General features: G+C 70.0%; 53 protein-coding genes, 1 pseudogene and 1 riboswitch (2 of these 55 only partly in view). Of the genes and pseudogenes, 31 read left to right on the forward strand and 23 right to left on the reverse strand.

The genetic code is table 11. The features are described from left to right. The 6 genes from R4P08_RS01265 to R4P08_RS01290 all read left to right on the forward strand — a co-directional run. Positions 1 to 595: the 3' portion of a Flp pilus assembly protein CpaB gene (locus tag R4P08_RS01265; RefSeq protein WP_317811932.1), read on the forward strand. 125 nt of this gene lie to the left of the window's left edge; the window shows 595 of its 720 coding nt (coding positions 126-720); its start codon lies beyond the left edge, outside the window; it ends in the stop codon at positions 593 to 595. After that, entirely contained in the window at positions 595 to 1,827 is a 1,233-nt protein-coding gene (locus R4P08_RS01270; RefSeq protein ID WP_317811933.1) for a CpaE family protein, read from the forward strand. Before R4P08_RS01265 ends, R4P08_RS01270 begins: the two co-directional genes overlap by 1 nt. Further along, positions 1,824 to 3,341, forward strand: coding sequence for a CpaF family protein (locus R4P08_RS01275; RefSeq protein ID WP_317811934.1), 1,518 nt, complete (start codon positions 1,824 to 1,826; stop codon positions 3,339 to 3,341). Before R4P08_RS01270 ends, R4P08_RS01275 begins: the two co-directional genes overlap by 4 nt. Beyond that, positions 3,338 to 4,282: a type II secretion system F family protein gene (locus R4P08_RS01280; RefSeq protein WP_317811935.1), complete on the forward strand. Its 945-nt coding sequence runs from the start codon at positions 3,338 to 3,340 to the stop codon at positions 4,280 to 4,282. Before R4P08_RS01275 ends, R4P08_RS01280 begins: the two co-directional genes overlap by 4 nt. An 83-nt stretch (positions 4,283 to 4,365) precedes the next feature. Next, complete coding sequence (locus R4P08_RS01285; RefSeq protein WP_317811936.1) at positions 4,366 to 5,271, forward strand: type II secretion system F family protein; 906 nt, start codon at positions 4,366 to 4,368, stop codon at positions 5,269 to 5,271. Between the two features lies 1 nt (position 5,272). Then, positions 5,273 to 5,929 (forward strand): A24 family peptidase, encoded by a 657-nt coding sequence (locus R4P08_RS01290; RefSeq protein WP_317811937.1) that lies wholly within the window; start codon positions 5,273 to 5,275, stop codon positions 5,927 to 5,929. 93 nt (positions 5,930 to 6,022) lie between these two features. Here the strand turns inward: R4P08_RS01290 and R4P08_RS01295 are convergent, their stop codons facing one another. The 6 genes from R4P08_RS01295 to R4P08_RS01320 form a co-directional block, all read right to left on the reverse strand. Continuing rightward, the gene (locus tag R4P08_RS01295) at positions 6,023 to 7,357 is read right to left on the reverse strand and encodes an NtaA/DmoA family FMN-dependent monooxygenase (protein ID WP_317811938.1); all 1,335 of its coding nucleotides are present in this window, start codon (positions 7,355 to 7,357) and stop codon (positions 6,023 to 6,025) included. A 37-nt stretch (positions 7,358 to 7,394) separates the two neighbouring features. After that, positions 7,395 to 8,198: an ABC transporter ATP-binding protein gene (locus R4P08_RS01300; RefSeq protein ID WP_317811939.1), complete on the reverse strand. Its 804-nt coding sequence runs from the start codon at positions 8,196 to 8,198 to the stop codon at positions 7,395 to 7,397. After that, positions 8,195 to 9,001 carry an ABC transporter ATP-binding protein gene (locus tag R4P08_RS01305; protein ID WP_317811940.1) on the reverse strand — a complete coding sequence of 269 codons (807 nt, stop codon included), beginning with the start codon at positions 8,999 to 9,001 and terminating at the stop codon, positions 8,195 to 8,197. Before R4P08_RS01305 ends, R4P08_RS01300 begins: the two co-directional genes overlap by 4 nt. 38 nt (positions 9,002 to 9,039) lie before the next feature. After that, on the reverse strand, positions 9,040 to 10,665 hold the full coding sequence (locus R4P08_RS01310) for an ABC transporter substrate-binding protein (RefSeq protein WP_317811941.1): 1,626 nt from the start codon (positions 10,663 to 10,665) through the stop codon (positions 9,040 to 9,042). Between the two features lie 65 nt (positions 10,666 to 10,730). Next, positions 10,731 to 11,615: an ABC transporter permease gene (locus R4P08_RS01315; protein WP_317811942.1), complete on the reverse strand. Its 885-nt coding sequence runs from the start codon at positions 11,613 to 11,615 to the stop codon at positions 10,731 to 10,733. Next, positions 11,615 to 12,739 carry an ABC transporter permease gene (locus tag R4P08_RS01320; protein WP_317811943.1) on the reverse strand — a complete coding sequence of 375 codons (1,125 nt, stop codon included), beginning with the start codon at positions 12,737 to 12,739 and terminating at the stop codon, positions 11,615 to 11,617. Before R4P08_RS01320 ends, R4P08_RS01315 begins: the two co-directional genes overlap by 1 nt. 386 nt (positions 12,740 to 13,125) lie before the next feature. Between R4P08_RS01320 and R4P08_RS01325 the strand changes: the two genes are divergently transcribed. The 5 genes from R4P08_RS01325 (at position 13,126) to R4P08_RS01345 (ending at position 16,480) form a co-directional block, all read left to right on the forward strand. Then, complete coding sequence (locus R4P08_RS01325) at positions 13,126 to 13,857, forward strand: GntR family transcriptional regulator (RefSeq protein ID WP_317811944.1); 732 nt, start codon at positions 13,126 to 13,128, stop codon at positions 13,855 to 13,857. Positions 13,858 to 13,988: 131 nt separating this feature from the next. Then, positions 13,989 to 14,495: an NADPH-dependent FMN reductase gene (locus R4P08_RS01330; protein ID WP_317811945.1), complete on the forward strand. Its 507-nt coding sequence runs from the start codon at positions 13,989 to 13,991 to the stop codon at positions 14,493 to 14,495. 10 nt (positions 14,496 to 14,505) lie between these two features. Next, entirely contained in the window at positions 14,506 to 15,000 is a 495-nt protein-coding gene (locus R4P08_RS01335; protein ID WP_317811946.1) for a flavin reductase family protein, read from the forward strand. A gap of 188 nt (positions 15,001 to 15,188) precedes the next feature. After that, complete coding sequence (locus R4P08_RS01340; protein WP_317811947.1) at positions 15,189 to 15,599, forward strand: hypothetical protein; 411 nt, start codon at positions 15,189 to 15,191, stop codon at positions 15,597 to 15,599. After that, entirely contained in the window at positions 15,596 to 16,480 is an 885-nt protein-coding gene (locus tag R4P08_RS01345) for a hypothetical protein (RefSeq protein WP_317811948.1), read from the forward strand. Before R4P08_RS01340 ends, R4P08_RS01345 begins: the two co-directional genes overlap by 4 nt. Positions 16,481 to 16,519: 39 nt before the next feature. On the opposite strand, the gene R4P08_RS01350 is transcribed toward R4P08_RS01345, so the two are convergent. The 6 genes from R4P08_RS01350 to R4P08_RS01375 form a co-directional block, all read right to left on the reverse strand. Beyond that, the gene (locus R4P08_RS01350; RefSeq protein WP_317812239.1) at positions 16,520 to 18,970 is read right to left on the reverse strand and encodes a heavy metal translocating P-type ATPase; all 2,451 of its coding nucleotides are present in this window, start codon (positions 18,968 to 18,970) and stop codon (positions 16,520 to 16,522) included. 40 nt (positions 18,971 to 19,010) lie between these two features. Then, on the reverse strand, positions 19,011 to 19,226 hold the full coding sequence (locus tag R4P08_RS01355; protein WP_317811949.1) for a heavy metal-associated domain-containing protein: 216 nt from the start codon (positions 19,224 to 19,226) through the stop codon (positions 19,011 to 19,013). A 32-nt stretch (positions 19,227 to 19,258) separates the two neighbouring features. Further along, positions 19,259 to 19,546, reverse strand: coding sequence for a metal-sensitive transcriptional regulator (locus R4P08_RS01360; RefSeq protein WP_317811950.1), 288 nt, complete (start codon positions 19,544 to 19,546; stop codon positions 19,259 to 19,261). Positions 19,547 to 19,671: 125 nt separating this feature from the next. Further along, complete coding sequence (locus R4P08_RS01365; RefSeq protein ID WP_317811951.1) at positions 19,672 to 20,991, reverse strand: DUF2254 domain-containing protein; 1,320 nt, start codon at positions 20,989 to 20,991, stop codon at positions 19,672 to 19,674. 120 nt (positions 20,992 to 21,111) lie between these two features. After that, positions 21,112 to 21,663, reverse strand: a complete 552-nt coding sequence (locus R4P08_RS01370; protein ID WP_317811952.1) for a hypothetical protein — start codon at positions 21,661 to 21,663, stop codon at positions 21,112 to 21,114. 134 nt (positions 21,664 to 21,797) lie between these two features. Next, entirely contained in the window at positions 21,798 to 23,168 is a 1,371-nt protein-coding gene (locus R4P08_RS01375) for a cytochrome P450 (protein ID WP_317811953.1), read from the reverse strand. 123 nt (positions 23,169 to 23,291) lie between these two features. Between R4P08_RS01375 and R4P08_RS01380 the strand changes: the two genes are divergently transcribed. Next, a complete protein-coding gene (locus R4P08_RS01380) occupies positions 23,292 to 23,909 on the forward strand; it encodes a TetR/AcrR family transcriptional regulator (protein WP_317811954.1) in 618 nt (205 codons plus the stop codon). 25 nt (positions 23,910 to 23,934) lie between these two features. On the opposite strand, the gene R4P08_RS01385 is transcribed toward R4P08_RS01380, so the two are convergent. Continuing rightward, a complete protein-coding gene (locus tag R4P08_RS01385) occupies positions 23,935 to 24,735 on the reverse strand; it encodes an ABC transporter ATP-binding protein (protein WP_317811955.1) in 801 nt (266 codons plus the stop codon). A gap of 412 nt (positions 24,736 to 25,147) precedes the next feature. Here R4P08_RS01385 and R4P08_RS01390 point away from each other — a divergent pair, with 412 nt between their 5' ends. From R4P08_RS01390 to R4P08_RS18520, 4 genes and pseudogenes are all read left to right on the forward strand, one after another. Next, positions 25,148 to 26,473 carry a lipase family protein gene (locus tag R4P08_RS01390; RefSeq protein ID WP_317811956.1) on the forward strand — a complete coding sequence of 442 codons (1,326 nt, stop codon included), beginning with the start codon at positions 25,148 to 25,150 and terminating at the stop codon, positions 26,471 to 26,473. Between the two features lie 82 nt (positions 26,474 to 26,555). Further along, a complete protein-coding gene (locus R4P08_RS01395) occupies positions 26,556 to 27,035 on the forward strand; it encodes a MarR family winged helix-turn-helix transcriptional regulator (protein WP_317811957.1) in 480 nt (159 codons plus the stop codon). After that, on the forward strand, positions 27,032 to 28,456 hold the full coding sequence (locus tag R4P08_RS01400; protein WP_317811958.1) for an MFS transporter: 1,425 nt from the start codon (positions 27,032 to 27,034) through the stop codon (positions 28,454 to 28,456). Before R4P08_RS01395 ends, R4P08_RS01400 begins: the two co-directional genes overlap by 4 nt. 72 nt (positions 28,457 to 28,528) lie before the next feature. Further along, positions 28,529 to 28,765: pseudogene (locus tag R4P08_RS18520) on the forward strand (lysoplasmalogenase family protein); the annotation flags it as partial. Here R4P08_RS18520 and R4P08_RS01405 read toward each other — a convergent pair. From R4P08_RS01405 to R4P08_RS01415, 3 genes are all read right to left on the reverse strand, one after another. Next, positions 28,762 to 29,508 (reverse strand): HTTM domain-containing protein, encoded by a 747-nt coding sequence (locus R4P08_RS01405; protein WP_317811959.1) that lies wholly within the window; start codon positions 29,506 to 29,508, stop codon positions 28,762 to 28,764. The pseudogene R4P08_RS18520 and the gene R4P08_RS01405 overlap by 4 nt on opposite strands. Then, positions 29,502 to 29,720 (reverse strand): hypothetical protein, encoded by a 219-nt coding sequence (locus R4P08_RS01410; RefSeq protein WP_317811960.1) that lies wholly within the window; start codon positions 29,718 to 29,720, stop codon positions 29,502 to 29,504. Before R4P08_RS01410 ends, R4P08_RS01405 begins: the two co-directional genes overlap by 7 nt. A 448-nt stretch (positions 29,721 to 30,168) precedes the next feature. Next, positions 30,169 to 31,521: an alpha/beta hydrolase domain-containing protein gene (locus R4P08_RS01415; RefSeq protein ID WP_317811961.1), complete on the reverse strand. Its 1,353-nt coding sequence runs from the start codon at positions 31,519 to 31,521 to the stop codon at positions 30,169 to 30,171. A gap of 111 nt (positions 31,522 to 31,632) precedes the next feature. Between R4P08_RS01415 and R4P08_RS01420 the strand changes: the two genes are divergently transcribed. The 4 genes from R4P08_RS01420 to R4P08_RS01435 all read left to right on the forward strand — a co-directional run bounded on the left by R4P08_RS01420 (position 31,633) and on the right by R4P08_RS01435 (position 36,989). Next, positions 31,633 to 32,565 carry an alpha/beta hydrolase gene (locus R4P08_RS01420; protein WP_317811962.1) on the forward strand — a complete coding sequence of 311 codons (933 nt, stop codon included), beginning with the start codon at positions 31,633 to 31,635 and terminating at the stop codon, positions 32,563 to 32,565. A gap of 430 nt (positions 32,566 to 32,995) precedes the next feature. Then, positions 32,996 to 33,820 carry an acyl-CoA thioesterase gene (locus tag R4P08_RS01425; protein WP_411741133.1) on the forward strand — a complete coding sequence of 275 codons (825 nt, stop codon included), beginning with the start codon at positions 32,996 to 32,998 and terminating at the stop codon, positions 33,818 to 33,820. A 66-nt stretch (positions 33,821 to 33,886) separates the two neighbouring features. Beyond that, positions 33,887 to 35,521 carry an acyl-CoA dehydrogenase family protein gene (locus R4P08_RS01430; protein ID WP_317811963.1) on the forward strand — a complete coding sequence of 545 codons (1,635 nt, stop codon included), beginning with the start codon at positions 33,887 to 33,889 and terminating at the stop codon, positions 35,519 to 35,521. A 100-nt stretch (positions 35,522 to 35,621) separates the two neighbouring features. Further along, entirely contained in the window at positions 35,622 to 36,989 is a 1,368-nt protein-coding gene (locus R4P08_RS01435) for a cytochrome P450 (protein ID WP_317811964.1), read from the forward strand. A 130-nt stretch (positions 36,990 to 37,119) separates the two neighbouring features. On the opposite strand, the gene R4P08_RS01440 is transcribed toward R4P08_RS01435, so the two are convergent. Together R4P08_RS01440 and R4P08_RS01445 are read right to left on the reverse strand one after the other, a co-directional pair. Next, positions 37,120 to 38,751 (reverse strand): long-chain fatty acid--CoA ligase, encoded by a 1,632-nt coding sequence (locus R4P08_RS01440; protein ID WP_317811965.1) that lies wholly within the window; start codon positions 38,749 to 38,751, stop codon positions 37,120 to 37,122. A gap of 49 nt (positions 38,752 to 38,800) precedes the next feature. Then, complete coding sequence (locus tag R4P08_RS01445) at positions 38,801 to 39,217, reverse strand: carboxymuconolactone decarboxylase family protein (RefSeq protein ID WP_317811966.1); 417 nt, start codon at positions 39,215 to 39,217, stop codon at positions 38,801 to 38,803. 251 nt (positions 39,218 to 39,468) lie between these two features. Between R4P08_RS01445 and ggt the strand changes: the two genes are divergently transcribed. From ggt to R4P08_RS01500, 11 genes are all read left to right on the forward strand, one after another. Then, on the forward strand, positions 39,469 to 41,508 hold the full coding sequence (gene ggt, locus R4P08_RS01450) for a gamma-glutamyltransferase (RefSeq protein WP_317811967.1): 2,040 nt from the start codon (positions 39,469 to 39,471) through the stop codon (positions 41,506 to 41,508). A 143-nt stretch (positions 41,509 to 41,651) separates the two neighbouring features. After that, positions 41,652 to 41,712: riboswitch (cobalamin riboswitch) on the forward strand. Positions 41,713 to 41,824: 112 nt separating this feature from the next. After that, positions 41,825 to 42,751: an ABC transporter substrate-binding protein gene (locus R4P08_RS01455; RefSeq protein ID WP_317811968.1), complete on the forward strand. Its 927-nt coding sequence runs from the start codon at positions 41,825 to 41,827 to the stop codon at positions 42,749 to 42,751. Beyond that, positions 42,748 to 43,776: an iron ABC transporter permease gene (locus R4P08_RS01460; protein WP_317811969.1), complete on the forward strand. Its 1,029-nt coding sequence runs from the start codon at positions 42,748 to 42,750 to the stop codon at positions 43,774 to 43,776. Before R4P08_RS01455 ends, R4P08_RS01460 begins: the two co-directional genes overlap by 4 nt. After that, on the forward strand, positions 43,773 to 44,579 hold the full coding sequence (locus tag R4P08_RS01465) for an ABC transporter ATP-binding protein (RefSeq protein ID WP_317811970.1): 807 nt from the start codon (positions 43,773 to 43,775) through the stop codon (positions 44,577 to 44,579). Before R4P08_RS01460 ends, R4P08_RS01465 begins: the two co-directional genes overlap by 4 nt. Continuing rightward, the gene (locus R4P08_RS01470) at positions 44,579 to 45,394 is read left to right on the forward strand and encodes an MBL fold metallo-hydrolase (RefSeq protein ID WP_317811971.1); all 816 of its coding nucleotides are present in this window, start codon (positions 44,579 to 44,581) and stop codon (positions 45,392 to 45,394) included. The genes R4P08_RS01465 and R4P08_RS01470 overlap by 1 nt, the downstream gene beginning before the upstream one ends. Positions 45,395 to 45,460: 66 nt before the next feature. Continuing rightward, positions 45,461 to 46,351, forward strand: a complete 891-nt coding sequence (locus R4P08_RS01475; protein WP_317811972.1) for a hypothetical protein — start codon at positions 45,461 to 45,463, stop codon at positions 46,349 to 46,351. Next, positions 46,344 to 48,119, forward strand: a complete 1,776-nt coding sequence (locus R4P08_RS01480) for a GMC family oxidoreductase N-terminal domain-containing protein (protein WP_317811973.1) — start codon at positions 46,344 to 46,346, stop codon at positions 48,117 to 48,119. Before R4P08_RS01475 ends, R4P08_RS01480 begins: the two co-directional genes overlap by 8 nt. An 83-nt stretch (positions 48,120 to 48,202) precedes the next feature. Beyond that, positions 48,203 to 49,006: a siderophore-interacting protein gene (locus R4P08_RS01485; protein ID WP_317811974.1), complete on the forward strand. Its 804-nt coding sequence runs from the start codon at positions 48,203 to 48,205 to the stop codon at positions 49,004 to 49,006. Between the two features lie 135 nt (positions 49,007 to 49,141). After that, on the forward strand, positions 49,142 to 50,119 hold the full coding sequence (locus R4P08_RS01490) for an ABC transporter substrate-binding protein (protein WP_317811975.1): 978 nt from the start codon (positions 49,142 to 49,144) through the stop codon (positions 50,117 to 50,119). Beyond that, entirely contained in the window at positions 50,116 to 51,090 is a 975-nt protein-coding gene (locus tag R4P08_RS01495) for an ABC transporter permease (protein ID WP_317811976.1), read from the forward strand. The genes R4P08_RS01490 and R4P08_RS01495 overlap by 4 nt, the downstream gene beginning before the upstream one ends. Before the next feature lie 2 nt (positions 51,091 to 51,092). Continuing rightward, positions 51,093 to 51,884, forward strand: coding sequence for an ABC transporter ATP-binding protein (locus tag R4P08_RS01500; protein ID WP_317811977.1), 792 nt, complete (start codon positions 51,093 to 51,095; stop codon positions 51,882 to 51,884). Positions 51,885 to 51,958: 74 nt separating this feature from the next. Here the strand turns inward: R4P08_RS01500 and R4P08_RS01505 are convergent, their stop codons facing one another. The 5 genes from R4P08_RS01505 to R4P08_RS01525 form a co-directional block, all read right to left on the reverse strand. Next, complete coding sequence (locus tag R4P08_RS01505) at positions 51,959 to 52,834, reverse strand: galactosyltransferase-related protein (RefSeq protein ID WP_317811978.1); 876 nt, start codon at positions 52,832 to 52,834, stop codon at positions 51,959 to 51,961. Further along, positions 52,831 to 54,000, reverse strand: a complete 1,170-nt coding sequence (locus R4P08_RS01510; protein ID WP_317811979.1) for a glycosyltransferase — start codon at positions 53,998 to 54,000, stop codon at positions 52,831 to 52,833. Before R4P08_RS01510 ends, R4P08_RS01505 begins: the two co-directional genes overlap by 4 nt. Further along, a complete protein-coding gene (locus R4P08_RS01515; protein WP_317811980.1) occupies positions 53,997 to 55,130 on the reverse strand; it encodes a glycosyltransferase in 1,134 nt (377 codons plus the stop codon). Before R4P08_RS01515 ends, R4P08_RS01510 begins: the two co-directional genes overlap by 4 nt. A gap of 115 nt (positions 55,131 to 55,245) precedes the next feature. Beyond that, positions 55,246 to 56,685, reverse strand: a complete 1,440-nt coding sequence (locus tag R4P08_RS01520) for a glycosyltransferase (protein WP_317811981.1) — start codon at positions 56,683 to 56,685, stop codon at positions 55,246 to 55,248. A gap of 17 nt (positions 56,686 to 56,702) precedes the next feature. After that, positions 56,703 to 57,492, reverse strand: the 3' portion of a protein-coding gene (locus tag R4P08_RS01525; RefSeq protein ID WP_317811982.1) for a hypothetical protein. 296 nt of this gene lie beyond the right edge of the window; 790 of the gene's 1,086 nt are visible here — the last part of the coding sequence; its start codon lies beyond the right edge, outside the window — the gene reads right to left on this strand; the stop codon is at positions 56,703 to 56,705.

A 57,492-nucleotide genomic window follows, 5' to 3' on the forward strand; every position in this document is an offset into this window, starting at 1 on the left:
GCTGGTGGTATCCGCGCTGATCCCCCAGGGCACCCCCTCAGACGAGATCGCCGAATCAGTGACCACGCAGCGCCTGCCCCGTGCGGCCGTGGGGCCTGACGCCGTCCGATCGCTTGCAGAGGTGTCCGGCCGGGTGGCCGCGACCGACCTGCAGCCCGGCGAACAGCTCCTGGGCGGACGGTTCGTCACCCTGCAGTCGCTTGAGCGGTTCGGCGGCATCCCCGTGCCCGAGGGCTATCACTCGGTCACCATCTCGCTTAGCGCACCGCAGATCGTCGGCGGCACCATCACTCCCGGGGACACTGTCGGCGTATTCATCACCGTCGGCGACGGGACGACTCGCCTCATTCTCCGAAAAATCCTCGTGACCCGCGTCCAAGGCGGGCTCGGCGCGACCCAGCCCAACGAAGGGGTCGAGAACCCCGACGCTGCCCCGGTGCCCGACGGCGGCGCGATGATCACCATGGCGCTCACTACCGATCAGTCGCTGACCGTCGTCCACGCCGCCAAATTCTCGAATATCTGGCTCTCGCTCGAGGACGCGACCGTCCCGCAGGACGGCACCCCCAAGGTCGATATGAGGAATTTCTCCTGATGAGCCGCATACTTCTCGCTTCTGATTCCGCCGACCTCCGCGGACTGATCGCCACCGCGACCGGCGAACCGATCTCGGTGATCGCCGGAGCCCCGCTGCCCGCCGGCCCGTCGCAGTTGTTCCAGCAGCTCGGGTCGGGCGTCGCCATCCCTCAGGTGGTGGTGATCGACACCGCCACCGACCGCGCCGGGGCACTGGGGCTCTCGTCGCGTCTCGCCACTGAGTGCCCCGGTATGGCCGTCGTGCTGGTGAGCGAGCAGCCCGACACCCTTGCGCTGGCCGCCCTGCGGGCCGGCGCGTGCGACGTGGTGCACCCCGGAGCCGACGTTGCCGAGCTCGCCGAGGTGCTCGGCCGCGCCGCTCTGGTCGCGGCCACTACCGCACCCCAAGGTCCGGGTGACCCCGCCATGAACGGGAATGCCGACGCCCGCGGCCGCGTCATCAGCGTGGTCTCGCCCAAGGGTGGAGTCGGAAAGACGACCGTCTCCACCAATCTGGCGGTGGGTCTGGCCCGGACGGCTCCGCTCTCGACCGTGCTGGTGGACCTCGATGTGCAGTTCGGCGACGTGGCCAGTGCCCTCAATCTGACCCCTGAGCACACCCTTCTCGACGTGGTCCGCGGCCCGGCCGTGCAGGACTCGATGGTTCTCAAGACCTTCCTGACCCAGCACCAGACCGGCCTCTACACCGTGTGTGCGCCGACCTCACCCGCCGAGGCCGACGAGATAACCGCCGCCGACGTGGCCCGGCTCCTGAAGACTCTGTCCTCAGAATTCCGTTACGTCGTGGTGGACACTGCCCCCGGGCTCGGCGACCACGCCCTCGCCGCGATCGACCAGGCCGACGAACTCATCATGCTGACCAGCCTCGACGTCCCCGGGGTCCGGGGCCTCCGAAAGGAGATCGACATCCTCCGCGACCTCGGGTTGACGTTCGAGAGTCGGCACGTAGTGATCAACTTCGCCGATCCCCGCAGCGGGCTCACCAAGGCCGATGTCGAGGCCACCATCGGCACCGGCGTCGATCTGGTGCTTCCCCGCAGCAAAGCGGCTCCCGTCTCGGTCAACCAGGGGATTCCCCTGTTGCAGAGCGATACCCGTGACCAGATGACCAAGCAGCTGCGCAAGTTGGTCGACCGGTTCACCCCGGCCCCCATGCGCCCGGCCGGGATCACCGCACCGATTCTCGACGGCGGCCGGCACCGGCTCCGTAGGAAGCGGGTGAAGGCATGAGCCTGTCCGATCGCCTCCGCGCCGCCCGCGTCGCCCCGGGAGGCACCGTCACCGACGTGCCCGCATCTGACGCCCCACCGCCGGTCTCCACTACGCCGCCCTCGACGCCGTCGGTAAAGACGCCGACGGGAACAACGACTGGGACGACGACGAAGTCGGCCGCCGCGGGCGCCACGCCGACGTCCGCGACCGCAGGCGTGGCCGCGGCGGAGGACCCCACGGCCGATCCGCTGATCGCCCTCAAGGAACGCGCGGCCAGCGCATTGTTCGAGCGCATCGGTGCACGCCTGAACAACCCGTCCCTCACCGAGGACCAGCTCCACGCCATGGTCCGCACCGAGCTCAACAAGGTCGTCGAGGACGAGACCATCCCGCTGACCGGCGACCAGCGGCAGCGTCTCATCGCCGACGTGCAGGCCGACGTGCTGGGCCACGGCCCGCTCGAGAAGCTGCTCGACGACCCAGAGATCACCGAGATCATGGTCAACGGGCCCGATATGATCTTTGTCGAGCGCGCGGGCCGGATCACCCGTCACCCCTCACGGTTCACCTCCGAGGAACACCTCCGGCAGGTGATCGAGCGGATCGTCTCCCGCATCGGCCGCCGCGTCGACGAGTCGTCTCCGCTGGTCGACGCCCGACTCGCCGACGGTTCGCGAGTCAACGCCGTGATCCCACCGCTGGCCGTCAACGGCTCCTCACTGACCATCCGGAAGTTCTCCAAGGACCCGTTCAAGGTGCACGACCTCATCCGGTTCGGCACCCTGACCCCCGAGATGGCCGAGCTGTTGCAGGCCTGCGTGGAGGCGCGGCTAAACATCATTGTCTCCGGCGGCACCGGATCAGGTAAGACCACCCTGCTCAACGTCCTGTCGTCGTTCATCCCCGAGGGTGAGCGGATCGTCACCATCGAGGACGCCGTGGAGTTGCAGCTACAGCAGGATCACGTGGTCCGGCTGGAGTCCCGCCCGGTCAACATCGAGGGACGCGGGGAGATCACCATCCGCGAACTGGTGCGGAACTCCCTGCGAATGCGGCCCGACCGCATCGTCGTGGGCGAGGTCCGCGGCGGCGAGACCCTGGACATGCTGCAGGCCATGAACACCGGCCATGACGGCTCGCTCTCCACCGTCCACTCCAATTCGCCACGTGACGCCATCGCCCGCATGGAGACCCTGGTCCTCATGGCCGGCATGGACCTGCCCCTGCGCGCCATCCGCGAGCAGATCGCCTCCGCCGTCGACGTGATCATCCAACTCACCCGACTCCGCGACGGCACCCGCCGGGTCACGGCCGTCACGGAGGTGCAGGGCATGGAGGGCCAGACCGTCACCCTGCAGGACGCCTTCCTCTTCGACTACTCCGCCGGTCTCGGCCCCGACGGCAAGTTCCTGGGAAAACCCCAGGCCACCGGGGTTCGGCCCCGCTTCACCGACCGTTTCACAGAACTCGGCATCACCTTGTCTCCACGGGTGTTCGGCGCGACCACCGAGAGCCCTGGGACCATCCGATGAGCCAGACCCTGCTCTCCGCTGCCGGGCTGGGCGTCGCCGCCATCGCCCTCGCCGTGCTGGTAGTGACCTACCTGGTGCTCTCCCCCGCGGCCGGGCGGATTCCCCGAGACCGCCGACGGCCCGGCACGGCCGACGGCCCCGGGCCGCTGAGCCGCGCAGCCACTGCCGCCACCGAGGCGATCGATTCCCTCCTGCGCCGCCGCAGGACCACAGGAGCCGGCCAGCTTGAACGCGCCGGAGTTCGCATGGGGCTCCAGGACTATGTCTTCCTCGTCGTCGTCGCGACGGTCGTCGCCTTCGCCCTCGGCCTCATCCTCGTCGGGCCGCTGATGGGCGCGTTCCTGGCGCTGCTCACCCCCGCCGGCGCCTACGTCCTGCTCCAACTTCTCGCCGCCCGGCGTCGCGCCAAGTTCGCCGACCAGCTCGACGACTCCCTGCAGCTCATGGCCAGCAGCCTGCGCGCCGGACACTCCATGCTGCAGGCCCTCGCTTCCGTCGCGCGCGAGGCGGAGGAACCCACCTCCGAGGAGTTTTCGCGGATCATCAACGAGACCCGCGTCGGCCGTGACCTCGGGTCCGCGCTGGAGGAGACCGCCAACCGAATGGGCAGCCAGGACTTCGTGTGGGTCACCCAGGCCATCGCGATCAACCGCGAGGTCGGCGGCAACCTCGCCGAGGTCCTCGACGCCGTCGGCCACACCATCCGCGAGCGCAACCAGATCCGAAGGCAGGTCGCAGCGCTGGCCGCTGAGGGCAAGCTCTCCGCGTATGTCCTCATGGCGCTGCCCTTCGGCATCGGCGGGTTCCTGTTCATTTCCAACCCGTCCTACATCGGCGTACTCACCCAGAGCCCGCTCGGCTGGGGGATGATCGCGGCCGGCACGGTGATGCTCGTCATCGGCGGCATCTGGTTGAGCAAGGTCGTGAGCATCAAGTTCTGACAACGGTCGCCCCCCTCCGGCCCGCTTTGCCACGCCCCCTCTTCACCCCTCCTCCCACCCTCGCCCCTCGAAAGGAGCCCCGCGTGAGTTCTCTTCCCGCGACGGTGGCCGTGATCGTCCTGACCGCCTCCCTGTTCTTGCTGGCCTTCGCGGTGTTCGCCGGCCGCGACACCGTCCGCGCGCGTACTGTCGCCAACCTCCGTCGCGGTACCGACCACGGGTTCGACTCCCCCATCGACCTGACCGGAATTAACGACGATGACTCCCGCAGCCGCCTGTACGAGTTCGCCCGACGGTTAACGCCGACGGGCACCATCAGCAGACTCGAGAAGTTGACCCTTCGCGCTGGCCGGCCCAAGGGCTGGTCACTCCAGCGACTGCTGATCGCCAAGCTGGGGCTTCCGCTCATCGTGCTGCTGCTGGGATTATTACTGCTGCGGACCAAACCGGCGCCGCTGCTCTTTCTCCTAATCCTGGGCACGGCAGTCGTCTGCTACTTCCTGCCCGAGCTCTTGCTGAAAAGTCGTGGCCAGGAGCGCAACGACGAGATCCAACTCGAGCTGGCCGATACGCTCGACCAGATGACCATCGCTGTGGAGGCCGGCCTGGGCTTCGACGCCGCCATGGCCCGCGCCGGCCGCAACGGTACCGGAGCGCTGGCCCAAGAGCTCGTCCGAACCCTCCAGGAAATCCAGGTGGGCCAGCTTCGTCGCACCGCCTACGAACACCTCGCCCTGCGCACCGACGTCGCCGATCTGCGACGCTTTGTCCGCGCGATTATCCAGGCCGACGCCTACGGCATCTCCGTAGCGGACGTGCTCCGCACCCAGGCGGGAGAGATGCGGATCAAGCGCCGCCAACGCGCGGAGGAGAAGGCGCAGCAGATCCCGGTCAAGGTGATCTTCCCGCTGATGCTGTTCATCCTGCCCGTACTGTTCATCGTGCTGCTCGGCCCCACCGCGATCAACATGATGGAGGCGTTCTCCTGAGGTGACGATCCTTGTCCCCGCGCTGGCCGGTGCGCTTGTCTGCGGCGGGCTTGCCGCCGCGGCCACCCGCTGGATGGGAAGGCTGGCCGACTCGAACTCACGCTGGCTGCGCAGCGGGCTCCACATCGCGCTCGCGGCGGCCGGAGGTGCCGGTGCCGCGGTCCTCGCCACGAACTGGGCTGAACTCGTGGCGTTCGCGGCACTGGCCGTGGCGTGCGGGCTGCTCATGGCGATCGATCTGGCGGTGTTCCGCCTACCCGATGCGATCGTCCTCCCCATGTATCTGGTGCTCCTCGCGGGCCTGACCGCGGCCGCCGCGCTGAGCGGGGACTGGGGAGCTCTCGGCAGAGCGGTGATCTGCGGCCTCGCGCTGCTCGCGTTCTACTTCGTCCTAGCGTTGATCAACCCGTCCGGGCTGGGACTGGGCGACGTCAAACTGTCCGGGGTGCTGGGGATGTTCCTCGGCTGGCTGGGTTGGCCCGCCGTGGTGGCGGGGACGCTGGCCGCGTTCGTGATCAACGCGGTGGTGGCGCTGGTGCTGCTCTCGGCCGGGCGGGTCGGTGTGAAGAGCGGCATCGCCTTCGGCCCGGCCATGGTGCTCGGCGCGGTCCTCGGCGCCGCCTACTGGGCCGTGCGCTCTGCGGCGTTGACGGGCTGAGCCCCGCAGCGCCGTCTGCCGGTCCGAGCAGCCGGCCGCCCCGTCCGGCTGACCGGACGGGGCGGGGGGCGTCGTGGTGTCGGCGGCGCCGAGTCAGAACGCCTGCAGGTTCTCCCTGAGCGTGCTCCCCGTGTACTCCTCCCGGATCAGGCCGCGCCTGCGCAGCTCCGGCGCGAGCCCGTCCGCGACAAGGGCGAAGTTGTACCTGGTGGTCGGCATGAAGAACAGGAAGCCGTCGCCACCGGCCTCCTCCATGATCTCGCCCATCTTGGCCGCCACCGTCGCCGGCGACCCCACGAGGCCCATGTCGCGGACCTGGTAGCTGTTCGCCACGACGTGGCGCAGGGTGTCGTCCTCGTGCCCGTCGAAGAGCTCCTTGATCGAGGTGTACTCCCCGTTCTGCCTGGACAGGTCGATGTCCTTGATCTTGGTGTCGGGGTCGATCCCACCGAAGTCGATCCGGCCGCCCGAGGTGTAGGACATGTTCCACAGGTTGTACTCGATCGCCTTGTCCGACGACCGCGCAGCCTGCGCCGCCTTGTGCTTCGCCTGTGCCTCGGCATCGGTCTCCGCGATCGTGGGCGTGGCGATGAACAGGAACTTCACGTCATCGGGGTTACGCCCGCTCGCCAGGACGCGCGCCCGCATGTCCTGCCGGTACTTCTTGGCCGCCGCCGCATCCCGGACTATCGCGATCTGCGTGTCGTCGTAGGTGGCGGCCAGGACGCGACCCGGCTCCGAGCTACCCGCCGAACAGATGGGAACCGTGCGCTGGGGGCCCGGAATCGTGTTGAGGGGGCCACGGCTCTTGAAATACTTACCGGCGAAGTCGATCGGGGAGACCTTGGTGTGGTCCGCGTACACGCCCGAGTACGGGTCGGCGATGACGGCGCCTTCCTTCCACGAGTTCTGCAGCTGGAGGACGACGTCGATCCACTCCATCGCCATCTCGTAGCGCTCGTCGTGCTCGAGGTGACGGTCGTACCCGAAGTTCTGGGCCACCCGGTCCGTGACGCTGGTGACCACGTTCATTCCCACGCGTCCGCCGGAGAGGTGATCGAGCGTGGTGAACGCGCGCGCCGCGAGATACGGCGGGTACTGGATGGTGGACACCGTCGGGATGATGCCGATGTGTTCGGTGGCCTGTGTCATCAGCGGGACCAGCGGCAGCGGGTCGTTCTTCGGGGCCATGAAGCCCCGGCGGAGGGACGTCTCGGCGGACTGCTTGTAGGAGTCCTCCACCATCGAGGTGTCCTCGATCAGGATGTAGTCGAACCCTGCCCGCTCCAGGCTGCGGGCCATGTCGATGTAGATGTCCGGCCGCATCCAGTCCTTGACGTTGTTGCCGATCCAGGGGCCGTCACCGTTCTCAGGGCTCCACGCGTGGATGCCGAAACCGTCACCGAGAAACCAACCGAGGTGGAACATTCTGAATTCTCCTTCTTGTCGTGTGAGAGGTAGAGGGTCAGCCAGCGAGCGAATCGATGCGTCTGTAGGAATCGACCAGCTGCTGCGTGTAGGGGTGTTGCGGGTGGCGGAGCACCTCGGCCGTCCGGCCGGCGTCGACGAGACGCCCGCTCTTCATCACCAGGAGCTCCTCGGTGATGAAAGCGGTCGCCGGCAGCCCGTGAGAGATGAACACCATCCCGAGGGAATGAACGGTGACGTAGCGCTTGAGGAGGTTGAGCACCACCGCCTGGGCGGAGATGTCCAGTGCGCTCACCGCCTCGTCGCACACCAGGAGTTTGGGTTTGACGATCAGCGCTCTAGCGATCGACAGCCGCTGCCGTTGCCCACCAGAGAGCTGCCCCGGGTAGCGATCCACCAGCTCCGGATCGATGCCCAGTTCGGCTGTGATCTCTTCGACCTCGGCATCCGCCGCCGGGCGGTCGAGTCCGCGCAGGATCTGCGCGGGGCGGCGGATGGAGTCACGTACCTTGTGCCGGGGATCGAACGTATTGGTGGTGTCCTGCGCGACCAACTGCACCGTCCGCAGGTACTCGGCCCGCCTGGTCCGCCAGGACAGCAACTCACCCAGGTCGTTGCCGTCGACGAGCACGGATCCGGACGTCGGCGTCGACAAACCGACGATCATCCGTCCGAGCGTCGACTTTCCCGAGCCGCTCTCCCCGACGATCCCGGTGGCCACCCCGGACCGGACCACTGCACTGACCCCGCGGAGCGCCATCACGCTCTTGCCGTACCGCTTCTCCACATCTACGAGCTCTACCGTCGTGACCGTCTGCTTGAGGACACCGCTCGTCTTCATGACACCGCTCCGACCGACTCGAGAGTCGGCAGCCGTTCCAGGCCCGACGAGCTCAGCGAGGGGACACAGGCGAGCAGCCCTCTGGTGTAGGGATGCGTCGCCTCGGAGAGATCGCGGGACGCGATGGTCTCCGCCACCTGGCCGTGCCGCATCACCATGACGGTGTCGGCGAACTGCCGCGACAACGCAATGTCGTGGGAGATGAAGATCAGAGCCAGGTCCTCCTCGGTCGCGGCGTTGCTGAGCAGTTCCATCACCGTGATGGCCAGGGCGACGTCCAGCGCACTGGTCGGCTCGTCCGCGATGAGGACATCTGCCTCGGCGGCCAGAGCGATCGCCAACATGACTCGTTGGCGCATCCCCCCAGACAGCTGGCCGGGTAGTGCTGACATCACCCGCCGCGGGTCGGCGATGCCGACCTGCGCCAGCCGCTGCTCCGCCGCCCCGCGCAATTGCCTACGGGTCCTGAACTCCGACCGGGGAAGTACGCAGGCCAGTTGACTGCCTACCGACCACACTGGGTCGAGCGAACTCATGGCGTCCTGGAAGATCATGGACAGGCCCGGGCGACGCCGGGGAATACTCGCGGACGGAAAGTCCAGCAGCGAGGTCCCGGCCAGGTCCAGAGCCTGCGCCGACACCGTTCCCACGTCCTCGGGGATGAAGCCGCCGATCGCATTGGCCACGCTGGACTTACCGGAACCCGACTCACCCACGATGGCGAGGCGCTCTCCCCGCCGAACGGAGAACGACGTCGGGTGGACCTTCTCGACCCCACCGTATGAGACCGTCAACTCGCTCACCGTGAGAACCGTCTCGGCGCTCCGGGCAGCCGGCGGCATCATGGCAGCTCGAGTTCTGCGTAGTCGATCACGTTGTCGGTGCGGAAGACGTACCCGCCGATGTCCTCCGCGAAGGCGTTGAGGGGTTGGACGTACCCGATGTAGACCGTCGGCATCTGGTCCTGGAGGATCCGGGACGCCTCGTTCCACTTCGCCCACGCGGGTGGCGACAGCGGTTCCCCGGCGGCGTTGCCATCGGCCATCGCCTCCTGCAGCGGACCGTGCGTGAAATCGGGCCAGTTGATGGGCGAACCGGGCGTGTAGAAGAGAGCGAACACGTAGGGCGGGGACTGGACCACCGCGTAGTCCCTACCCACGGACGCCTGGAAGGTCTTCGCGGCGATCCCCTCCTGGAACGCCGCCGGGTTCACCTCGTCGATGGTCACTTCGAAGCCGGCCGCGGCCGCCGCGGTCTGGATCTGGACCGCCGTCTCCTTGAGATCGGGCACGGCGTTGTTGACGGTCAGGGTGAACTCGACCGGCGTGTCGATTCCGGCCTGCTCGAGGATCTCCAGGGACCGGGCGGGATCCGTGGTGTTGGGTTCCAGACCGGAGGCGTCATAGCCGGGCAGTGTGCTGTTGAGAATCGACTCCAGCGGCCCAAGCCGGCCGTTGTACACGTCCTTCATGATCAGGTCGTAGGGCACGGCGTGCGCGAACGCCCGCCGCACGTCGACGTTGTCGAACGGTGCCGTGGTGGTGGTCAGCGGAACGTAGACGTAGGCGTTGGTGGGCGCCTCGAAGATCTGCGCCTCGCCCGCGTCCCGGAGGGCGACCTGATCGGCCGGCCTCAGCTGTGTCGCGATGCTGGCGTCGCCACTGCGGAGGAGGTTAGCCCGCTGACCCGGGTCCGCCACCACGCGCTGCACGACGCGCTCCACCTCGGGCTTGCCGAGGGCGAATCCGGGGTTGGCCTCGTAGACCATCTGTTGCCCGGGGGTGTGGCTCGTCAGCTTGTACGCGCCGAATCCGAAGTCCGCGTTGGTCTTGGACCACTCGACACCCCAGGGATCGGTATCGGTCGCGTTCTGAGAGAGCACCGTCGAGTCGTAGATGTTGTACGCGGAGACCGTGAGCAGCGACATCATCGTGTAGCCGTGGGCGGGGTCGCGCACCGTGATCGACACGGTCTCGTCGTCGATCTTCCGGACCTGCTCGTCGACGTCGGTGATGATCGGTTCACTGATGAACGGGACGATGCTCGTCTCGACATCGAACTTCCGTCGGAACGAGAAGATCACGTCGTCGGCACTCAGGGAGTTCCCGGCCGCGCTCTTCGCGTCCGTGTTGAGGTGGAAGGTGTACGTCAGTCCGTCCGAGCTGACGTCGTAGCTCTTGGCGAGGACCGGCTCGAACTCAAACAGCTGCTGGTGGGCGGCCTTCCCGTCCGTTCCCTCGACGTAGGGGAACCGGACCAGGCCGGCACCGGTGTTGGCGAAGAACTCGGCCGACTCGTAGCCGGTGGCACTGCTCTCGTAGCTGAAGCTCTGCGGTTGGGCCGCCGTGACGACGACGATCCCGTCCTCCGCCGACGGTTGTGCGCCTCCGCCACCACCGCACGCCGACACGAGCGCCGTCACGGTGGCCAGGCCGACGACGGCCTTTGATACTCTCGTTACTTTCATTGCGCGCACTCTCCATTCATGAGGATTGGAAACACCTGGATCACTCGGAACGTCGGATGGTCGACTCACCCCCTCCCGCGGCGAGGTCGCGGTTTCGCGGTGAGGGTCGAGGCCGCCCAGACAGAAAGGGCTAGCGCCGCGGCGGGGAACAAGGCCGACCACCACCGACCTACGGCGGCGTCCGGGGCTGCGCTGGAGAGCATGTTCCCCCACTCGGCCTGGGGCAACGGGATCCCGACGCCCACGAATCCCAGTCCGGCGGACATGATGATCGCCATCCCGAAGATCGCCGAACAGTTGGCCAGCACGGGGCCCCAGGAGTTCGGGACCACGTGTCGGATCAGCACCCGGAACTCCGACTCCCCGCTCATCCGGGCCGCGGTCACGTAGCCGTCGTCCCGGTGGCGCATGACCTCACTCCGAAGGAGCCGCGCCTGGAACGGCATGAGGACGATCGCGAGGGCGACGGTCATCACCACGGCGCTGCGGCCGAAGAAAGAGACGATCACCAGGCCGGCGATCATCACCGGGAGCGCCTGGATCAGGTCGATCAGCCGCCCGGCTGTCGAGGCAAGGCGGCCTCGAATTCCCGGCTCGGCGCTGTACATGCCGGCGACGGTGCCGATCAGTAGCGCCCCCGCGGTGGCCGACGCGGTCACGGCCACGCCGATCATCACGTCGAGCCGGAACGCCGTCAGCGTCCTCGAGAACACGTCGAACCCGTTGGAGTCGGTGCCGAACAGATGGGCGGCTGACGGCGGCTGCGACGGCGACCCCGTCACCATGGTCGCCGACATCGGCGCCAGCACCGGGCCGAGGACCGCCAAGGCCACCAGAACCGCGAACGGGACGAACCGGAGCAGCGACCGGAACTTCCCTCGAATCGCGAAGGTTCCGGCGTCCCGGGTGGCCAGATCGGCCGTGGACGTCACCACAGTGACCGGTGTCATCAGATCTCCTGTCTTCCGCCGACCCGGCGCCGCGGGTCGAGCAGTCCGGTGGCCACGTCGGCCAGGAAGTACGCAGTCAGACACATCGCCGCGATGACGACCAGGAACGATCGGAGCGCGAAGACATCAGAGGCCATGACGGCGTCCACCGCGTACTGGCCCAGTCCGCCGAGACCGAAGAGGGACTCGAGCACGACGGCGCCACCGAGCAACAGCCCGAAGACCATGCCGAGCATCGCCAGCGCGGCCGGCAGCGCGCGCCGATAGACGGCGAGCAGGACGATGCGGCGCGGGGCACCCGAGGCGATCCGGAACTTCGTGGCCGGGCTCGCCACCTCGACATCCAGGGCCTCGACCAGGGTCTTGGTGAGCAGCGCGGAGTGCGCGACGACCATCACCACCACGGGTAGGAAGAGGTGGGCCATGTACGAGCCGGCGGACTGGGTGTCGCCGGCGATGAGGGCGTCCAGTACCGGGAACCCGGTGACCGTGGGTGGTGCCACCAGGAACGCGTCGAGCCGGCCGGACGGCGCGGGAACCCACTGCAGGGTGGCGAAGAAGATGAAAAGGAACGCGATTCCGATGACGTACTCGGGAATTGCTCCCGCCGCGCGCGAGTACGCCCTGACCGCCGGCGCGAAGGGATTCGACGGCCGGCTGACCACCAGGTGCGCCAGCGCGAGACTGACCAGGGCACCGAAGAACAGCCCGGTCACCACCAGTTCGAGGGTCGCCGGGATCCGGACGAGCAGGTCGCCGGCCACGGGTCGGCCGGTCGCGATCGCCGTCCCGAGATCGAGGGAGGCAAGCTCACGGAGGTACGTCCCGAGCTGTTCGAACACCGACCCGTTGAGTCCGTAGCTCTCCCTGGCCGCCTCGAGCGCGTCCCCCGACAACCGTCCACCCGAGGCCGACACGACGGGGTCTCCCGGGATGAGCTTGACCAGGAAGAACGCGACGAACACGTAGATCACGAAGTTCGCCAGCGCGGATATCGCAGCGCGCACCACCCACAGGGACGACCCCGGCCTCGATGACGATGTCCGTTCCGTGTCGTCATCCGGTTCCTCGAAGGCTGTAGCACCGCCCGGCGCATTTACAGCATCGACAATCTTGGCAGTCACCGAATCGACCTCCCCTCTGACGCTCAACTTGTGTAGTGGTCACTAGATTCGGCGGAGTTTGTTTCCCCTGGGTACAGCAGTTGCTATGCGTCGATTGCGCGGCTCGACACACTTCCCCTCGACCCGAATTGCCTGGTCAAGGCGGCATCAGTGCGGGCACAGCGACTATTGCGCCGATTGTGAGCCCGGTTACTACGCCGTCATATGGCGTGACCCGCGTGCTTAGAATCTCTTCACGCCCGAGCGTGGGCTCTCTCGAACGACACCTCACGACAGAGCACCTGGAACCCCGCGGGCCTAGCTCGCGCATCACTTGTCACAGGAGGTTGATGATGGGCGTGACCTCGCACCCACGGGCACACGGCGGATCCGCGCGCGGTCGACAAGTGTCGTCGCGCCGAGTCAGGGAACTGATCCAGGCGTCGATCCGGGCGGGAATACTCAACGTCGATGCCCAGCTGGTGGAAGAAGAGTTGATGCGCATCTTCAACTCCAGTAGAGGCAGCGTGCGGGACGCCCTCAACGAGCTCCGCGAGGCGGGATTCGTGGTACGCAAACCCCGTTTCGGAACGCGCGTCCACCGACTCCAGGTAGGGATCGAACTGTCCGGGATCACCGCGACGGAGAACAAGACCAACTACATCACCGTTCTCGACCAGGCGATCGTGCCGAGCTTCCCCCTCGTCCGAGCCCGCCTGCAGATGGACGAGGAGATGGTCCGGTTGGTCGAGAACACCTTCGCCGTCGACGGCGAGGTCATCGGACTCCGCTGTGCCTATTTCTCGCCCCGGTACGACGCCGACCCGACCGACTTCACCGGGGTTCCCCTGACGATGCAGCCCGTCTTCCAGGAGTTCTTCGGAGTAGAGCCCGGGGCGGCGACGGTGACGGTGGGCGTCGAACGTTGTGACGAGCGCACCGCCCGCATCCTCGGTGTCACACCAGGTGAGGCGCTCCTATCTCGGGAGATTCTGTACACCAACGCGGATCTGGTTCCGGTACAGATCGTGTTTGACGTCTTTCTGGCCAACCGGGTCCGCTTCGAGGCCGATACCGGCCGCGGGGAGCTTCCCGTCGAGCCGCGCAATGCCGTCGCCATGCCCCTGGCACGGCCTTGAACTGCGCCTCGAACACGACCGACACGCCTCCCTGTCGCGCAATCGGAGCGTAACGAAGCGGCGATTCCGTATTAACTCTCCGCACCCAGGCTTCAGTCTCATCGACTGCACCCAGAACGGAGAGATGCCTTGTGAAAGTCACTGTGGTCGCTGGGAATCCGAAGCCCGGCTCACGCACGTTGAATGCGGCCGTCCTGCTGTCAAACCTGATCGCCGGCCGCGATCCCGACCACGTCATCGACGTGACGGCCCTCGGTGTCGGGCTTCTCGGCTGGGGGGACGCCGCGGTCTCTGCATCTGTTGAGACGGTGGCCACGAGCGACCTGGTCGTAGTGGCCTCGCCGACCTTCAAGGCCGCCTACACGGGGCTGCTCAAACTGTTTCTCGACCAGTTCGCCACCGGGAACGGGATGAAAGGTGTCACAGCGGTACCGCTCATGCTCGGAGCCGGGCCTGCCCACTTCCTCGCGCCGGAACTCCTGCTCAAACCGGTCCTGGTGGAGCTCGGGGCGACTGTCCCCTGCCAGGGCCTCTACGTCAACGACAAGACATTCGACGACCCCGCTGCCTATCAGGGCTGGCTTGACCAGTGGGGCGAGATCGTTCGCCGCAACGCCGGACCCACCCACGAAAGCTGAGGATGACCAGATGCTATCCACCGAAATCATCGACCAGACCGTCCTGCGAGGGGCTTTCGCCGCGTTCCCGACTGGAGTGGTCGCTCTCGCCGGCGTCGTCGACGGCAGACCCAACGTCCTGGTCGCCTCATCCTTCGCAGTAGGCGTCTCCCAGACCCCCCCGCTGACGATGTTCGCCGTGCAGAAGACGTCCGGTACGTGGCCGCTGCTCCGGGAACTATCTTCCCTCGGTGTCTCGGTGCTCGCCGAGAGTCACGAGAGCACCATCCGGCAGATGTCCGCGAAGGACCACGGTCAGCGCTTTGCCGGAGTCGAGCACACGGTTCTGCCCACGGGCGCGGTCGTCCTGGACGGCGCTCCCGTCCAGTTCGAGTGCACGATCGAGAACATCCACCCGGCCGGGGATCACGACATCGTGGTACTCCGGATCCTCAATTTGGCCAGCGATCAGACGTGCCAACCACTGGTGTGGCACCGCTCGATGTGTACGAAACTGAGCGCCTGAGCGGCCGGCCGTTCTCGCCATGACGACTGCGGGACGTCGTCCGCTCGTGCATCACGAAGCGGGCGACGTCCCGCGGGCCGCGTACTTCTTGGTGCGCACGTCCGTCGGATTGACCTGACCGCATCTCGGACACGGCGGTAATCGTCAGAGCACCCAGGGCAGTTCATATCGGGTCTAGGGTGCGGGACATGAACACAGCCGGTCGGATCCTTCTCGGACTGCTGCTCTTCAACGCGATCTCGGCGGCCGGCGGAGGCATAGCCTTGATGACCGGCCTGATCCCCGAGCAACGCTCCTGGATCGAGCACACCGACTTCAGCAGTCTCTACCTCCCCGGCGTGATCCTGTTGGCGCTCGTCGGCGGTAGCGCGTTGTTCGCCGCCACGGCGATGTTCAAACGGAGCGTGGGTTGGCAGGCGTCGAGCATCCTGTCCGGGATCATCATGGTGGTGTGGATCATCGCGGAGATCGCCTCGATCCGTGGGTTCCACGTCTTGCAGGTGGTCTACATCCTCACCGGGGCCGCGGTCATCTGGTTTACCCCGGCAACCGAGGCTTCTCTGGACAACAAGGTGCGCCTTAGCGCTGGCACCCCGTGACCGACCCGGGGATCGGCGGGGGCCCGCCGCTCACCACCGCAGTTCACAGCGGTCAACGGCGGCACCCGGCGTTCGGGTCCGCCATGCTCGTCCTCGCGGCGGGGCTGGTCCTCAACTCCCTCCTCGGGCCCCTGGGTCTCGGGTTCGTCGACTATCCCATCTCGAGCACCCTGCAGAACCAGTTGATCGGCCTGGAGATCGTCACACTCGCGCTGGTCGCGCCGTTGAGCATCGCCGCCGGGGTGCTGGCGTTGCGCGGCCACCGCGCCGCCGGTCCCGTCGCATTCGGCCCGGCCGCCTACACCGCCTACATGTTCGCCCAGTACGTGCTCGGCCCGGAATACGGGGAGTTCAACGCCGTGGTGCTGTTCGACGTCGGCCTGTTCGCGGCCGGCGCGGTGCTCGCCGTGGGCGCCTGGGCGATCACCGACCCCCGGGACCTGCCGGTCATGTCGCCGAGGAGGCAGCGCGCCTTCGGCGTCGTCCTGTTGGGGCTGGCGGCTTTCGTGGTGTCCCGCTACCTCGGCCCCGTCCTGGGCGGACCGATGCCCGCAGAATTCGCTGACGCGCGCACCTTCTTCTGGTCCATCGTGTTGCTCGACCTCGGCCTCGTGGTGCCGGCCGTCATCTGCTCAGCGGTCGCGCTCTTCCTCCGGTCACCGTCCGCCCCGATGGCGCTGTACGCGGTGATCGGCTGGTTTGTCCTGGTGCCGCCGTCCGTCGTGTCCATGGCCGCCGTCATGGTCGCCCGATCGGATTCGGCGGGCTCGGTGAGCCAGGTCGTCGTGCTGGGCATCGCCGCCGTGGTGTTCCTGGTGTTCGCGGCGATCGTCTTCCGCCCGCTGCTGTCCCGACGTCGCGCCGGCGCGTCTCCGGGGTGACCCTCGCCGGATCGGCCCAGGTGAACGCCGCCAGATCGCTCAGGCCGCCGCCCGGAAGCGGCGCAGCCGGAGGCTGTTGGCCACCACGAACACCGAGGAGAACGCCATCGCGGCGCCGGCGATCATCGGGTTGAGCAGGCCGGCCGCCGCCAGCGGCAGCGCGGCGACGTTGTAGGCGAACGCCCAGAACAGGTTGCCCCGGATGATGCCGAGCGTGCTGCGGGACAGCCGGATCGCGTCGGCCGCCGAGCGCAGGTCGCCGCGGACCAGCGTGAGGTCGGAGGCCTCGATCGCCGCGTCGGTGCCGGTGCCGATCGCCAGGCCCAGGTCGGCGGTGGCCAGGGCGGCCGCGTCGTTGACGCCGTCGCCGACCATCGCCACCACGCGGCCCTCGGACTGCAGGCGACGGATCACCTCGACCTTGTCCGCGGGCAGCACTTCAGCGATGACAGTCTCGGCGATCACGGTGTCCGGGCCGGGGTCGATCCCGACCTCGGCGGCCACCGCGGCCGCGACGGCGGCGTTGTCGCCGGTCAGCAGGATCGGGGTCAGCCCCAGCTCGCGGAAGCGGCGGATCGCCTCGGCGGAGGTGTCCTTGATCTGGTCGGCCACCACCAGCACTCCGCGGGCCCTGCCGCCCCAGCCCACGGCGACGGCGGTCTGACCGCGCCCGGAGGCGTCGTCCATCGCCCGCACCAGCTCAGCCGGCAGCGGCATGTCGCGCTGGGCGAGCAACGCCGGACGGCCCACGACGACCACGTTGTCGTCGTCACCACGGTTGTCCTCAGCGCCACCGCCAGCGACACCGCCAGCGACAGTGACCAGTCCGGAAACGCCCAGGCCCTCGTGGCTACGGAAACCGGAAACGTCCGGGAGGTCGCCGACCCTCTCACGGGCGCCGGCGGCGATCGCGCGGGCGATGGGGTGCTCGGAGGCGTCCTCGACCGCGCCCGCCAGGCGTAGCAACCGGGATTCGTCGACGCCCTCGGCAGCGGTCGCCGAGACCAGCGCGTGCTTGCCGGTGGTGATGGTGCCGGTCTTGTCCAGCACGATCGTGTCGACGCGGCGGGTCGACTCCAGGACCTCGGGGCCCTTGATGAGGATGCCCAGCTGCGCCCCACGGCCCGTGCCCACCATGAGCGCCATGGGCGTGGCCAGGCCGAGCGCGCACGGGCAGGCGATGATCAGCACCGCGACCGCGGCCGTGAACGCCATCGAGGCACCGGAGCCGGTGAGCATCCAGTAGACGAAGGTCGCCACGGCCAGCACCAGCACGACGGGGACGAAGACGCCGGAAATGCGGTCGGCGAGCCGCTGAGCTGCGGCCTTTCCGGACTGGGCGTCCTCCACCATCTGCGCCATCTGCGCGAGCTGGGTGTCCGAGCCGACGCGGGTGGCGCGCACGACCAGCCGGCCGTTGGTGTTGACGGTGCCGCCCACCACGGCGTCGCCCGCCGAGACCTCGGTGGGGACGGACTCGCCGGTGACCAGGGCGGCGTCGATCGCGGAGGCGCCGTCGGTCACGACGCCGTCAGTGGCGATCTTCTCGCCGGGGCGCACCACGAACTCGTCACCGACCTGGAGATTCTCCACCGGGATGCGGGTCTCCACGCCGCCGTGTAGAACCGCGACATCCTTGGCTCCCAGCTCGAGGAGCGACCGCAGCGCCGCGCCGGCCGTGCGCTTGGACCGGGCCTCAAAATAGCGGCCGAGCAGCACGAAGGTGGTCACGCCCGCGGCGGCCTCGAGGTAGATGTCGCCCGCGCCGTCGCTGGGCGAGAGCGAGAACTCGAAACCGTGGGTCATGCCCGGCATGCCGGCGTGGCCGAAGAACAGCGCGTAGAGGGACCAGAGGAAGGCGGCGGAGGTGCCGATCGAGACGAGCGTGTCCATGGTGAACGCGCCGTGGCGCAGGTTGATGGCCGCCGCGCGGTGGAAGGGCCACGCGCCCCACACCACGACGGGCGCGGCGAGGGTCAGCGAGAGCCACTGCCAGTAGGTGAACTGCCAGGCCGGGATCATGGCCATGGCGATCACCGGCACCGTCAGGACGGCCGAGATGACCACGCGCTGGCGCAGGCTCTCGACCCTGTCGGGGGCCGCGCTGTCTTCGGAAGCGCTGTCGTCGGTGGCGTTGCCCGCGTTGCCGGCGCCCTCGGCGGTTTCGCCCGCGTCCCTGCCCGCGTTCCTGGCCGGCGGACGCGGTTGGCTCGATCGAGGCTGAGGCAACCGGGCCGAGTAGCCGGCCTGCGCGACGGTGTCCAGCAGCAGTTGCGGCTCGATCGCCGGGGAGTACTCCACGCGCGCCTTCTCGGTGGCGTAGTTGACCTCGGCGGTGACGCCGTCGAGTTTGTTGAGCTTGCGCTCGATGCGGTTCGCGCACGAGGCGCAGGTCATGCCCTCGATCTGGAGGTCGACGTGGGTGGTGGCGACGGCCTCGCCGGCGGGGCTGTCGGTCGCGCGGTCAGTGGCGCTGTCGGTGGTGGTCATGGCGCGGTCAGTGGCGCTGTCGGTGGTGGTCATGGCGCGGTCATTCCTGCGCCGAGACGGAGTACCCGGCCTCGTCCACGGCCGCGCGGACGAGCGCGGGGTCGACCGGGGTAGGGGCGACGACGACGAGGCGGCCCGATTCCAGATCGACCTCAACCTCCGTGACGCCGGGGATCTCGGAGACCTCCTCCTTGACGGAGGCGACGCAATGGGCGCAGGTCATGCCGGAGACGGTGAAGCTGGCGGTGGCGGACATGGAGTTCTCCTTGCGGGTTGCGGGTGGGGCGCCTAGGACTTGACCAGGCGGGCGATGGCCGCGTTGGCCTCTTTGAGCTTGGCCTCGGCCTCGGGGCCGCCGTGCTCGATGGCGCCGGCCACGCAGTGACCCAGGTGCTCCTCGAGCAGATTGAGGGAGAGCGACTGCAGGGCCCGGGTCATGGCGGCGACCTGCGTGAGGATGTCGATGCAGTACTTGTCCTCCTCCACCATCCGCTGCAGACCTCGGGCCTGACCCTCGATGCGTCGCAGCCGCTTGAGGTGGTCCTCCTTGTGCGGGGCGTATCCGTGCTCGGCCATGTCGGCTACCGTACCCCCCTAGGGTATGCACCGCAAGGCCCCGGTCGGGCCCGGCCCGGGCCCGGCCGGGCTCAGGGCGGCCAGGGTTGAGATCTGCCCAGCAAGTGCGGGTCGGCGAATGCGGGTCAGCGGGTGTGGTCGGCGGGATCCGTGTCGGTGGACGCGATGGACAGCAGCCGCGCCCTGTCCTCGGGGTGATGATCGGGGTGGTCCTGCACGCTCTCGAGGATCAGGCGCATCTGGCGTTCGAGGGCGGGGGCGCGCTCCGCACACCCTTCGCCCCGGACGTGCGAGATCAGCATCCGCACCACGCGCAGGAGGGCGGCCACCACCTCCGGCTGATCCAGGCTGGACTGACGCAGCTGGTCAAAGGCGTGCGCGACAAACTCCTCGTGGTCGAGGCTCCACGGTTGGATGAGGACCCGGCCGGCGTCGTCCCTGAGCGCATGCGGTGGGAGCGGCGCCGTGAGGACCGTGCGGAGCAGGCTGCCCAGGCGCAGGATGATCTCGACCGCGGTGGTGGGGTCGTTGATCGCCGAGCTCAGGGCCCGCAGGCCGATGTCGACGAGCTGACGGACGGCAAAGTCCGCGTCCTGGAGCATGGTCCGCATCTCGGCGATCTCCACCGCTCCGGCGATCCCCTCCGCCTCCGCGAGCGGGGGCCACACCGTGGCCAGCGCCTCACCCTCGTGGATGTAGGCGCCCACCCTGGTCTCCAGCCGCATAGTGGTCCCCGGCGGGACCGCTCCCAGCAGTCGGCCCAGGTCCACCTGGCTGACCCATCCGCTGCGCCGGGCCAGGACGGCGGTCGCGCTCTCCGCCGCGGGGATGCTGGCGGGGTCGACCTCGCGCAGGCCCGCGGGCACCCGCCCGAGGGCGGCGATCACGTCCTGCCCCTCGGTCGCGATGGCCCGCGCGAGATTTCCCACCTGGAGCCCGCGGGCCAGGTGATCGAGGTGGATGATGATGCCCACCACGGTGACCAGGGTCAGTACGACGGCGACCGTCAGCGACACCCGCGGAGCCGGGGCCGTTCCGTCGCCGCTCAGACTGGGCAGGATGAGCACGCAGTAGAAGAACGTCCCGACCAGCAGTCCGATCACGCCCTGGCTGAGCCGGTCGCGGATGAACGAGCGCATCACCCGCGGCGAGAACTGGTTGCTCGCCAGCTGCAGACTCACGACGGTGAGCGAGAAGACCACACCGACGGTGGTGATCATCGCCCCGGCCACGGTCGAGACCAACCAGGTCGCCGCGTTGCTGGTCATCGCCAGGGTCAGGGGCACATCGGCGTCATGGCCGAGGTGGTTGTCGATCGAGGTGGCGGCGAACGCCAACAGCACCCCACCCAGCATCACCAGCGCGGGCAGCAGGAACAAGGACTCCTGGAAGCGGTAGCGCGCCGCCCTGAGACGCAATCCCCACGCCAGGCCGCCTCGGTTCACCCGCACACCCCACTGCTCATAGCGGCAGAGACTACGCGGCCGGACCACGCGATGTCGGCTCTCTTACCGCCGGCGCGATCTCCCGCACGATCTCCGGCGCGATCGCCGGCGCGGAGTGATTCAGTCGCGGTTGAGCAACCGCGCCTCCGCCCGGTCCGGCAACAGATACTCGGCCGTCCTGGCCGCCGACACGGACCCCACGATCACCACCAGGAACCCGATCGCGGCGAGGACCGGCCCGTAGGTGAGCGAGACCCCGGAGGGAAGGCCGGAGATCACGGGACTCGCGGAGTCGGTGGAGCTGAACAGGACCCACACGAACGTCAGGTGCGCGACCAGCACGGCGGAGGCCGCCAGCGCGTTCGCGATCGCGAAGATGCCCAACTTGGTGAACAGCGTGACCGACGTGAGGAAGCTCAGCACGACGAGCCCGAGGAAGTTGAGCGGCGCCATGGCCCGGAGGTCCAGCAGTTCGGTCACGCCGAGCCCGGTGATCTGCTGACCGTCTCCGGAGAGCCAGGGCACGAACAGACTGATCAGGGCCAAGGCCAGACCCAGAAAGGCGACCAGCCCGCCGTTCCGGATCCGGACGAGGTGGACGGCCCGGCGACGACTCGGCGGGGCCGACCGAGAGCCCGACTGCTCGGGGGCGGGAGTGGCGTGCGTGGTCATGACTGTGGCCCTTTCGTGAGCCCACACTGAAGTGTGAGATGTGTCACAGATTAGCCCGATGCGCCCCCGCGTGCCACCGCGCAGGCTAGTCCCTCACCTCGCACGCCGAGGCCCCGGAAGGTCCCGGAAGTCCCCTAGGCCACCCCGGACGCATCCGACCGCCGGACCAGCCGGACCGGCTGACCGTCCTTGGGGAAGGGCAGCGACTTCATGTCCATCGGCGCCCGGTAGTCCGGGTCGACGTGCCACTCGAAGTTGCGCAGCAGGTGGTGCAGCACGATCGCCACCTCGGCGCCGGCGAAGTGCATCCCGATGCACTTGTGCACGCCGCCTCCGAACGGCTGCCACGCCAGGCGATGGATCTTGTCCTCCCGGCGTTCCTCGGAGAACCGGCCGGGGTCGAACGCCTCCGGGTCGGGCCAGTACTCCTCCATATGATGGGTGAAGTAGGGGGCTATCGCGACCATGGTCCCGGCCGGGATGAAGCGCCCCTGGACCTCGGTGTCCTTGACCGCCTTGCGCACGATGGTCGGGACCGGCGAGACCAGCCGCAGTGACTCCTTCATCACCAGGTCGAGCGAGCGCAACTGCGGGAGCTGACCGTGCGTGATCGAGTCGCCGGGGATCGCCAGCGACTCCTCCCGGCACCGCTGCTGCCATTCGGGATGCTGCCCGAGGTACTGCATCATCGTCGAGAGGGTGATGGTGGAGGTGTCGTGCGCGGCCATCAGCAGAAAGATCATGTGGTTGATGACGTCGTCGTCGCTGAACCGCTCGCCGTCGACCTCCACTCGGCACAGCACCGAGAAGAGGTCGTCGCCGTCGCCCGCCCGTCGGGCCGGGAGGTACTCGCGGAGAAAAGCCTCGAGACGACGACGACCCACGAGGCCGCGGTGCCAGCGCCCGCCCGGGACGGGGTACCGCACGAGTGCGGTGGCGGCCTGGACGCAGTCGATGAACGAGGCGTTGATCAGGTCCAGGCGCTTCTGGCTGGTGCCCTCCGCGCCGCCCATGAAGACCTCGACGGCGAGGTTCAACGTCAGCTGCTTCAACTCCGGGTAGACCTGCAGGTTGTCACCCGGCTCCCACTGCTCGAGCGCCGTACGGACGGCCGGGTCGATCGCGGCCGCGTAGCGCTCGAGGCGGTCCGAGGTGAACGCCTGCTGCATCAGACGCTTGTGCGACAGGTGCTCGTCGAAGTCCAGCAGCATCAGGCCGCGGTCGAAGAACGGCCCGATCAGAAAACGCCACCCGTCGCCGCTCGCGAAGGCCTTGTCCCGATTGGTGAGCACCGCCTCGGTCGCCTCGGGCCCCAGCAGCGCCACGATCCGGATGCCGAACGCCCGGAACCACGAGACCGAGCCGTAGCGCTGGTAGCGGTCCTGCCACATGCGTTTGGGATCCCGCAGATAGGCCAGGCCGTGGCCCAGGAGCGGCAGCCCGCCATCTCCCGGAATCGGGGACAGCCCACTCCCTGTCGGTGCGTCCGCCAGCGTCCGTGTCATCGATACCCCTGATCTCCTGGCGGACCCCGCACCTCTGGCACGACATCCGACCGACTTCTGACAGTGAGTCATGTCAGTTGACATGAGTTTGAATTAGACAGCGCGTCCTGTCAAGATTTGGTCATGGCCTCGACACCTCGCCCCTACCGCGGTGTGAGCGCCGAGGAACGCCGCTCGGCCCGCCGCCGCCAACTCCTGGACGCCGCGCTCGAACTCGCCGGGACCCGCGGCGTCGAGCGAGCCACGATGACCGCCATCTGTGCCCAGGCCGGCCTCACCGAGCGCTACTTCTACGAGAGCTTCACCGCCCGCGACCAGCTACTACTCACGCTGGTCGACGAGATCGCCGAGCAGCTCCGCGCAGCGGTCCTGGCTGCCCTCGCCCAGACAGAGGGTGACACCGCGGCCCGGGCGCACGCCGCGATCGCCGCGTTCGCCGCGCTACTGACGGACGACCCGCGCAAGGGCCGGGTGGCGATCATCGAGTCGGCCACCGTTCCCGCACTGCGTCAGCGTCGCCACGAGCTCTTCCGCGACTTCGCCGCGCTCGTCGCGACCCAGGCGCAGGCCCTGTTCGGCGACCGCGCACTGCCCGCCCCCAGGGACGAGATCAGCGCACGGCTCCTGGTCGGAGGCCTGGGCGAGCTGATCACCGCGTGGCTCCAGGCCGAGACCAGCGCGGGCATCGAGGACATCGTCGACGAGGCCACGCGCTGGTTCACCGCCGGCATGCACACCTGACCGCGGCAACCGGAGCCCGCCTCAGCTATGCCGCGGCGCGGGCCTGCCAGCGACCGTCGCGATACCCGACCGTGATCGGGTACTCGAAGGCCTCCGTCACCAACCCGGAGGTGAGCACGTCCAGAGCTCGGCCGGAGGAGTGGATCCGGCCGTGGGCGATCAGCATGGCGTGCGTCGTCGACTCGGGCAGCTCCTCGAGGTGATGGGTCACCAGGACGGTCGCCAGGTCCGGTTGTGAGTGATGCAGCTGGTCGAGGGTCCGGAGGAACTGCTCCCGCGCCGCCACATCCAGGCCGGTCGACGGCTCGTCGAGGAGCAGTAGCGCCGGGTCCGGCAGGAGCGCCCGGGCGATGAGCGCCCGACCGCGTTCGCCCTGCGACATGGTGGGCCAGGTGGCGTGCCGCAACCCGGCCAGGCCGAGGGACTCGATGAGGTGATCGGCGCGGTCCTGCGTGCACTGATCCGGCTCCCACCGACCCATCAGGTCCGTGGTGCCCGTCGCTCCGGTGAGCACGACCTCCCTGACCGAGAGGGGCGAGCGCAGCGGATGGCGGGGATTCACGTGTCCGATCGACTCCCGCAGCTTCCGGATCTCGACGCGCCCGAGCTGGTGACCGAGCACGTGGACCGAGCCACGGGTCGGGTGGGTCTGGGCGCCACACAGTCCCAGGAGCGTGCTCTTACCGGCGCCGTTGGGTCCGATGAGCGCCCAGCGCTCCCCCGCCCGGACGGTGAGGTCGATGCCGGACAGGAGCTGCTCGGATTGGCGGATGAAGTCGACGTCCCGCAGGCGCAGCACCTCGGCCGCCTGAGCCTCGGCACTCACGAGAGGACCCGCGCGAGCTCGCCGCGGCCGTGATCAGCCATCGGTGCTCTTCCCACCAGCGCCTTGTTCGGCATCCGTTCTCCTCGGCCAACATAGGAAATCGGGTCCGACTCTAGAGGTGGAGGGCCACCCCCTCGGCACCGCAGTCCCTCTCGGGGTGGACCACCTCGTCGTCGTCGACCTCACCGTCCTCGAGCGGGCGCAGCCCGTCGCGACATCACGGCAGCCCGTCGCGCCGTCACGACCGGAACCTGACCGCAGACTGGCAGGTACCTGAGCGGCCTGCCGCTGTAACGGATTACACTCCGCACAGTCGTGATCCATGCCACAACAGTCCGGGGGGACCGTGCCACTCCGTCAAACCACTGCGCGTCTAACCACTGCGCGTCTAACCGCTCCGCGCCGACCTGCGATGCGCGCTGCCGCTTTCGCCGCCGCGCTCGCCACCACCATCGCGGGAGGGGCGCTGGTCGCTCCCGCCGCGGGCGCGCAGGGCTCGTCCAACGACCCGGCTCCGGCGTTCTACCAGCCGCCGGCCGACCTGCCCGCGGGCAACGGGGCGCTCATCAAGACCAAAGTATTCCCGCTGGCCGCGGCGATCCCGCCGATCGCCGGCGCGGAATTCCTCTCCGACGGCGCGGGGCCCCTCTCGACCGATGCGCAGCGGATCATGTACACCTCGGTCGGCTCGAAGAACCAGCCGATCGCCGTGACGGGCACGTACCTGCAGCCCCGCGCGCCGTGGGCGGGCCCGGGGACGCGGCCGCTCGCGGTGGTCGCGCCGGGTACGCAGGGACAGGGCGACCACTGCGCGCCGTCCAAGACCTTCCAGAACCTGGCCACCGTCCGCACGGACCCGCCCGGCGTGGGCTTCGGCTACGAGATCCTCCAGGCCTACGCACTGCTGGCCCGCGGGTACGCGGTGGCGATGACCGACTATGAGGGGCTGGGCACGCCCGGCATCCATTCGTACGTCCACCGCGAGGCCTCCGCCCGCGCCGTCCTGGACATCGCCCGCGCGGCGCCGGCGGTCCCCGGCGCGGACATCGGGTCCGCGCCCCGCACCGTGTTCACCGGGTATTCGCAGGGCGGCGGGGCCGTGGCCGCCGCGGCCGAGCTGCACCCGCAGTACGCGCCCGAGCTCAACCTGGTCGGCACCGCCGCCGGGTCCCCGCCCGCCGACCTGCTGGCCACCCTCGAGCAGGCGGACGGGTCGGCGATCGCCGGCGTGATCGGGTACTCGCTGAACAGCCTCGTCGACGCCTACCCGGAGATGGACCCGCTGCTCGACGCCTACCTCAACGACCAGGGCCGGGCGATGCTCGCCGCCACCTCGGACCAGTGCATCGGCGAAACCGCGGTCCAGTTCTTCCAGCAGCGCACCAACAGCTACACGCTCTCGGGCCGCTCCGCCGGGGACGTCGTCCGTCAGGACCCGGCGATCATGGAGTTCCTCGAGCGGCAACAGATCGGACGCCTCGCGCCGAGTACGCCCGTGCGGATCCTGTCCCCGATCAACGACGACGTGGTGCCCGGCACGCAGTCGCGGCAGCTCGGCCGCGACTGGTGCGCGCAGGGCGCGGCCGTGGACATGGCCATCGACCCGATGCCCGCCGTGGCACCCGGGCTAGTCATAGGCCACGCCGCACCCATGCTCACCGGGCTCGGCGGCACGGTGCAGTACCTGGCCGACCGGGTCAACGGCGTGCCCGCACCGTCCAACTGCGGGACGTACTGAGCCTCGACCCACGCGGACCCGCCACCACCCCTGGAGGCGGGTCCGCAAGGTAGTTGCGCAAGCAAGTTGTACAGTTGGTCCGGTGAACGAGCCCACGGCGTCGCCCGACCCCACCACCAGCGTCGACCCCTCTGCATCGTCCGACCCCACGGCACTGGCGTCGGACCTGCGTGAGGCCCTCCGCCCGCTGTGGCGGCGGTTCAGTGAGCGCCGGACGCTGTCCATGGGCAAGGCCGGGATCATGTCCCGCCTCGATCGGCACGGCGCCCTCACCGCCACCGACCTCGCCGCCCACGAACGCATCAGCCACCAGGCGGTGGCAGGCGCGGTCCGCGAGCTCGAGGAACTGGGCCTGGTCTCCCGCAGCCCGGACCCCGGCGACGGTCGTCGGATGCTGGTCACGCTCACCGCCGCCGGGCGCGAGCGCCTGCTCAGCGAGCGGGCCGCCGGCCAGGACTGGCTGGTCCATGCGGTCGCCGACCAGCTGAGTGAGTCCGAGCGGGCCACCCTGGCTGCGGCCGTCCCCCTGCTGCGCCGCCTGGACATCGAGGGCTCGAGATGACCACCCCCAATCACGCGCCCGCCCCCCGCTGGTTCCTCCAGGCTCTCGTCTACGCCGGGCTCACCAGCGCGATCGTCAGCTCGCTCGGCATGCTGCTGGTGCCGTCGGTGGCAGAAGAGTTCGGCATCACCGTCAGCGCCGCGCAGTGGATGCTGACCGCCAACCTCCTGGTGGGCGCAGTGGCCACGCCGATCATGGGACGCCTCGCCGACGGCCCGCACACCCGGCGACTGTTGCTGGTCTCGCTGGCCGTGATCTTCGCCGGGTCGGTCATCGCCACCGTCGCCACGGATTTCACCGTCTTCCTCATCGGCCGGGCGCTGCAGGGGCTGCTCTACGGCACGGTCCCGGTCACCATCGCGCTCGCCCGCCGGCACCTGACCTACGTCGAGTCCCAGCCGGCGATCTCCACGCTGTCCGTCACGGTGTCGGTGGGGATGGGGCTGGGTTACCCGCTCACCGGTCTGCTCGCCGCGGCGTTCGGCCATCGCGCGGCGTTCGCCTTCGCCGCCCTGTTCGTGGCCACCGCCGCGGTCGGGGTGTGGCGCTTCGTCCCCGCCGGTCCCGATCCCCTCGCCCCGCGCACCCCTCTTGACCTGCCGGGGGCGGTGCTGTTGGGCGGCGGCCTGGCCACGCTGCTGCTGTGGATCTCCGAGGCCCAGGGCTGGGGCTGGTCCTCCCCGCGCGCGCTCGCGACCCTCGCCGTGTCTCTTGTCGCCCTCGCCGTGTGGGGCATGCACAGCGTGCGCACCCGGCATCCGCTGGTCAACCTCCGGGTGGTGCGCCGGCCCGAGGTGCTGTTGGCCAACGCCACCGCGATCGGCCTGGGGACCGCCATGTACATCGGCCTGTCCATCGCGAGCCTGGCGGCCCAGGCCCCCACCGACACCGGCTTCGGGCTGGCCGTCCCCCTGATGTGGGCGGGATTCATGATGGCGCCGCTGTCCGTGGGCAGCTTCCTGGCCAACCGGGCGGTCCGCGCCCTCTCCCGCCGGGTCGACATGGCCGTGTTCCTGCCCGTCGGCGCCGGCGTGATGACCGTGGCGTCGGTCCTGCTCTGGCTGGCGCACGGCAACTTCTGGACGCTCGCTCTGGGCATGTTCCTGTTCGGTGCCGGGATCGGTTCGGGCTACGCCGCCATGCCCGCGCTGATCGCCCGGAGTGTGGCAGTGGACCAGCTCGGCAGCGCCGTGAGCTTCAACCAGGTTCTGCGCACCGTCGGCGGGGCGTTCGGCGCCGCGCTCTCCGCCGCCGTGCTCGCCGCCCACCCGTCGGACTCGACCTATTCCACCGAGGGGGGGATCACCCTCGCGTTTGGCGTGGGCGTGCTGTGCTCGGCGGCGGTGCTGGTGGCGTTGGTGGCATACACCGTCGTGGGACGACGACGACGAGGACCCGCACCACGCAACCCTGAGCACTAATCGTCGCCGCACTCTGACAGTCGCTACCGTCCACGCATGCGCGCTTAGTCTGATTCCCCGTCCAGCCACGGCTGGGTCGGTGCGCTCGGCGGCGCGCTGTTCGTGCTGTCCGACGGACAAATCGCCCTCGATGACTTCCGGCCGGAATTCGTTGACTGGTCCTACCGCGACCTGGTCGTGATGGCCACATATGTCGCAGCTCAGTCGCTGTTCGTGGCGGTCATCCTGCTCACGCGGTCCGCTGACCGCAACTTCGGGCGCGCTCCGCTTCGCAGCACCCGCGCCCCAGCACTCGGAACGAGGGACTAAAAGACCAGCTGCGCCGGGGACGGCTCCTGCTCGACGGGCGCCTTGTTTCGGCGCACGAGCGTGTTGATCTCCTCCTCGAAGAACGGCAGATAGAGGGACAGCATCACTCCGCCGTAGATGGCCAGGTCCAAGAACAAGTCGAAACCGGCCGTGACGAGAACGACCAGACTTAAGTGGAAACAAAGGCCGATGACGAGAGTGATTCTGCGCGTTCGCGCGAACCACAAACCGACCGCTAGGAACGCCTCGACAACGATCGATGCGACCGATACTGCTATCAAGAATGCGGGTTCGGGGTCGACGCCGACAACGGTCTGCCAGAAGAGGTGCTGGACCATCGAGGCGTAGAGCTCGGAGCCGGACAGGTATGTCTCGTTGACTTTCGTGAGCGCAGCAAATGTGTACACGATGGCCAGCTGTAGCTTCAATAACTGGGGAACATTCAGGCCTAGAACGAAGATCGCGCAGACCACGCTGATCAAGTAGGTGTGGTGATTGTAGAAGTCGAGGGCGATGACGAATACGAGGAAACCCACCAGCATCGCCATCGCGGCCCGGCGGACCCCTCTGCCGAGAATGAAGAAGAGCGCGGCGACCAACATGACAGCACCCAACGGCAGTGCGATGGCTGCCTGATCCGCGAGGCTTATCCCTTCTTCGAAGGAAATAGATGCCTTCGTCGTCAACTGGAGAGCTTTGACGGCAGCAAGGGCGCCGAATGCGACGCGGAATACGGTCAACATTGGTAGACCTTCTCGTGCCCCAGCAACCCTTCTTCCGCCCCGGATCGAGCGACTGAAGCCAGGTCAGCGTGCTGGTCACACAGCAACTGCAGCACATCGTCGCTGTAAGCCACGGCACGCGTGACCAGAGGCAGTTCGTCGAGGCCGAGGTCTCGTTCCGAGCCGTCGGAGGCCGTACCGGTGTACGTACCCGGGTCTACGGTGCTGAACATCTGCCAACTGTATGGGTACTCGACTGTGGGCATTGATCCCTCAACGGACCAGCGACCAGCGAGCAGGAACGAAGGAATGGCGATCTGGGCGGCCACGAAAGTCGCGACGAGCACCCCAGCACGCTTAGACATCGACCAAGAACAGCGCCATTGGACTGGAGGTGATTCGGCCGGACATCTGTGCTGTTCCGGTTGGTCCGAAATCGCTTGACCTCCTGCATCCGCCCCGGTTGATACAGCCAGTATCGGGGATGGTCATACCCCTCCCGAGGAAGCTACTCATAGTTTCGAACGCTATCAGGATTGAGGGAAACCGATTTGATTCCATGCCGGCGTTCATGCCTGCGCGGTTCTTGTCGTACCTACTGCGGAGAAATCGTGGTTTTTTCACGGTAGGTACGACAAGAACGGCAAACGCTGCGGGCCTCACGGCCGCGGCCGCCCCGGCTCACCAGGCGATGCGCTCCGGTCGGGCGTCGGCGAGGATCTCCTCGCGGTCGTCGGTCAACAGGAAACCCTCCGCGATGAGCCGGTCGGTGGCCTCGGTGTATGCCCGCAGGTACTCATCGCGATCCGACCACCGCTCGCGCAACTCCGCCTCGGGGACCTCCTCGGTGCGCCCGAGCAGCATGCAGAACGGGGCCGACTGCGCATACGGGGCACCGACCAACTTCTCGACCGGTGCCTCCACGGCCGGAGTGCGGACGCCACCCCGGCCGATGCCCAGGTCTCCGGGGACCACCTCGTCGTCGTCGAGTTCCACCGGCGGCGCGGCAGGCGGACGCGTCCCGCCGCCCACCCACGACACCAGGTGCCGCAGCGCGGCCCGGACCACGAACACCTGCTGGCCACTGTTGATGGCGCCGCCGCAGTCGACCATGCCGGCGAGCTCGCCCAGTTGGTAGGCGTCGGCGTGCGCCTGGCCGGCGATCTCCCAGGTCACCACGTTCTCCGAGTCGGGCTGGCGCGAGCGGGCCGAGTCGAGCAACCCCGCGAGGTCGCCCTCTGCCTGCACGACCAGCACGGGCGTGTCGAGGTCGTCGCGAAGCAGCAGGGTGGATGAGCGGACGGCGGCGGCGATGCCGGACGCGCGGCCACGGTCGTCGAACGGCAGGGCCCCGCCGCCGCGGCTGTGCAGCAGGAAGCCGTCGAACACGCCGACCAGCGGGTGCACGCCGTCGATGTAGGAGGTCAGGGCGATGGCCGACTGCGACTCCCCGATCGCGAGCACCGTCTCCGGCGCCAGTCCGGCCAGCGGGCCGTCGTCGCGGGCGTCTCGGCAGAATCGGCCCACCTGGGTGACGATGTCGTAGGAGTAGGCGTCGCCGGGGTGGTGCAGGTCGCCGTAGCGCTCCCGTCGTTGCTCGCGCAGGCCGGTGGTCTGCCCGCCCATGCCCACCGCCGCGTCGCCGCCCTCGATGCCGATGAACTGCGCCGACACCCCGACCCACGCGTGGCCGGCCCGCACGATCTCGTCGGCGAGATAGGTGTATTCCGGCGCCGCGTCCTGCCCGCCGCTGACGTTGAGCCACTCCACCAGCACCACTCCGCTGAAGCGCTCGGCGCCGGGGCGGCGGACCAGCACCCGGGTGGCGAACGCCGCCGAGTCGGCCTGAGCCAGCTGGATGCGGCCATCGGTGGGCAGCTCCCCGACCGAGTAGGACGCCGCCTCGCCCGAGGCGGCCCACTCGGATTCGGTGTACCCCGCCGCCGCGAGATCCGGGCCCGGGCGGGCGGCCATGGGCGGCGCGATCCGGCCCTCGGTGAGTTCGGTGAACGTGGGGGTCCGGGCTGTCTGCATGGCCCTGATTCTCTCCCGTCCCGCGTGTCGGCCGGATCCCTTTGGCCACAGTCGGCGACGGCCGGTGGGTACTGTCGCTCCACGGATCCCCTTTGAACCCGAGGAGCCCAGGTGCCAGACGACGCTGCACTCTTCCCTGGGTTCGCCGACCTCGTCGTCGTCGCCCCGGGGGCCCGGATCCACGCGCGCGTCGGCGGCAGCGGACCGGTCGTCCTCCTCCTGCACGGCTACCCGCAGACCGGCGCGATGTGGCACCCGATCGCCGCGCGGCTCGCCGCCAGCCACACCGTCGTGGTGCCCGACCTGCGCGGATACGGCGCCTCGGTGTGCACTGACGACGATTTTTCGTTCCGCGCGATGGCCGCCGACGTCGCCACGCTGATCGAGCGGTTCGGCGGTGGTGGCGACCTGGCCGAGCGGCCCGGCGGTGGGAGCGGCGACGACAGTCACGGCGACGACAAGGCGATCGTCATCGGCCACGACCGGGGCGCCCGGACCGCCCATCGGCTGGTGCTCGACCGGCCGGAGCTGGTCGAGCGCGTGGCGTTGCTCGACATCCTGCCCACCACCGAGGTGTGGGAGCGCATGACGCCGGAGATGATCCGCGCCTACTACCACTGGGGATTCCTGGCCCGGCCCGAGATCGCCGAGCCGATGATCGCCGGCGACCCCGTGCGCTTCCTGCACTCCGCGCTCGTCGGGCTCTACACCCCGCTCGAGGCGTTCCACCCGGAGGCGCTGGCCCAGTACGAGGAGGCGATCCGGCGGCCCGGCGTGATCCACGCGATCTGCGGCGATTATCAGGCCGGCGCGACCGTGGACCTCGAGCACGACGCCGCTGACCTGCACCTGCGTCCGGACCTGCCGACGCTCGTGCTGTGGGGATCGCGGGGCATGGTGGGCGCGGAGGCGGATCCGCTCGAGATCTGGCGGGGCCGACTCCCCCGGGCCGAGGGGCGCGCGATCGACGCCGGGCACTTCCTGGTGGAGGAGGCACCGGAGGAGACCTGGGCGGCGATCGAGGAATTCCTGGCGCCGGGCTGAGCGCGAACCGGGTTGCCCTGCGCATTCGAGCGGGGTTGTCCGCGCGGGTTGCGCTGCGCATCTGCACGACTGGACTGCGCGTTCACGACCGACTGGTCAATCCGCCCTTCAGATTGCGATCCGCCCTCGGACCTCCCGGGGCGTATCGCAATCCGAGGGGCAGATTTCCGGGGCGCCGGCGGCTACCCGGAGGGACGACGGCGACCAGCGGATCCTGGATCTCGGCGACCACAGTGCGAGCCCCTGCGCCCAGTGCCCGCCTCGCACGAGCTCACCTATCGGATTCCGACCCACCTACGGGATCGGCGCAGGTGAATCGGAAACGGACAGGTGAGTTGGCCCGTCTCGCCCCTCGGCCAGCTCCACCCCTCGGTACGGTGGTCACACCCGGCGGCCCGCCCCCCAAAGCCGCCCGATCAGGAGACTCACCGTGACCGGTCCGACCGCCCCCTCCCACGCGATGGATCAGGCCGTCGCACTCGAGCAGGTCGCTGAGAACCTCGTGCGCGGCCGCACCGTCGACGCGTGGGCCAACATGGTCGGCCCCTTCGGCGGGACCACCGCCGCCACCATGCTGCAGGCGGTCATCCAGCACCCCGAGCGGCACGGCGACCCGCTGGCGCTCACCCTCAACTACGCCGGCCCGGTGGCCGAGGGCGAGTTCGAGATCGAGGTCCGCCCGGCCCGCACCAACCGCTCCAACCAGCACTGGTGGCTGGAGATGCGGCAGGGCGACCAGGTGGTCACCACCGCCACCGCGATCACCGCGCTGCGCCGCGAGACCTGGTCGGAGACCGAGGCCGGCCCGCCCGACGTCCCGGCGCCGGAGGACCTCACCCCGGCCGGTTCGGACCGCGGCGTGCGGTGGGTCGAGAACTACGACATGCGGTTCGTGACGGGCGGGTGGGAATGGGTCGCGGACGGGGAGGGAAGCCCCGAGTCGACGACGACGATGTGGATCCGCGACACCCCGGCCCGCCCCCTCGACCATGTCGCGCTCACGGCGATGTGCGATTCGTTCTTCCCGAGGTCGTTCCTGCGGCTCGGTCGGCCGGTCCCCGCGGGCACCGTGACCCTCTCGATCCACTACCTGGCCACCGCGGACGAGATCGCGGCCCAGGGGACCGACTTCATCCTCGGCAGCGTCCACGCGCACCGCTTCCACGGCAACTACCACGACGAGTCGGCGCGGCTGTGGGGCCGGGACGGGACGCTCCTCGCGACGAGCAACCAGCTCATGTATTTCAAGAGCTGACGCACTTCACGCGTTGAGCCGCTCCAGGAATTGACGCATCTCACGAGCCAGAGGGAGCCGAACACCATGCCGGCAACGCGCAACCGCACCACCCACGAGGTGCTCAACCAGGCACCGCCGCGCGTGGACGTGGACGAGTACGCCCTCAACCCCGCCCTGCAGGAGGCGGTGGGCGTCTTCGCCCCGAGCGCCGCGACCGAGCGGTTCCACGAGATCGGCCGACACGTGGGCACGGAGCAGTACCAACACCACGCGGAGCTGGCCAACACCCTCACACCGGTGCACCGTGCCCATGACCGGTGGGGCAACCGGGTCGACGAGATCGAGTTCCACCCCTCCTACCACCGGATCATGGAGTACTCGGTCTCCCGTGGTCTGCACACCTCCGCGTGGGCGGACCCGGGCCCGGGCGCGAACGTGGAGCGGGCGGCCGGCTTCATGCTGGTCTCGCAGATCGAGGCGGGGCACGGTTGCCCGCTGTCCATGACGCACGCCGTGGTCCCGTCGCTGCGACTGAGCCCGGAGCTGGCCGCGGAGTGGGAGCCGGCGCTCCTGTCCACGGTCTACGACCCCGAGCTGCGCGACCCCGCCACCAAGTCGGGTGTGCTGTTCGGCATGGCCATGACCGAGAAGCAGGGGGGCTCGGACGTCCGCGCCAACACCACCACCGCCGAGCATGTGGGGGACGGCCTCCACCTGCTCCGCGGCCACAAGTGGTTCTGCTCGGCCCCGCAGTCGGACGCCTTCCTGGTCCTTGCCCAGGCCGCCGAAGGTCTGAGCTGCTTCCTCGTCCCGCGGGTCCTGCCCGGCGGCGATCGCAACCCGTTCCTGGTCCAGCGGCTCAAGGACAAGCTCGGCAACAAGTCCAACGCCTCGTCAGAAGTAGAGTTCGACGGCACGCTCGGCTGGTTGGTCGGCGAGCCCGGTCGCGGGGTCCGCACGATCATCGAGATGGTGGGTCGCACCCGCCTCGACTGCGTCCTGGGCGCCGCCGCGGGCATGCGTCAAGGCGTCGCGGAGGCCGCCTGGCACGCCCGCCACCGGGCCGCGTTCGGCGCGACCCTGGTGGACCAGCCGGCCATGGCCGCAGTGCTGGCTGACCTGCAGCTCGAGGCCGAGGCCGCGGCATGGACAGCGACCCGACTGGCCTCAGCGTACGACGACGACGACTCCGCCGCGTACCGCCGGCTGGCCACCGCGGTCGCCAAGTACTGGATCTGCAAGCGCGGTCCCAACCACGCCTACGAGTCGCTCGAGTGCCTGGGCGGCAACGGCTACACCGAGGCGTTCCCGTTGGCCCGCCGCTACCGGGAGCAGCCGGTGCTGGCCGTGTGGGAGGGCTCAGGCAACGTCATCGCACTGGACGTCCTGCGCGCGATGGCCCGCGAGCCGGAATCGGTGGCCGCGTTCGACGGCGAACTCGCGGCGCAACTGGGCACCCACGAGCTGTTCGACCGGCACGTGGAGCGGGTCCGGGGCCTGATCGGGCGCGCGGCCGCCGAGCCCGCTGCGGCGCCGGGGATCGCCCGGCGACTCGTCGAGGCCATGGCGCTGGCGCAGCAGGGCGCGGTGCTGCTCGCGCATGCCCCGGCGCCGGTTGCCGAGGCGTTCTGCCTGGCCAGACTCGGCGACGACCGCTCCGCGGAATACGGCGCGCTACCCGACGGAGTGGACGTGGCCGCGCTGGTGGCCCGCGCATAGTCCCAGCTCCAGGACTTGCGTCCAGATGGGTTTCGTCATTCCCTTGACACCGGTGTGAGCGGCATCACAGACTGTGGGCAACCCGACAAAGAGGTGCCATATGTCAATCATTGACGATCCGCGCGAGAGGGTCTACCGCCCCGGCCCGGCCCCGCTTCGTTCTCGTCTGCCGGTTCTCGGCGGAACCCTGGAGTACGTCCACAGCCCGCTGGCCACCATGGCCCGGCGCTACCGCGACCACGGCCCGGTCTCCGAGCTGAGTTTCCTCGGCGCCACCTGGACCGCGCTGATCGGCCCCGACGCCTGCCAGATCGCGTTGCAGAACGCGGACAAGGCCTTCGCGAACGGACCCGGCTGGGGTTACCTCGTGGGACCGTTCTTCGACCGCGGGCTCATGTTGCTGGACTTCACCGAGCACCACCACTACCGCCACATCATGCAGGAGGCGTTCACCCGCCCGCGGCTGGAGGGTTACGCCCGCAGGCTCGCCCCGCTGGTCGAGAAGGGCATCTCGGACTGGACCCCGGACCGCGCGTTCGAGATCTACCCCGCGCTCAAGGCGCACACTCTCGACCTGGCCACCGAGGTCTTCATGGGCGGGGCCGAGTACGCCAGGCCGGGCGAGATCGAGCAGGTCAACCAGGCCTTTGTCGACTGCGTCCAGGCCGCCAACGGTTACGTCCGCTCCACCGCGCTGCCGTTCACCAAGTGGGGCCGTGCCGCCCGCGGCCGGCGACTGCTCGAGGAGTTCCTCCGCCGGCACCTCCCGGCCCGCCGCGCGAACCCCGGCGACGACCTGTTCTCCGCCCTGTGTCAGGTCGCCGACGCCTCCGGCGGGATCGACGACGACGACATCATCAACCAGATGATCTTCCTGCTCATGGCCGCGCACGACACCACCACGAGCACGGTGACCTCGATGGTCTACGAACTCGGGCGGGACCTGGAGTGGCAGGAGCGCTGCCGGCGGCAGTGCCTCGAGCTCGGCCCGTCGCCCACGCTCGCGGAGGTCGAGGGGCTCAGCGACCTGGATCTGGTGATGAAGGAGACGCTGCGGCTGCATCCCCCGGTGCCGGTGCTGGCCCGCAGGGCCGTCAAGGACACCGAGGTGCTGGGGGTGAAGATCCCCGAGGGCCGGCTGGTCTCGGTGATGCCGCTGCTGTCGCACCACATGCCCGAGTACTGGACCCAGCCGGAGATCTTCGACCCCGAGCGCTTCTCCGCCGACCGGCGTGAGGACAAGTCGCACCGCTATGCCTGGGAGCCCTTCGGCGGCGGGGTGCACAAGTGCCTCGGCATGATCTTCGCCAACCTGGAGTCCAAGCTCGTGCTCAGCGCGCTGCTGCGTCACTTCGAGTGGTCGGTGCCGCTGGACTACGCCCCGCCCATGAAGAACGACTCGCTCCCCTACCCCGGGGACGGCCTGCCGGTCTCGCTCCGACCGCTCGCCCCCGCCCACGTCGGCTGACCCCGCCGCGCACGATCCATCGAAAAGACAGTTCCGCACACCCGTCTCTCGGGCGATGTGTGCGGAACTGTCTTCTCGACGGGTTCGGGCAGGTTCGGGGCGCGGGCGGAGTGGAGACGCCGCCGGACCACTAGTCGAGAGCGTTGACCACCGTGAGCTCGCCGTCCGAATGCGAGAGGCGGATGCGCTTTTTGTCGAGCTTGCCGACGGAGGTCTTGGGGATCTCGTCGACGAACGCGAACTTCTCCGGCACCTGCCACTTGGCCATCTTGGTCTCCAGGTGCGCGCGGAGCTCGTCGACGCTCGGATCGGGGATCCCGTCCTTGACCACGATCGTCGCCAGCGGGCGCTCATCCCACTTGGGGTCGGGGATGCCGATGACCGCCGCCTCGGCGACAGCGGGGTGCTCGAGGAGGTAGTTCTCCACCTCGACCGAGGAGATCCACTCGCCGCCGGACTTGATGATGTCCTTGGCGCGGTCGGTGAGCTGCAGGAAGCCCTCCGGCCGGACGTACCCGACGTCGCCGGTGCGCAGCCAACCGTCGTCGAAGGCGTCCGAGTTCTCGACCTTGTAGTAACTGCCGGTGATCCACGGTCCGCGGACCTGGAGCTCGCCCACGGACTCGCCGTCCCAGGGCATCTCCTCGCCGGCGTCGTCGACGATCCGGGCCTTGACCCCCGCGAGGAACCGTCCCTGCGTGGTGCGCAGCTCGAACTGCTTCTCCTCGGGCAGGTCCGCCTTGGGGCGGGACAGGGTGCCGATGGGCGAGGTCTCCGTCATGCCCCACGCGTGGATGATGTCGATCCCGTAGTTCTCCTTGAACTTGCGGATCAACGCCGGCGGGCAGGAGCTGCCACCCACCACGACGGCGCGGAAGCTCGACATGTCGATGGGGTGGTCGACGCTGTAGGCGTCGACGGCCTGCCAGATGGTGGGCACGGCGGCGGCGAGCGTGGGGCGCTCGCTGGCGATCATCGCGGCGAGCGGCTCGGGCTGGAGGAAGCGCTCCGGCATGAGGAGCGACGCGCCCACCAGGAACGCCGCGTACGGCAGGCCCCACGACATCGCGTGGAACATGGGGACGATCGCCAGCACGTTGTCGTCGAGCGAGATGTCCATGCCGTCGGACATGCACACCTGCATCGAGTGCAGGTAGATCGAGCGGTGCGAGTAGACGACGCCCTTGGGATCACCGGTGGTGCCCGAGGTGTAACACATCGCCGCGCCGGAGTTCTCGTCCACCTCGGGCCACTCGAACTCGGTCGGCTGTGCGGCGAGCAACGCCTCGTAGTCGTGCACCTGCACGCCCTCGGGAGCCTCGAGGTTCGCGGCGCCGCCGCCGGTGACGATCACGTGCTCGACCGTGGAGAACCGGGGCAGCAGCGGCTGGAGCAGCGGGATCAGGCTCGGGTCGACGATCACGACCTTGTCCTCGGCGTGGTTGGCCACGAACTCGAGCTGGTCCGGGAACAGCCGGATGTTCAGGGGGTGCAGCACCGCGCCCATCGACGGGATCGCCAGGTACGCCTCCATGTGCTCGGAGTTGTTCCACTGGAAGGTCGCGACGCGCTGATCGGCGTCGATCCCCAGTGAGCGCAGCGCGTGGGCGAGCTGTGCGGCCCGCTTCCCCAGGTCCCCGAACGAGATCTTCCGCGGTCCGGAATCAGTCCACGTCGTGATGACGGCATCCTTATGCACCGTCGCTCCGAACTGCAGGATCGTGCTGATGTTCAGCTGTTCCGGCTGCATGGTGCTGCGCATATTAAGGCTCCTCACGAAGGGGTGGCGACGGTCACGCTCGGCGCCGAGCCTACCCCTCGTCCAGTTCGTCGAAGACCTCCTGAACCGTCTTCATGGCCGAGAGGGCGGCGGGCGCCCCGCAGTAGCCGGAGGCGTGGATGACGGCCTCGATGATCTCCTCGCGGGTGAGGCCGTTTGTCAGGCCGCCCCGGACATGTCCGGCCAGTTCGGCGTTCGCCCGCAGCGCCACCAGCATGCCGATGTTGAGCAGGCTGCGGTCCCGCCGGCCCAGGCCGGGCCGGTTCCAGATGTTGCCCCAGACGTTCTCGGTCACCACGTACTGGATGGCCTCGGATGCGGTGCCCTCGGCCCGGCCCATCGCCCGGTCCACAAAGGCGTCGCTCATCACCTCGCGCCTGGTCGCGAAACCCTGGGACCGCAGCTCCCCGGCCGAAGGCCCGTCGCCTGAACCGCTCGTCGTCGTCATCTGGTGGTCCTCTCCCCGTGTGCGATGTGGTCTCCGCCCATCTTCCTCGACCGCCACCGGGGGCCACACGCAGCCGCTCCTGGCGATGGACTCCGGCGCGGACCGGCGGGCAGGCGCGAATGCATCGGCGGGAGCGGCTACCGGCCCGGTCGGTCACGAGTCGGACTCGCCCGGGCCCGAAACGCCTCACGCGAGGCGCCCGCGGGAGCAGTCTGGAGCACACGCTCTGCGACCGGCGAAGGCGGACCATCATGCGTACTCGGAAGCACGGACTCCTCGCCCGGACGGCCCTGGCCCTCGGACTCGTCCCCGTCCTGGTGGTAGGGGCGTGTTCGTCGGACTCAGGGGACGGCGACCAGGAAGCGGCGCCCGCCTCGTCGTCGTCGCCCGCTCCCGCTCCCACCTCGCAGGCCCCACGCCCCGGGGCGCTCGGCGGTGACCCGCTCCCCGTCCAGCAGGCCGAGCCGTGCGCCCAGACCGACGGGACGGACCCGCTGCAGGACGCCTCCCCGGCCGGCGACGCCACCAGCCCGGGCGGCCCGATCGCGGACAATCCCGAGATCGCGACCGGGTACCGCGGCGGGATGAAGCCCGTGGCCACGGAGTCGTTCGCGGTCTCCACCGCGCATCCGCTGTCCACCCTGGCCGCGTGTGAGGTGCTGGCCGTCGGGGGCACCGCCGCGGACGCGCTCGTCACCGCCCAGGCGGTGCTCGGGTTGGTGGAGCCGCAGTCGTCCGGGATCGGCGGCGGCGGGTTCCTGGTCTACTACGACAAGGAGTCGGGTCGCGTGGAGACCTACGACGGCCGCGAGACCGCGCCCGCGGCCGCCACCGCCGACTACCTCCGGTACGTTTCCGCCGAGGACACCACCGAGCCGCAACCCGACGCCCGCCGCAGCGGCCGCTCGATCGGCGTCCCCGGCATCCTGCGGCTGCTGGAATCCGTCCACCAGGAACACGGCGAGCGCGAGTGGCGGGAGCTGTTCGACCCGGCCGTCGCGCTGGCCGACGACGGGTTCGACATCAGCCCGCGCCTGGCCGACTCGATCGCCGCCTCCGCCGCGGACCTCGCCCTTGACCCCGACGCGGCCGGGTACTTCCTCGACGGCGACACCGGCAAGGCCGCCGGTACCCGGCTTACCAACCCGGCCTACGCCAAGACCCTCTCCGCGGTGGCCACCGAGGGCGCGGACGCGTTCTACACCGGCGCGATCGCCGAGGCGATAGTCGAGCAGGTGACCGCCGCCCGCGAGGGGATCACCCCGGGCACGATGACCGTAGAGGACCTGGCGGAGTACGAGGCGCTGCGCCGCGAGCCGCTGTGTGGCCAGTACCGCGACCATGCCCTGTGCGGCATGGCGCCGCCGTCCTCCGGCGGCACGACCGTCGCCGCGACGCTGTCCATGCTCTCCGACCGGGACCTGGCCGCGTACCCACCGACCGAGGTCGACGACGACGGGGGCCTGCCGGCCCCCGAGGCCGTGCACCTGGTGACGGAGGCCGAGCGGTTGGCGTACGCCGACCGCGACGTCTACATCGCCGACCCTGGCTTCGTCCCGCCTCCGCTCGGCTCCCCGCTGACGCTGCTTCGGCCCGGGTACATGAAGGAGCGGGGCGCGATGATCGACCCCGCGCGCTCGATGGGCGAGGCCGAGCCGGGCGAGTTCGCCTTTGACGCCCGCGGCGTGTTCACCGGGCCCGAGCACGGGACCAGCCACATCAGCGTGATCGACCGCGACGGCAACGCCGCGGCGCTGACCACCACGATCGAGTCGGCCTTCGGCTCGTTCCAGATGGTGGACGGGTTCCTGCTCAACAACCAGCTCACGGACTTCGCGGCCGAGCCTCGGGATGAGGCCGGTGAGCTGCAGGCCAACCGCGTGCAGCCGGGCAAGCGGCCACGCTCGTCCATGGCGCCGACGCTGGTCTTTGACGGCTCGCCCCTCAAACTCGGCGAGCTGCGAGCCGTGACCGGCTCCCCCGGCGGGTCCAAGATCATCCAGTTCGTGGTCAAGACGCTGGTCGGGATCCTGGACTGGGGGCTGAACCCCCAGCAGGCGGTGGGCGCCCCGTCCTTCGGCGCGGCCAACTCCCCCGAGACCGGGCTCGGGGGCGAGCACCCGGCCGTCGGCGGCGACGACTCCCCGCTGGCGCGGTGGCTCACCGACCACGGCCACGAGGTCTCGACGGAGGACCAGTCCTCGGGGCTCTCGGCGATCCTGCGGCAGTCCGACGGGACTCTGATCGGGGGCGCGGACCCGCGGCGCGAGGGGGTCGTGCTGGGCGGGTGAGGCGCTGGGCGGGTGAGGTGCGCTGGACGCGTGGGGTGGGCTGGACGGGTGAGGTGAGCGGAGCCGGACCTGCGTTTTCCGCAGGCGGGGGCTAGGATCGGATGGTCCGGCCCAGCGCCGGACGACCGTGGTACGCGGCGGAAGTCGGTGTGAATCCGACGCTGTCCCGCAACTGTGATCCCGCCTCTCGGCGGGCGAGCCAGGTCGGCCGGTACCGCGGCGCCGTACGAACTGACCTCGGACGAAGGACGGTTGCGTGCCGCGGCGTCCGCGCCGCAGCCGTGCTGTTTTCGTCCTCCGACTCCCGGAGGATGTCATGCGCCACCCACGAGCCCGAGCACTACTGTCTGCTCTGACCGCCGTCGCGCTCGTCGCCACGGCCTGCACCGGCGCCGACGACCCGGCCACCGATGCCACCGCCACCGCCCCGGATTCGAGCTCAACCTCAGCCGAGCCGCAGGCGATCATCTCGCTCAGCCCCACCACCACCGAGATGCTGTACGCGGTCGGCGCCGGCGACCAGGTGGTCGCGGTGGACGACCGCTCGGACTTCCCCGCCGGCGCCCCGGTGACCGAGCTGTCGGGCTACACCCCCAACCTCGAAGCGATCCTGGGCTACCAGCCGGACCTGGTGCTGGCCACGGACGACACCGGCGACATCGTGGCCGGACTCGAGCGCTCCGGCGTCGACGTGCTGCTACTGCCCGCCGGGGAGACCCTCGACGACACCTACACCCAGCTCGAGCAGGTCGGCGCCGCCACCGGGCACATCGGAGAGGCCGCCGAACTGGTCTCCCGGATGCAGGGCGAGATCGACGAGATCGTCGCGTCGGTCCCCCGGCGCGAGACGCCGCTGACGTACTTCCACGAGCTCGACGACACCTTCTACACCGTCACCGACGACACCTACATCGGGCAGCTCTACTCGCTGCTCGGGCTGACCTCCATCGCCACGGGGAGCACCGGCTATCCGCAGCTGTCCGAGGAACTGATCCTCGAGGCCGACCCGGACCTGATCCTGCTCGCCGACGGCCAGTGCTGCGGGATGACCCCCGAGGTCGTGGCCGAGCGGGCCGGTTGGGGTGAGCTCACCGCGGTCCGGGAAGACCGCGTGTACGTGGTCGACGAGGACCTGGCGAGCCGGTGGGGACCGCGCGTGGTGGACTTCTTGCGCGAGGTGGCCGCGATCGTCGCAGCGCTGCCCCGGGATGCCCAGCTGCCCGAGACGCAGCCCGCCTCGTGACCCAGTCGTCGCTCCGCCACGCCCTGGTGTTGGGCGGGGCGACGCTGCTCTTCCTGGTGGCGCTGCTGGCGGGCACCCTGGTCGGCCCGGCTGGCCTCACCCCCCGCGGGGTCCTGCTCGAGCTGATCGGCCGCGTGCCTCTGGTGGACGTCGACTCGGGGTTCTCGCTGCGCCAGCAGGTGATCCTGTGGGAGATCCGGATCCCGCGCGTCGTGCTCGGCGGGATCGTCGGCGCGATGCTGGCGATCGCCGGGGCGACCTACCAGGGCGTCTTCCGGAACCCGCTCGCCGACCCGTACCTGCTGGGCGTGTCCAGCGGCGCGGGGCTGGGCGCGACCCTGGCGATCGTCGTGGGCGGCGCGCTGGGCTCGGCGATGGTGCCCCCCGCCGCCTTTGTCGGCGGCATGATCGCGGTGATGGCCACCTACGCCCTCGGCCGCAGCGTCGGTGGCGGGCGGACCGAGGTCGTCATCATCCTCGCCGGCGTCGCCGTGGCCGCGTTCGCCAGCGCCATCCAGACCTTCTTCATGCAGCGCCACGACGAGACCCTGCGGCAGGTGTACTCGTGGATGCTCGGCCGGCTCAGCACGGACGGGTGGTCGCAGGTGTGGACGGTGCTGCCGTACGTCGCGGTGTCCGTCGCGGTGATCGCCCTGTTCCGGCGCACCCTCGACGTGATGGCGGTCGGCGACGTCGAGGCCTCCACCCTCGGCATCGCCCCGGCCCGGGTACGGCTTGTCCTGATCAGCGTCGCCACGCTCGGCACGGCCGCGGTGGTGTCGGTGAGCGGCCTGATCGGGTTCGTGGGCATCGTCATCCCCCACGCCGTGCGGCTGGTGATCGGCCCGGGCCACCGGCTCCTCCTCCCGCTGTCGCTGCTGGTCGGGGCCACCTTCCTCATCCTCGCCGACATCGTCGCCCGCACCGCCATGAGCCCGGCCGAGCTGCCCATCGGGGTGGTGACCGCCGCGATCGGCGCCCCCTTCTTCCTCTTTGTCCTGCGCCGGAGCCGGGGGCACCTGTGACCGCCGCTCCGGAGGAGTCCCCAGCCCTGTACTGCCGCGGCCTGCATGTGGCCCGCGGCGGGGTCCCCGTCCTCCACGGGGTCGACCTGACCGTGACGGCCGGGTCCTGGATCTCGCTCGTCGGGCCCAACGGCTCCGGCAAGACCACGCTGCTCTACGCGCTGGCCGGGCTCATCCCCGCCCGCGGGGAGGTCCGGGTGACCGGCCTCGCGCCGCGCCGAGCCGGACGCCGGACGGTGGCCCGGACCGTGGCGCTGATGCCGCAGCGCCCGATCGTCCCGGAGGGCGTGAGCGCGCGGGAGCTGATCCGCCTGGGCCGCACCCCTCACATCCCCCGCTTCGGCAGCGAGTCCGCCCACGACCACGAGGTGGTCGAGCGCGTGATCGACCGGCTGGGACTGCACGACCTCGCGCCGCGGATCGCCACCACGCTGTCCGGGGGCGAGCTCCAGCGGGTGGTGCTGGGCCGGTCGCTGGCGCAGGAGCCCCGGGTGTTGCTGCTGGACGAGCCCACCAGCGCGCTCGACATCGGGCACCAGCAGCAGGTGCTCGACCTGGTCGACTCGATGCGCCGGGAGAGCGGCCTCACCGTGGTCGCCGCCATGCACGACCTCACCTCCGCCGCGCACTACGGCGAGCGCCTGGTGCTCCTGGACGCCGGGCGGATCGTCGCCGACGGGACCGGGGAGGACGTGCTCACCGTCGACCGATTGGCCCAGGTGTACGACGCCCGCGTCGAGGTCCTGGACCGCCGCGACGGCCGCGCGGTGCTGCCGCTGCGCGAGAACCGGCCCGGCTCCTGATGGAGATCGTGTTGCTGGGAACCGGAGCGGCCGACGGGTGGCCCAACCCGTTCTGCCGCTGCGGTTCCTGCCTGGACGCCCTGCGGCGCGGGGAGGTGCGCGGCCAGACCGCCGCCCTGGTCGACGACGAGCTGCTGATCGACTGCGGGCCCGAGGTGCCGGGGGCCGCGTCGCGTCACGGCCGGACCCTCGCGGGGGTCAGACATCTGCTCCTCACGCACGCCCACTCCGATCACCTCGGCCCCCAGGCCCTGCTCTCCCGCTCCTGGGTCCCCGGGTCCGGACCGCTCGAGGTGATCGGCCCCGCGGACGCCCTCGAGCTGTGCCGGCCCTGGATCGGGCCCGAGGACCCGGTCCACCTCGTCGTCGTCGCCGCCGGGGACCGTCTCCAGGTGGGCGCCTACGACGTGCGGGTCCTGCCCGCCCGGCACCGCGTCTTCACCGACGGCGACGCGGTGCTCTACGACGTCACCGGCCCCGACGGCGCGCGCATCCTCTGGGCCACCGACACCGGTCCGTGGCCGGGCGAGTGGTTCGACGTCGTGCGCGGGGCAGGGTTCGACGCGGTCTTCCTGGAGGAGACCCTCGGCGACCGCGAGGACATCTCCCAGGCCCATCTCGGGCTGGACCGGTTCGGGCACATGATCCGGTCGCTGTGGGCCGCCGGGGCCGTCGACGACCACACCGAGGTGGTGGCCGTGCACCTGGGCCACCACAACCCGCCGCTCGACCAGCTGGCGGTGCGGTTGGCCGAGCACGGGGCCCGGCCGGGCGCGGACGGAGAGCTCCTCGTGTGCGCGGAAGGAGATTCTTAGAAGCGGTAGCGTGACGCCCGTCACACCGTTAGCGTGGCCCCACTGCGATACGGGGGGGCCGTGGCAATGGAGCAGTTCAATCGGAGGGCGTTTCTCGCGCGAGCGTCCATGCTCGGGACGTTCGTCGCCGCGGGGGTGGCACTGCCGGGGACGCTGGATCACACATCGGGCCTGGTCAGCCGAGCTGGTGCGCAGGGCACCGGTAGCGCCGCCCTCGACGCCGTCGAAGCCTTCTCGCTCGACACGATGCGCGGACTGTGCGTGATGGTGATGCCCGGCCCCGACGACTGGTCGCGGCAGCAGGGCACGCTGCGCCCGGACCCCGGACCGATCGAGATCGGGGGCGGCGAGTTCATGAAGGACCTGTTCGACAACTACCTCGCGATGGGCGACCAGCTCTCCCGGCCCCTCGCCCTGGGGCTCAGCGAGGCGCTGTCGGACCTGGGAGTCCAGGCCCAGCCGTTCCTCGGGCTGACCCAACCGGACGGTCGCCGCATCGACCAGGTGCTCGGATACGTCTACAGCGACCGCGTGTTGCCGCTGTCCCTGCCCGTGGCGCTGCTGCTGAACCTCGGCGCCCTGCTCGCGAATCCCGGGTCGCTGGTCGGGCCGCTGGGCTCCCCGTTCTCCCGCCTGTCCCTCGCGGACAAGTGCCGGGTCCTCGCGGGCATCGAGGGGCCGGTGCCGGAGCTCGTCTCCATCCTCGACGCGGCCCTGCCCGTCCCGCTCCGGGCCAGCGCCTCCGGCTTCCTCCGGTTCGCGGGCGGCATCCTCCTCGAGGGGACCGCGTTCGGCACCTACTCGGAGATGAACAACTACAACCCGGTCACCAAGCAGGTCGAACCCCGCCCGGTCCCCTGGGACCTCACCGGATACCGACCAGGCGGTCTGGTCGACGGGCACCCAGAGCTCCTCGGCTACTACCAGGATCGGACGGAGGTGCCGGCAGATGCGTGATGTAATTGTGATCGGAGCAGGAGGCGGCGGCCCGGTCGTCGCGGCGGAGTTGGCCGGACGCGGACTCGACGTCCTGGTCCTCGAAGGCGGGCCGCGGCAGGCCGACCCGGCCACCGAGTGGTCGCATGCGGAGAACGACGCCAACAACCCCAACAACGGCTTCCTGCGCTTCGGCCCCGAGGACCGGAGCAAGCCCGCCTGGTTCCGGGAGTGGACCACCAACCTCTTCGTCTGGCAGCTCTCCGGCGTCGGTGGCACCACCCAGCACTACTACGGCAACAGTCCCCGCCCGATGCCGGGAGTCTTCCGCGGTTACGACGGACCGGACGCCGCCGAGTACGACACCGCGCACCGGTTCCCGTTCGGTTACAACGAGTTCGTGCCGTACCTGGAATGGGCCGAGGCGACGCTGCCCGTGGAGACCGCGGCGATGGGCACCAAGGAGGCGCTCATGTTCCGCGGGTGCGAGGCGGTCGGGCTGCCCGTACAGACCTCCCGGAACACCACCCGCCCGGCATTCCGGCCCCAGCAGAACGCCATCCTGCAGCCCGGGGGCAACGCCGGACGCACCGACGTCTCCGACCTGCTCACCTACCCGGCCGCGACCGGGTGCACGTTCTGCGGGCACTGCTTCCAGGGCTGCTACGCGCCGCTGCAGGCGCCCCGGAACCAGTTTGCCAAGCGCTCCACCGACAACAGCTACGTCCCGCTCGGCCTGACCGCCGACGCCGTCCGCCCCGGCGGGAGGCCGTTCGAACTGATCACCGACGCGTTCGTCCGACAGATCCGCCACGAGGTCCAGGGTCCGCACACCGTGGCCCGGGGGGTGAGCTGGCGGGACAACTCCACCGGCGAGACGTTCTCCGAGGACGCGCAGGTCGTGGTGCTGGCCGGCGGGTCCACCGAGAGCCCGCGGCTGTGGTTCAACAGCGGTCTGCCCAACCCCAACGACTGGGTGGGTCGAGGGCACACCGACCACCACTTCGACTGGGTGGTGGGCAGCTTCGACGAGTACACCGGCAACTCCAAGGGTGCGAACTCCGCCGCCCGGATGGACTACCCGGGGCGGGGCGGGATCGAGAACGTGGGGCTGGGCCCGGGGATCCAGGCGTTCACCCTGAGCCTGTCCGACTCCGGCACTCGCGGGCACTACGACAACGGGCGCGGCCTGTACGGTCCGTGGGACGGGCCCTCCGGGCGCCTGGTGGGCAACGAACTCAAGGACCTGATGATGGGCGGGATCGACCATCTGCTCAACTTCCTGGTGATCACCGACGACCACGTGGAGGCGCAGAACCGGATCACCCCGTCACTGTTCCCCGCCGACGAGAACGGCACGCCGGCCAAGGTCGATGTGTCCCTGCGCGGCCGGACGGCGCGGACGCAGGAGAACCGGGAGTTCATGGTCCGCAAGGCTGCCGAGATCATGCGCGCGGCCGGCGCCAGGAAGGTCTACCGGATGGACTGGGCGCCGCTGCTCCTGCACGTCCAGTCGACGATGCGGATGGGTGAGTCCGACAGGGACTCGGTGCTCGACGCCAACGCGGAGTCGCGGTGGGTCAAGCGGTTGTTCATCGCCGACAACTCGGCCCTGGCCAACTCCCTGGGCGGACCCAACCCGACGCTGTCCACCCAGGCGTTGGCCACGCGCACGGCGGAGAAGATCTTCCAGATGTACTTCGGCGGCGACTCCTGGGTGGACAAGGAGGCCCCGGTGGTGAGCACGGACCTCAGGATCTCGGCGCGGATGCAGCAACTGGGGCTGTGAGCGGGCGGGCGGCCACCCCGGGTCCGTCCGACATCCGGCACCGCCTGGCAGGATAGGGTCACCTAACACAAAGGAGTCCCCCCGTGGCCCGCGAACGCAAGAGCCCTCCCTCGAACACCTTCACCGTCCTCCGAACGGAGACCGTGAGCGCCCATCTGGTGCGGGTGGTCCTGGGCGGCACGGGGTTCGACACCTTCGCCGCCCGCGCGGAGACCGACAGCTACGTCAAGATCGAACTGCCCTCCGTGGACGGTCCCGTGGTGCGCACCTACACCGTGCGTCGGGTCGACCCGGCGGCCCGGGAGATCTGGATCGACTTCGTCGTCCACGGTGACGACGGTGTCGCCGGCCCGTGGGCCCGCTCGGTCGCCCCGGGAACAGACGTCGTGGTCCGTGGCCCGGGCGGGGGCTACCGCCCCGACCCCGAGGCCGACTTCCACCTGCTGGCCGGGGACGAGACCGTGGTCCCCGCGATCGCCGCCGCCCTGGAGTCCCTGCCGGCCGACGCGCGTGGTGCGGTGTTCCTCGAGGTCGGCGGCCCCTCGGATGAGCTGAACCTGACCGCCCCTGCGGGGATCGACATCACCTGGCTGCACCGCGGCGCCTCCTCCGCAGCTGCCGGCGACGGCGTGATCGACGGCGACGCCCCGCTCGTCGCCGCCCTGCGCGGCATGGCGTGGCCGCAAGGCGACGTCCAGGTGTTCGTGCACGGCGAGGCGGAGACCGTCATGAAGCACATCCGCCCCTATCTGCGGAAGGAGCGCGGGCTCCCGTCCGATCGCGCCTCGATCTCCGGTTACTGGCGCCGGGGCCGCACCGAGGAGGGGTTCCGGACCTGGAAACGCGATCTCGCGGAATCAGAACCGGAACAGCTGCCCGGCAGGTGAGTCCGGGGTCACCCTGTCGGTGAGACCTAGTACCCTCATGTGCCAGCACCGTTCAGGCATCCGTCCCCTCATGTTCGTACGTGAGACGCAGACGAACGCAGACAACCGCAGACAACCGTAGACAAGGCATGGCACATGGCATCCACTCGCGCGAAGCTCATCACCGGACTGGTCGCCACGTCGGCGCTCGTCCTCACCGGCTGCTCAGGCGGCGGTTCCCAGGGCGACGGGGGCGCGGAGAGCTACCAGATCGGCATCAACCAACTGGTCCAGCATCCCGCGCTCGACGCGGCCACCGCGGGCTTCAAGCAGGCCTTCACCGATGCCGGTGTGGAGGCGGAGTTCGACGAGCAGAACGCCAACGGCGAGCAGGCCACCGCGCTGACCATCGCCCAGCAGTTCGCGGCCGACGACCTCGATCTGACCCTGGCCGTGGCCACCCCGGCCGCCCAGGCGATGGCGCAGAACATCATCAACATCCCGCTGCTGTTCACCGCGGTCACCGACCCGGTCTCGGCCGAGCTCGTGGACTCCATGGAGGCGCCGGGCGCCAACGTCACCGGCACCTCGGACGCAGCGCCGATCGAGCGGCAGCTCGAGCTGCTCAAGAAGATCGTCCCCGACGCCAAGAACATCGGCATCGTCTACGCCTCCGGGGAGGTCAACTCCCAGGTCCAGGTGGACCAGGCCAAGGAAGCCGCCGGTCCGCTGGGCCTGGAGATCCAGACCCAGACCGTAACCACGGTCAACGAGATCCAGCAGGCCGTCGAGGCCCTCGGGGACGTCGACGCGATCTACGTCCCGACCGACAACATGATCGTCTCCGGGATCTCCTCGCTCGTGCAGATCGCCGAGACCAAGAAGATTCCCGTGATCGCCGCGGAGTCGGGCACCGTCGAGGGCGGCGCCATCGCCACCCTCGGGATCGACTACACGGAGCTGGGCCGCCAGACCGGCGAGATGGCGCTGCGCATCCTGCGTGACGGCGCCGACCCGGCCACCATGCCGATCGAGACCGCGACCGAGTTCACCTACGTCGTCAACGAGGCCGCCGCCGAGCGTCAGGGCGTCACCATCCCCGAGGACATCCTCGCCGAGGCTGAGCGCAAGTGATCGGGGCCGTCGAGGTAGGCCTCATCTACGGGGTCATGGCGCTGGGGGTCTACCTGACCTTCCGTGTGCTCAACTTCCCCGACCTCACCGTCGACGGCAGTTTCACCACCGGCGCCGCCACCGCGGCCATGGCCATCCTCGCCGGCTGGAACCCGGTGCTCGCGACCCTCGCGGGTTTCGTCACCGGGTTCCTGGCCGGCACGGTCACCGGGCTCCTGCACACCAAGGGGAAGATCGACGGCCTGCTGGCCGGCATCCTGACCATGATCGCGCTGTGGTCGGTCAACCTGCGGATCATGGACGGCGCGAACGTCCCCCTGCTGCGTCGGGACACCGCGTTCACCCCCCTCAAGGAGGCGGGCATCCTCGGCACCTGGGGCGGCGTCGCCGTCCTCGCGCTGGTCGTGGTCCTGCTGGGCCTCGTCGTCGTCTGGTTCCTCACCACCGACCTGGGGCTGTCGATCCGCGCCACCGGCGACAACGGCCCCATGATCTCCTCCTTGGGCGTCTCCACCGACTTCACCAAGACCCTCACGCTGGCCCTGTCCAACGGCTTCGTGGGGATGTGCGGCGCGCTCATCGCGCAGTACTCCGGGTTCGCCGACATCTCGATGGGCATCGGCCTCATCCTGGTGGGCCTGGCCTCGGTCATCCTGGGCCAGGCGATCCTCGGCCAGCGCAAGCTGATCCTCGCGGTGTTCGCCGTGATCGTGGGCGCCGTGCTCTACCGCCTCATCATCTTCGTGGCACTGGAGGTGGGCCTGAACCCCAACGACATGAAGGCCATCACCGCCGTACTCGTGGTGATCGCGCTGCTGGCGCCCAGGTGGAAGGGCGTGGGTGGACGGTTCAGTCGGAGGTCGACGACGACGAGCGCCGCGAACGAACGTGCATCGGCAGGCGCGGGGACCGCCGTCGACGCAGGCCCCGAATCCGCCGACGCCGCCGCGACCGGCACCAAGGAGGCGTGACGATGCTGACCGTCACCGACGTGTCCAAGACCTTCTTCCCGGCCACGGTCAACGAGCGCACCGCGCTCAACCAGCTCAGCCTCACGATGGCCGAAGGCGACTTCGTCACCGTGATCGGTTCCAACGGCGCCGGCAAATCGACACTGCTCAACGCCGTATCCGGCCGGCTCATCGCCGACAGCGGCAGCATCGAGATCGACGGGAAGAACGTCAACCGGCTGCCCCAGCACAAGCGGGCCAGGTACGTGGGCCGCGTCTTCCAGGATCCGCTCGCCGGGACCGCTCCCACCCTCACCATCGAGGAGAACCTGTCGCTGGCGTTCCTGCGCGGCAAGCGACGCGGGCTCGGTCCGGGACTGAGCAAGAAGCGCCGGGCGCAGTTCGTGGAGCAGCTCGCCATGCTGGAGCTGGGTCTCGAGGACCGGCTCACCGCCAAGGTCGGGCTGCTGTCCGGCGGTCAGCGGCAGGCGCTGTCGCTGCTCATGGCCGGGTTCACACAGCCGCGCATCATGCTGCTGGACGAGCACACCGCCGCGCTCGATCCCCAGCGCGCCGAGCTGGTCACCACGCTCACCCAGCGGATCGTCGAGACCGGCGGGCTCACCACCCTCATGGTCACGCACAACATGGAGCAGGCCATCCGCCTGGGCAACCGGCTCATCATGATGCACGAGGGGCGGATCGTCTACGAGGCAGACGCCGCGACCAAGTCCAAGCTCACCGTGCAGGACCTGCTGCGCGAATTCACCAAGATCAAGGGCGCCACCCTGTCCGACCAGGCGTTCCTGGGCTGACCCCGCAGGCGCTGCGGGCCACTGCCCTGCAGCGCCCGCTCGCCTGCCATCGAGAAGAGCGTTCCGCGCACCCCTTACTCGGGCGATGCGTTCGGAACTGTCTTTTCGATGGGCGCCGCCACCCACCCGTCGCCGTCGCGGCGGACGAGTCCTTGACGCTCGAATTCCTCGAACCAGCCCGGCGCCGGCCACTCGCCCCAGCGCTCGGCGTAGTGCGCGCCGTTGCGCAGCAGGTCCTCCAGGTGATCCACCGGCGGGTCGGATACCGGATGCCACCGGTGATAGGCGTGGGCGCCCCCGACCAGCGCCACCGGGATCCGCCGGTACAGCAGGCGGCGGCCGAAGTCGGTGTCCTCGGCGCCGTACCCGGTGTACACCTCGTCGAACCCGCCGAACTCCAGCCGGATCCTCTTCCACAGGGCACCGTGCAGGGCGAAGGACAGCGACCAGAACATGCCGAACTCGGTGCGCCCCAGCCGCTGCAGACCGCGAGCGGGGAACGGTCGGGCCGGGTGCGGGTCGGTGAAGGAGGCCAGCTCGGCCGGGTCGGGCGCTCCCGCGGATTCGGGGAGGTAGGTGACCGGACCCAGACCGACGGCACCGGCGGGGATCTCGGCGTAGCGGTCGCCGAGTTCCGGGCCGGGCATGCAGTCCACGTCGAGGAAGATGATCAGGTCGGCACCGAGCCCGGCCGCCCGATCCCCGCCCAGGTTGCGGCACCGGGCCACCGGCAGGTCGGGTCCGGCCGGGATCTCCACCGTGATCGCCCCGTCCGCGGACAGCTCAGCTGCCAGTTCCGCGCTGCCGGGCCGCTCGGGAAGCACCACTACGTGCCTGGCCCCGGGCAGGTGAGCGGCCAGAGCCCGTCGTTGGGAGCGCAGATGTTCCGCGCGGCCCGGGGTGCACACGGTCACCACGGCCACCGGCGGCGTCGCGCGCTGCGACGTCATCGCGATCGGCCGCCCGCCGCTGCCGAGGCCACAGCTTCCGTCACCGGCGCCACCGGTCCAGGCGCCACAGGCTCCGACGCAACAGGTCCCAGTGCGACAGGCCCCAGTGCAACGGTGGCGAGCACCGCCGCCAGCCGCTCGGCCGCGCCGTCGATCTCCCAGGCCCGGCGCAGGCCGGAGCCCGCGCCCGCGGCCGACCGTGACCGCTCGAGGGTCCGTCGCACGACGCGCGCGAGTTCCCGGGCGGGGTCGCCCCGCCCGACCACCGCGCCGTGACCGAGGCGCTCGAGTTGGGCGGCGGTGGCGTCCTGTTCGGCGAAGGGCCGCTCCTCGGGAACCGCGATCACGTAGGCATCGGCGGCCGCGAGGTCGGCCACCGAGCTCTGGCCGGCGGCACTGATCACCACGTCGGCGCGGCAAAGCTCGGACCACGGGTCGGCCACCCACCTGCCGCCGGGGCCGCCGAGCTCGACCCACTCCACGTCGGGGAACTGGTCACGGACGGCGCCCCACCGGGCGTCCCGGCCGTCGCCGCCGCTGCCCTGCAGATGCAGCACGCGGGGCCGGCCGTGTCCCCGGGCGGACGGGTCCGGGTCGCGGCCGGCGAACCGGGAGACTCCGCCGACGGGGACGAGCGGCCGGCTCGCGCCGGTGGGAACGGGCGCTCCCGCCGAGCGCGGCCAGCCGGCCACCAGCGCCGAGCAGACCCCGTGGGCCAGGGCGTGTGGGGCGTCGTCGCGGAGGCCCGGGAGCACGGTGGAGACCACGGGTGTCCCGGTCAGTCGGGCGGCCAGGGTGATCTCGACCGAGATGTCGGTCCACATGACGGACGGGGCGTTGCGGTCGATCCACTCGGTGAGCAGTGCCGTCCGCCGTCGCAGCCCCGGATGGCCGAGCGGGGCCCAGTGCAGGCGACCGCCGGCGGTCGGTTCGAGGGTCCGGTCGGCGGCGCGCTCGAGGGCCGGGTCGACGGCCTCGGCCAGCACACCCTTCCCGTCGTGGTCGAGCGGGAGTGGCAGGACGCGGATCCGGTCGGGGTCCGGGTTGGACTCCGGCGGGACCGGGGCGGAGGTCAGGATGGTGACCTCGTCGTCGACGGTCGCGGCCACCGCCAGAGCCCGCTGGAGGTGTCCGCTGCCGTGGTGGTGGGCGTAGACACCGATCACGAGGCCGCCCCGACGAGCAGCCCACGCAACCGGGCTTCCACCCGGTCGATCCGGGTCTCGTGGGAGAACGTCGCGGCGGCGGCCCTCGCGGTGGCCGCCCGATCCCGGGTCAGGGCGGTGGGGATGGCCGCGGCCAGCCCGGAGGCCGGGTCCCGTCCGGGTTCCACCAGCACGACGCCCGGCTGGCCGCTGAGGATCTCGCGGATCCCACCGCGGGCCAGCGCGACGACCGGGGTGCCGCAGGCCAGGGCCTCGACCGCGGTCAGTCCGAACGGCTCCTCCCAGCAGGGGGTCACCAGCGCGACCGATGCTCCGGCGACCAGCGGGACGAGTGAGTCGCAACCGAGCGCCCCGTGCACGCGGACGGCGTTCCCGGCGCGACGCAGGCGCGGTGCCAGGACTTCACGCATGTAGATGTTGTCGCCGATGCGCCCGGCCAGGTCGAGGGTCAGCCCGGCGCGGAGGGCCGCGTCGACCGCCAGGTGCGGGGCCTTCTCCGGCACGATCCGCCCGCTCCACACCGCGCGCGGCGGTTCGGCAGCACCACGCGGGGACTGGGACTCGGCGGCTTGGAGATGTGGCTGCGGCCGCCAGATCCGCGTGTCCACCCCGTTGGGGATCACCTCGGCGCCGCGGGGCAGCCGCCACGTCTTGAGCACGGAGCGGCTGACCGCCAGGACCCGGCCCGCAGCCGAACCCTGCTGGTCAAAGGCCTCCTGCATCGCGCTCAACTGCGGACAGTGCAGCGTGGTGATGATCTCCGCGCCCACGTCAACGGCCCGGAGCAGGGGAACGTGGCTGAGGCTGTGGTTGAGGATCACGTCGAACTGCGACACGGCCAGGTGATCCATCAACCGGTGGAACTCGGCGGCGTCGGACTCGTACCCGCCCGGGGGGTAGAAGCTGTCGCCGAACCCGGCCGCGGAGGCCATCGTGGTGAACTCGAACCGTGGCTCGTGGCCGTCGCTTCCCTCGGCGGCGAAGAGCGTCACGCGGTGCCCGCGCTCACGCAGGGCTCTGACCTCCTTGGCCACCACCACTTCGAGGCCGCCGGCGTAGGGCTCCCGGATGGGGAAGCGCGACGGCGCGATCACCGCGATGTCCAACGGTTCGTTGTTCTGGGCGCCCACGATCCCCCTCGAGTCTCGGCCGTTCCGGCTGATCCAGTTGTTCCAGAATCTACGATGGTGGCCCCCCGGGGGGCCACCCGCCACCGGAGGGGTACCAGCCGAGTGACCAGGCATGTCACCAACCGCCCAGAACGCGTTCGAGTCTCACCCCCGCGCCGTCCGCACCGAGAGGCCTGACCCCTACCTCCGACGCCGGGATCCCGGCCGTCGCGCCGGGGCTCACACCCCACACCTGCTCGCGGGCCAGGGCGCGCGAGCTGCGTACCTGCGCGAGGACGCGGCCCTCGTCGACCAGGGTCACGCTCCCCACCGAGGGGCACAGCTCGCGGAGCCGCTGGAGGCCCAGCGCGCCGAGCGTGCAGGGACGGTGGATGTCGACCAGGACCTCTGGACGACGACGAGGACCCGCCCCCGCCCTCCCCGGTTCCCACCACGGGCCACGCGGGTCGAGTCTGACCCGGGGGTCGGCGGCAAAGAGCTCGGCGATCACCGCGGCGTCGGATGTGGCGGGGTCGGCGGTGGCGCGGCCGGCGGTGGCGGGGTCGACAGTGACCGCCACGTCGGCCCAGTGCAGGAGCGAGGCGCAGGTCGCCGCCACCGCCCCGGTTCCCGCGACTGCGAACCCGGCCCCGCCGTTCGCGGCGTGGATGTGTACCGCGACGAGCGGGAGGGCAAAGATCCCGCCCGCGGGCCGGGTCAGCGGATTGGCGATGAGCGGGGCCAGCCGGGCGGTCTCGGCGTTCTTCTGCGCGAGGTGCTCCGGGTCGTCCGACTCTCCTCCCGCACCGGCGCGGCCGCCCCAATCCGGGCCGTCGTGCCAGGCCACGGCCTCGGGCACGTAGCGGAACCGGCCACCGACCTGTTCGCAGCGCCACGCCAGGTCCCAGTCCTCGCCGCCGTAGCCCACGATGTCGGGGTCGAATCCGCCGGCCACGTCGTACAGCCGGCGGTGCAGGCCGAACACCGCCGACAGGACGCCGCGCCACAGTCCCGCGCCCGACTGTCCCTCGCCGCGGGTCAGGCCATCGGTCTCGGCGTAGAACGCCGCGGGCCAGTCCGGGTCCGGGAGCACCTCCGCGACGTGGGTGTCAGCGTCGATGTCCGCGTGAACATCGGAGTCGAGGTCGATGTCCCCGCGGGGCCGGTCCTCGACCGGCTCGGCGAACCGCCCGTACCGGCGCCGACCCACCACCAGCAGGTCCGGGTTGCCGTCGAGCGCGGCGAGAAGGGCGGCCACGTAATCGGGCCCGGGGACGGTGTCACCGTCGAGGAACAGCAGCACCTCGCCGTCCCCGGTTCCGGCGCCCAGATGGCGGGCGGCCGAGGCCCGGAAACCACGATCGTCCTGCCGGACCACCGTGACCCCGGCCGGGACGGCCGGCGGGGTGGGCGATCCGTCGTCGGCGACGATCACCCGCGGCGGCGCGGCGAGTCCGGTCTGGTGGCGCAATGCGGCGAGGATCCGGTCGAGCATCCGCTGGTCCCGGTAGTACGGGATCACCACGTCCACGGTCACGGGCTTGGCTGTCGCGGGGTCCACGGTTGCCGCGTTCACGGTTGCCAGGTTCACACTCACGCCGACCACTGTTCCCACACCTGCAGGTACGCCCGGCCGAGCTCGGTCAGGCCGGGTTCGGGCACGTCGACGCGGGTCGGCGCGGGATCGTCGAGCAACCTCCGGAGGTCGCCCGGGAGGTCGGCGCCGTCGGTGAGCAGCAGGGATCCGGGGCGCCGCTGCTCCATCTCGCGGGTGTAGTCCGAGTCGCTGACCAGCGGGCGGCGGCCCGCGGCGGCCCAGGTGTTGAGTGAGCCGGACGCCGAGACGTTGCGGAACAGGGCGACGGGCACCGTCACCTCACCGAGCGCGCGGGCGAGCTCGTCGTCGTCGATCCGTCCCGTCACGTCCGCTCGGCCCCCTGCTGACCGCACCCTGTCCACCGCGTCGCGGACGTAGTCCTCGTGACCCTCGGCGGGAGCGCCCAGGAGCTTGAGCGTCACGGTCCGGTCGCCGGCGGCGGCGAGCTCGGCGACCGCGTCCGCCACCAGGTCCACCGCCTTGCCGGGGTGGAGGAAACCGAACACGCCCACGGACCGCGCGTCCGGGGTCGGCTCGTCTCGGTCGGGCGAGCGCAGGTCCGGCACGGGCAGGGGGATGACCGCGTCGACGGCGATCCCCGCGGCCTGGCAGAGCGTGCGCTCGTGCTCGGAACTCACCACGACCAGGCCCGCGGCCGCCGCGATCCGCTGGTAGGCCCGGGTGCGTCGACGGCACCGCTCGGCGCCCTCGGCCGGCTGGGGGACGTCGTGCAGGGTCACGGCGATCGGGCGATCCCGGGCCGTTGACTCGAGCGCGTCGGCCGCC

It is taken from the genome of Rhodococcus sp. IEGM 1408 (assembly GCF_033142235.1).
Taxonomy (GTDB): Bacteria; Actinomycetota; Actinomycetes; order Mycobacteriales; family Mycobacteriaceae; genus Dietzia.

Bases quoted from the DNA above. Each gene is read 5' to 3' on its own strand.
- R4P08_RS01295 (WP_317811938.1), bottom strand. From the start codon at position 7,357: ATGTTCCACCTCGGTTGGTTTCTCGGTGACGGTTTCGGCATCCACGCG.
- R4P08_RS01455 (WP_317811968.1), top strand. From the start codon at position 41,825: ATGCGCCACCCACGAGCCCGAGCACTACTGTCTGCTCTGACCGCCGTC.
- R4P08_RS01335 (WP_317811946.1), top strand. From the start codon at position 14,506: ATGCTATCCACCGAAATCATCGACCAGACCGTCCTGCGAGGGGCTTTC.
- R4P08_RS01360 (WP_317811950.1), bottom strand. From the start codon at position 19,546: ATGGCCGAGCACGGATACGCCCCGCACAAGGAGGACCACCTCAAGCGG.
- R4P08_RS01280 (WP_317811935.1), top strand. From the start codon at position 3,338: ATGAGCCAGACCCTGCTCTCCGCTGCCGGGCTGGGCGTCGCCGCCATC.
- R4P08_RS01300 (WP_317811939.1), bottom strand. From the start codon at position 8,198: ATGAAGACGAGCGGTGTCCTCAAGCAGACGGTCACGACGGTAGAGCTC.
- R4P08_RS01380 (WP_317811954.1), top strand. From the start codon at position 23,292: ATGGCCTCGACACCTCGCCCCTACCGCGGTGTGAGCGCCGAGGAACGC.
- R4P08_RS01445 (WP_317811966.1), bottom strand. From the start codon at position 39,217: ATGACGACGACGAGCGGTTCAGGCGACGGGCCTTCGGCCGGGGAGCTG.
- R4P08_RS01315 (WP_317811942.1), bottom strand. From the start codon at position 11,615: ATGACACCGGTCACTGTGGTGACGTCCACGGCCGATCTGGCCACCCGG.
- R4P08_RS01390 (WP_317811956.1), top strand. From the start codon at position 25,148: ATGCGCGCTGCCGCTTTCGCCGCCGCGCTCGCCACCACCATCGCGGGA.
- R4P08_RS01375 (WP_317811953.1), bottom strand. From the start codon at position 23,168: ATGACACGGACGCTGGCGGACGCACCGACAGGGAGTGGGCTGTCCCCG.
- R4P08_RS01490 (WP_317811975.1), top strand. From the start codon at position 49,142: ATGGCATCCACTCGCGCGAAGCTCATCACCGGACTGGTCGCCACGTCG.
- R4P08_RS01355 (WP_317811949.1), bottom strand. From the start codon at position 19,226: ATGTCCGCCACCGCCAGCTTCACCGTCTCCGGCATGACCTGCGCCCAT.
- R4P08_RS01405 (WP_317811959.1), bottom strand. From the start codon at position 29,508: ATGTTGACCGTATTCCGCGTCGCATTCGGCGCCCTTGCTGCCGTCAAA.
- R4P08_RS01505 (WP_317811978.1), bottom strand. From the start codon at position 52,834: ATGACGTCGCAGCGCGCGACGCCGCCGGTGGCCGTGGTGACCGTGTGC.
- R4P08_RS01440 (WP_317811965.1), bottom strand. From the start codon at position 38,751: ATGCGCAGCACCATGCAGCCGGAACAGCTGAACATCAGCACGATCCTG.
- R4P08_RS01400 (WP_317811958.1), top strand. From the start codon at position 27,032: ATGACCACCCCCAATCACGCGCCCGCCCCCCGCTGGTTCCTCCAGGCT.
- R4P08_RS01270 (WP_317811933.1), top strand. From the start codon at position 595: ATGAGCCGCATACTTCTCGCTTCTGATTCCGCCGACCTCCGCGGACTG.
- R4P08_RS01310 (WP_317811941.1), bottom strand. From the start codon at position 10,665: ATGAAAGTAACGAGAGTATCAAAGGCCGTCGTCGGCCTGGCCACCGTG.
- R4P08_RS01500 (WP_317811977.1), top strand. From the start codon at position 51,093: ATGCTGACCGTCACCGACGTGTCCAAGACCTTCTTCCCGGCCACGGTC.
- R4P08_RS01275 (WP_317811934.1), top strand. From the start codon at position 1,824: ATGAGCCTGTCCGATCGCCTCCGCGCCGCCCGCGTCGCCCCGGGAGGC.
- R4P08_RS01350 (WP_317812239.1), bottom strand. From the start codon at position 18,970: ATGACCACCACCGACAGCGCCACTGACCGCGCGACCGACAGCCCCGCC.
- ggt (WP_317811967.1), top strand. From the start codon at position 39,469: ATGCGTACTCGGAAGCACGGACTCCTCGCCCGGACGGCCCTGGCCCTC.
- R4P08_RS01475 (WP_317811972.1), top strand. From the start codon at position 45,461: ATGGAGCAGTTCAATCGGAGGGCGTTTCTCGCGCGAGCGTCCATGCTC.
- R4P08_RS01435 (WP_317811964.1), top strand. From the start codon at position 35,622: ATGTCAATCATTGACGATCCGCGCGAGAGGGTCTACCGCCCCGGCCCG.
- R4P08_RS01470 (WP_317811971.1), top strand. From the start codon at position 44,579: ATGGAGATCGTGTTGCTGGGAACCGGAGCGGCCGACGGGTGGCCCAAC.
- R4P08_RS01480 (WP_317811973.1), top strand. From the start codon at position 46,344: ATGCGTGATGTAATTGTGATCGGAGCAGGAGGCGGCGGCCCGGTCGTC.
- R4P08_RS01340 (WP_317811947.1), top strand. From the start codon at position 15,189: ATGAACACAGCCGGTCGGATCCTTCTCGGACTGCTGCTCTTCAACGCG.
- R4P08_RS01410 (WP_317811960.1), bottom strand. From the start codon at position 29,720: ATGTTCAGCACCGTAGACCCGGGTACGTACACCGGTACGGCCTCCGAC.
- R4P08_RS01415 (WP_317811961.1), bottom strand. From the start codon at position 31,521: ATGCAGACAGCCCGGACCCCCACGTTCACCGAACTCACCGAGGGCCGG.
- R4P08_RS01430 (WP_317811963.1), top strand. From the start codon at position 33,887: ATGCCGGCAACGCGCAACCGCACCACCCACGAGGTGCTCAACCAGGCA.
- R4P08_RS01370 (WP_317811952.1), bottom strand. From the start codon at position 21,663: ATGACCACGCACGCCACTCCCGCCCCCGAGCAGTCGGGCTCTCGGTCG.